Here is a 51526-nt window from a genome sequence, read left to right as displayed (position 1 = left end):
GTATCTGCATTGATAAACGAAAATGGTCAAACTTATGTTTTTCGTTGGGAACAAGAAGTCAATAAATTAACAAAAGTCGCAATCAAAATAGAAGATAACCAACTGGTTGACGGTTTGAGTGACGGTGATTGGGTTGTTGAAGCCGGTGTGTCTGAGCTGAGGGATGGACAAACGGCAGTACAGTGGATTAAAGAGCGGGGCCTGTAAATATGAAAAAGAAATATCTAACATTAGTATTATTATCGTGTATGAGTTTGATGGCCTGTACTGAAGAAGTTGAAATTAAGAATACAGCCACGAGAGCCGTTGTATACGAACTTCCTAAGCAAAATACTAGCGATGTACATGTATTTACTGGCATAGCAAAAGCACACGAATTGACTGAACTTTCTTTTCGAGTTGATGGGAAGATTTCCTCTATCAAGGTTATTAATGGTCAGCAGGTAAAAGCAGGTGAGCTTTTAGCTGTTCTTGATAAAACAGATTATGAAATCAGTGTTAATGATCGTCGGGCTAGGAATGCTAAATCATTAAAGCAATATCAGCGCGCTAAGACGATGTTAGATAAAAACATGATGTCTAAAGCTGAATATGACAAATTGAAAGCGGAATACCTAGTGGCTAATGCTGAGCTAAAAATGGCTGAGTTACATTTGAAATACACAGAATTACGGGCACCTTTCGATGGCGTTATTGGTGATGTGTACCTCGATGATTTTGAAAATATTTTAACGGGTACTTCAATCTTAAGTCTGCACAAACCAGATCACGTTGAGGTGGATGTGCAGGTACCGGATAGCATTGTTGCGTCCTCAAGTCGGGAGCAGGCTATGCAAGGTGAGCAAAAATTTAATGTGGTTTTCGAGGGTTACCCTGACACTGTATTTGAAGCCAAAGTGCTTGAATTAGGGATGAATAAAGATCCAATTAGTCAGAGTTATATTGCTACGTTGATTGTTAATGCCGATCCTGAACATATCGTGTTAGAAGGTATGCCGGCTAAGGTTTCTGTAGAACTCGCAGGGTTAAATCAACCGTATCAAAGTGAATACCTAGTCCCTTTGAATGCAATTCAAATGCAAGAGGGAAATATATTAGATAAACAAACGGCCAGTGTCTGGGTATATCAAGATGAGAGTCAAACTGTTTCACGACGAGAAGTTCTTTTGGGTAAGCCTGTCGATGGCATGATGAAAATAAAAGCCGGTCTGAATGACGGTGAAATGATTATTTCAGAGGGTGCCTCACGTTTAACTGAAGGCCAGAAAGTTGTAAGGGTGAATGGATAGATTATGAACATCGCAAGTTACTTTGTAAAAAATACCATTATCAGCTGGATGTTTACCTTAATATTGCTTGTTGGCGGTGTCATGTCTTTTCTTGGTCTGGGGCAACTTGAGGATCCGCCCTTTACAATTAAAGATGCTGTCGTGGTAACGCTCTATCCGGGAGCGACGGCAACAGAAGTTGAAGAAGAAGTGACTTACCCGATTGAAAAAGCAATCCAAGCGCTTCCTTATGTGGATGAAATAGTCTCCGTAAGTACATCGGGGATGTCTCAGATAACAGTCAGTATTAAAGATACTAACGGCCCAGAAGTATTACCCCAAATATGGGATGAGCTGAGACGGAAAGTGGGGGATATGGTCTACCAGCTCCCGCCGGGTGTTCAGACGCCTCTAGTAAATGATGATTTCGGTGATGTATACGGTGTCATGCTGATGGCAACGGGCGATGGTTATAGCTACCAAGAGCTTTTGGATTATGTTGACTATGTTAAACGTGAACTGGAATTGGTCCCTGGAGTGGGGAAAGTGACACTGGCTGGGCAGCAAGATGAGCAAGTCTTTATCGAAGTGTCATTGAATAAACTTGCCGCTTTCCAGCTCGATCCTTCATTGGTTACTAGCTTACTAGATTCACAAAACATGGTTGTGGATTCGGGTAATATCCGCATTGATAATGAAAACTTAAAAATGCGACCAACAGGGACTTTTGATTCTGTTGAAAAGTTGGGTGATCTGATTATTCCTGGAGCATCGAAGGATAAGCAAATTTTCTTGAAAGATGTGGCGACTATCCATCGTGGATATCAGGATATTCCTAACCATCTTGTTTCTTTCAATCAAAGCCAAGCAATAAACCTCGGCCTTGCCTTTGCGGATGGGGTAAATGTCGTTGAAGTCGGCAAAGCCGTGAATGCCAAACTTGCAGACATAGACTATGCTCGCCCTGCAGGTATGCATATGGAGGTTATGTATAACCAGCCTTTGGAAGTCGATAAGTCGGTTCAAGATTTTGTTATGAACCTTCTCGCTGCAGTCGTGATCGTTATTATTGTTCTGCTGATCTTCATGGGTGTGAAAAGTGGTGTGCTTATTGGATTAATCTTGTTTCTGACCTGTTTAGGAACGTTTATTTTGATGAAGCAGGCAGGGATAGAGTTACAGCGAATATCTTTAGGTGCACTTATTATTGCCTTGGGTATGCTGGTGGATAATGCAATTGTCGTTGTCGAAGGGATACTGATCGGCAGGCAGAAAGGGCAAACAACGTTGGAGTCGGCTAAAAACATTGTTGGCCAGACAATGTGGCCACTGTTAGGCGCAACCATTATTGCTGTAACGGCTTTTGCACCGATTGGTCTTTCACCGGACTCAACCGGTGAATATGCTGGTTCTCTTTTTTGGGTATTACTATTTTCGCTAATTCTTTCATGGGTAACAGCAATTACGTTGACGCCTTTCTTTGCTAAGTTATTTTTTGGTGATAAAGCCCATAAAAGTGGTGATGTTGAACAAGCAGATCCCTACAAGGGTGCATTCTTTAACGGCTATAAGGCTTTGCTTGATCTATGCATGCGTTTTCGATGGGCAGCGATATTGTGTGTGGTAATCGCTTTTGCTATTTCAATTGTTGGTTTTAGCTATGTGAAGCAGTCTTTTTTCCCGTCTTCTACGACACCGATATTTTTGGTCGATGTGTGGTTACCTGAGGGGACAGATATACGAGCGACGCAATCAACCATTGAAGATATGGAAGATATCGCAACAAAAATAGAAGATATTGAGTTTGTATCCTCTTCTGTTGGTAAGGGCTTTCAGCGATTCATGCTGACTTACGAACCTCAGAAAAGTTATGCGGCATATGCGCAATTAGCAATTCGGACCTCTGAGTTTAATACGCTTGAGCCTGTTATGAAAACCTACCGTCGCCAAATTGAGGCTGAGTTTCCACAGGCACAATTTAAGTTCAAAAGGTTAGAAAACGGGCCTTCAACCGATGCAAAAATCGAAGCAAGGATCCAAGGGGCAGATCCGGATAAATTACGTGAGATTGCTGTTGAGGTAATGTCCATCCTTAACAATACACCCGGAACTGTCAACGTCCGCCATGACTGGCGGGAAAGATCGAAGTTTATAGAGCCGCAATTTAACGAGTTACAGGCTCGTCGATTAGGTATAACCAAAACAGATGTTGAGAATACCTTGAACCAAGCTTTTGCAGGTTTGAAAGTGGGCTTATATCGTGAAGGAACACATTTATTACCAATTATCTCACGTCTTCCTGATGAAGAACGTGTTGATATTAATTCTCTCGATAGTTTAAGGATTTGGAGTCCTGCACTTGCTACGTACGTGCCATTGCAACAGGCTGTGAGTGGTTTTGAAGTGAAGTTTGAAGATCCTATCATTCAACGTCGAGATAGGAAGAGGACATTGACCGTGTTCGCCGATGCCGACTTTGAATACGATATCTTGCCATCTGAATTGTTTGAAAAGATCCGTCCTCAGGTAGAAGCGATAGAGCTACCACATGGCTATGAATTATCTTGGGGAGGTGAGCACGAGTCATCAACTGATGCAGGTAATGCTTTATTCGCATCACTACCAATGGGCTTTGCAGTGATGTTTTTAATTACCGTTATGTTATTTAACTCGATACGTAAGCCATTAGTCATTTGGTGCAGTGTGCCACTGGCAATGATCGGTATAACGCTGGGATTGCTAGTGATGGGGACGCCTTTTGGTTTTATGGCGCTTCTTGCGATGTTAAGCCTGTCTGGCATGTTGCTGAAAAATGGCATTGTTTTGTTAGATCAAATAAACATCGATATTGCAGAGGGCAAAGAGCCTTTCCAGGCTGTATTTGAGTCAACGGTGAGCCGTGTCCGCCCTGTGTGTATGGCTGCAATTACGACGATACTCGGTATGTTGCCTTTGGTAACCGATGCCTTCTTCGAGTCTATGGCAGCAGTTATCATGTTCGGCCTTGGTGTTGCTACCATTTTGACGCTGCTCATAGTGCCTGTGATTTATATTATCTTCTTTAGAATACCTTACCGCAGCTATAAAACATTTTAGAAGCTAATAAGGCTAGATCTCTTTTCGATTTAGCCTTATTACATCGTATCTATCTGAAATCACTGATAACCAATTCACTCCAAAAAGTGCTTATTGCCGAGTTCAACTGCACCAACTTCTGTGAGGTCAATGAAGAGCTTGCTACTTTGGCCTAACCCCATTTGATCGGTCATATCGTTGGGCACTTCTATCAATTCAGCAACAGAGCCATGCTTCATATCTTGAATATCTTCAACAATGTACTTTTGTTGGTAAACTTCACTCATACTAATGTCCTTTAGAAATGATTTAATATAAGTATAGATATTGTTTTTACTCGCTCTCTGTTTATATGAAAAATAGCCTATCCATCCGAACCTACACCAAGCGCTTTAACTCTCATGTTCATGCCGGCTACCATCAATTGGTACTGCCAATCCAAGGCAATATCCATATCGATATGAACGGCTTTGTCGGTAGGGTGACTGTAGGCGAGTGTGTCGTTATCCCTAAAAGCGTTTTACATGGCTTTAATGCCGATGAGGCAGCACGGTTTATCGTTGCGGATCTCGATCAGCTTCCATCACATTTGATCAGTGATAAGTTGGCTGTTTTTCAAGTTTCCCCGCCTTTACTTAGTTTCATTCACTTTGTGGATAAGCAGCTCTTATTTCAGGTGGATAGTGAGGTTGAAGCTTCTATGTTGACTACCTTTGCCTTGCTGCTTAAGCAGCAGGAGTTGGCTCAGGCGTTAGATCCCCGTATTCATGCTGTACAGGTAATGATCAACGAACAACTTGCCGATTCGTTGACGATCAACTCGCTGGCAGAGGTGTCTTTTCTAAGCCCCACCCAGTTCAAAAAGTTGTTTAAGGAAAATATTGGTATGAGTCCGCTTAAGTACATTACAGAAAAACGAATGGAGAAAGCCAAGGCCTTACTGACTCATACCGATCTGCCGGTCCATTTGATTGCCGAGCGGGTAGGCTATAGTGACTTATCGGCTTTTAGCCGTCGGTTTTCGACATACTTTGGTATATCACCAAGAGAGTTTGCCCGTTGTTAATATCGTCTGTTTAGGCAATTATTACGTCTTTTCAGCAAAAGCAAGCCGTGGCTAATGGCCTATGATGTCTGCCAGTTATCAGTTGAACTTGGCAGAATCTAGTATGTTGCACAACCGCGTTAACCCATACCATCTGGGCATAATATCCATATTGTTTGCTTCGACCCTTTGGGGGACAACAGGAACGGTAGCCAGTTTAGCTCCAGAGATTAGCTCATTGGCCATAGGGGCTTTTTCTATGGGGGGCGGTGGGTTGCTTCAAGCGTTTATTGCCCGAAAACATTTACGAAGTGGTTTCAGGCAGATCTCGCGGCATAAGGGAAAACTTGTCGTTAGCGCTATTGCTTTAGCGATCTATCCGTTAGTTTTTTACTCTTCGATGCGTTTTGCCGGTGTCGCCATTGGTACTGTTATATCAATCGCAACGGCACCATTCTTTACGGTAATGCTTGAGTGTCTATTTAGCAAAGAAAAGACAGTCAGCAAAAAATGGTTAACAAGCTTTCTAGTTGGGACTGCTGGCATCTTGCTGTTGGTCTTTTCGGAATCATCTAGCTCGTCACATTTTGACAGTAATTTGAGGCTCATTGGCATCATATTGGGCCTAGTGGCGGGCATGTCTTATGCCATTTACTCATGGGTAGCCAAAACCATGATTGATGAAGGCGTTCCGTCGCAAGCGGCTCTTGGTAGTATCTTTGGTATTGGCGCCTTAATGCTGCTTCCAACGCTTCTCATCACCGGAGATAATCTACTATCTTCAACAACCAATGTCATGGTCATTGGATACATGGCATTGATTCCTATGGGACTCGGATACATCGCTTATGGTTTTGGGCTAAGGTTCGTAACAGCTAGCAGCGCAACTTTAATGACGCTTTTTGAACCTGTAGTCGCGGCAGGCCTGGCAGTCCTGATTGTCGGTGAATCTATCCCAGTGCTAGGGTGGTGTGGGATTGGCTTGATTCTGATTTGTTTATTGATGCAGGCTAGGGGGTGATTGGCTGGGAGTCATTTGACAGCCACTGATTACTTTGAGTGTCTAACATGCTGGATAATGTACCCAGCATGCTTTCATTGAATCTATTGAATCTTGCTATGGTGTCACTTCATTAGATACGGGTTGGGCTGTTTCGGGTAAGAACTCTTGATAGATCTCCTCGACCGTTTTCCCTTTTGTTTCTGGTAAGTAACGGTAGCAAATGTAAGCCAGCATTAGGCTAAATATGCCATAGATGAAGAAGGGAAAGCTGCCATTGAAGTGTTCCTGTAACCATGGGCTATCGTTCATCATTGGGAAAGTCTGGGCGACAATGACATTGGTAAACCAGAATAACAAGGTTGATTTCGACACGATACGGTTACGGTGAGAGTTAGGGCAAATCTCTGCGGCTATCACCCAGGGAAGTGGACCACAAGTGGAGCCGAAGACAAACAGGTACGTCATGATGACGGCCAATAACCATATACCCGTATTACTGGTTAATACAGCCAATCCAACCAAAATAATCGTAGCAGCGACAATGAGTGATCCCCAGATCATCATAGGTCGGCGGCCTAATTTATCGGCATTCTTTGCCGCGACAATAGCCGCAGAGAAACAGACGACGCCAATTAACACATTTTGGAAGAAGACATCTCCCCAGAGTGTTGTACCGCCATCACCAGTGCCAATACTGTTGAGTAAAACCGTCGTGTAGTAGATGATAACATTGATACCTGTTGCTTGGCTTAAACACGCTACGGCAATGGCCATCCACAATACTTTTCCAAGCCCCGCTTCATATATGCCTTTCTTCGATGTTGTGGTTCGGCTGATGTCCACTTCTATCTCATTCAAGATGACGGGGGCCTTTTCATCGCCATTTGCTTTGGCAAGGATAGCTTTGGCTTCAGCACTACGTTTTTGCTGTACCAGCCAGCGCGGCGACTCAGGTAAAAAAAATGCGGCAATGGCTAATACTGCTGCAGGGATCAGTTCACCGAAGAACATCCACCGCCAAGCGGTTTCAACTAGCCAGTCCAAACCTCGACCAGAGACAATGACATAGTTAACGAAGTAGGTACAAAGGATTCCGAAGGTGATCATGACTTGGTTAAATGAACCATAGAACCCTCTTTTGTCACTAGGGGAAATCTCTGAGAGGTAAACCGGGACAATCATTGATGATAGTCCCATCCCGAAACCGCCGACGATTCGATAGATAACAAGTTCCGAAAAGGTATCAGGCATGGAGGAGCCAATGGCACTGACTGCAAACAAGATAGCACTCAAGTGAAGAACCTTTTTACGGCCATATTTTTCACTTAGCGATGAAGCGATGCCTGCACCTGCCATACAGCCAATTAAGGCAGAGCTAACTCCCCAACCGACCATAGCAGGGGATAAATCGAAGTAGGCTGAAAAGTATTGTACAGCCCCTGAAATGACGGCGATATCGTAACCAAATAAAAGCCCTCCGACAGAACAGATGAGAGCCACCAGAAATCCATATTGCGATGCACTGAGTTTTTCCATAACTAACGTCTCCAAATGACTGGTATGTCGAGATAAATTGTTATGGATTGAGGTGGCTTGTCGGTAGCCAAATATTTGCAGGAAATGCGCAAATATTAGCAGGTTTCAATTTATGAGAGCGAGTTGTCTAATCATTACTCAGCGTTGGCCTTCAATATCTCGTTGATGGAGGCTTGGACCTTAATATGTATTGCTAGCTCTTCATCGGAAAAGCCGTCCAAAATATTTTGAATAGCGCGATAGTTCTGGACATCAAACTCCCGATGGTAGTTGTATACAATTGTTCCTCGTTGGGTTAGCTCAAACAACTGGTTGAGATTGTTGTCTGGGTGAGGAACTTTAATCAGAAGCTGTTTTTTTATCAGTTTATTGATGGTTTGTGAAATCGCGCTTTTCGACTTTCCCATTAAATTAGCGAGTTCGGTATTGGTGATACTTGGGTTATCACCAATAGCCTCAAGGGTATGGCACTCAACCATGAAAAGAACATCTTCAGTACCGTACTGGCGAGGTTTGCTCTCATAACGATGTATATGGTTGGCACTATCAATCAACTGAGTCAGTAAATGCTGAAACAGTTGTTCTCGTTTACCCTGTGGAGTTTGTCTATTACTCATTGTTCAAAAGTACCTTACACAAAAAACACTCCTCACCAATGTCGTGGCTTGGATCAATAAGATCTATATTATGCCAATAAGGAATTATTTATAAATAATTCGATATTTTGTGGCTAATAGGGGTATGCTAACCTATCTGTTTAGGTGCTTAACAGTTTATAAGATTCGCATCTCAAATTCTATTGTCATACTGCCTACGGAAAACTTTCAATGAAAAATGTGGTTAAAAGTAACGATCATCAAGTAATAATCGACCATGTTGGTATCGTGAACAAGAGGCTATCAATCTCAACCGAAGTGTTTGAGGCTCTGGGCTTTAAATCAGGCAAGGCGTCGAAACTCGATGTTGGCTTGAATGAACTGAACATTTGCCCAACCAATATTCACTATATGTTTGATAACTCGTACATTGAGGTTATAGAAACAACGGGTAAAGACTACCTTTTAGATCTATTGAACTCAGATTGTGCGATGCACATGTCACTCTTGGTTTCAAAGGACATTGCCAAAACGCATGAAAAGTTTTTAGGAAATGGAGTTGAAGTCAGTACGCCAATCACAAACTCAAGTCGTCCAGCTGATCACGGAGAGCTTAAAGGCACAGCAAGGTTTCAGTGGTTCCGGTTTATGAAGCCAATACTCGACAACAATGGCATGGTCGCCGTAATGCAGCACCACACGCCTGAACTCATTTTTCAGGAAAAAAGATACCAGCATGGCAATGGGGTGTATGCGATGGAAGCTATCTACGCCGACATCTCTGTGGCTCAGGCAGAAGAGTTAACCATGTTAAGCCACTATATGGATGGTGAGTTCACAACAGCAAATAGCATTCAGTCACTGCGCGTTGTTGACTGTGAACAGGTAAACCATGCCTTAGACATACAGCTTGATAAAAAGCGCAGCCCTTACGTTGGAGCTGCTTTTCTAACACATGATTTAGCCTTAACTAGGACTTATATTGAAAAGTCAGGATACAGTTTTATTGAGACAGATGATGCTATCTTTGTCGACGCTAGCAAAGAGATGAACTTATTTTTTGAGTTCAAAACAGCTTAAGTCATATATAAGGGATTGCTATGCACTTAGGATTTAAAGAGCTAGTCACTATCGGGCTAGGCCTGATTATCGGTGGTGGGGTAATTACAGTCACGGGCTACGGCATTGGCTATACGGATACCGGGGTTTCACTCGCATACCTTGTAGCTGGTTTAGCATTTATGTTCTCGATGATACCAACACTCATAGTTGGTTTAACCATTCCTCGAACAAGCTTTTCATACACGGTGACCAAAGAATTAATGTCACCTTTCGTTGGAGGTATGTTCCTTTGGATATTCTTTATTGGCCGGATCATAATGGCATTTTTTGGTATTGCATTTGCCAGTTATGTCACCTCGATTTTTCCTAGCCTTAATGCGACATACGTTGCTGTGGCCGCAGTGACGCTCTTCTATGCAATTAATCTGTTTGGTGCTCGCTCAGCGACAAATATTCAGAAAGTGCTAAACATTGTATTGATCTTGGCTCTCGTCTCATTCTCTGTGCTTGGCACCATGAAACTCCAACCCGATGCATTGACCGCTGAACGCCTCTTTCCTAACGGAAGTGATGGATTTATTTCAGCCGTAACACTTTTGATGTTCTCTATGGGAGGTGGACTTGTTTTGCTAGAGTTTGGTGGGATGGTTAAAGAACCACAGAAGGTGTTGTTGAAAGCGATATTAACTGTCACCGCAATTGCTACCATACTCTTTGCGTTTATTGGCCTTGCGGGTTCAGGCGTGTTGCCATACGAAGAAGTTGCCAATAAGCCAATGACCTATGCCGCGAAAACCATTTTTGCAAACGAGGCTGGCGTACTGTTCTTTGTTTTTGCTGGTGCATTAATGGCACTAGCAACCACAATCAACTCATCATATATGTGGTATTGCAACACAATGATTAAAGGGTGCGAGGATGGTTGGTTCCCAACGTTCCTTGCTAAAAAGAATCGGTTCGACACCCCATATGTTTTGCTAACCATTTTTTGGCTTATTGGCATAGTACCTATCATTCTTGGTATGGATATTGGTGTATTGGTTCGAGTCGCAACAGGTCTGGCATTGCTGTTTTTTGCTATCCCTAATTTCGCCTTACTCGGGTTGCCAAATAAGTACCCAGAAGAGTGGCAGCAATCACGTTTCTACATCAAAAGTAAATTTGTATTGGTAACACTGACATTAGTTTGTAATGCAGTATTCATTGGATTGATCTTCAAAAGCTTCGCTAGCTTTAGCTCAACTATCCTAGCAATAATCGCAGCTTCTGTTTTGATTGGGGTAGTTTATGTATATTTTAAAAATAAACAGATGAAGTCGATCGCGCTAGAGCCTGCAACACAAAACTAAGATTAAATGCGTCACTAGAATATGTGCGTTTAAATTGCGTTAAATACTCATTAGAAACTGTCAACAGTGACCATCTAAGCTTGTTTCAGCCAGATTTGGCTGAAACAAGCTTGCCTTATGGAGAACTACATTCAAGCTAGTTACTCTGATTATTAGGCTTTCATTGCTCTTTAGAACCCACTCCTCCTAATACAGCCTCACCCTTTTACATTCGTAAACAATGTAAATTTCATGCCAATGAAAACGATTATCAATTATGTTGTGCAGCATAAGATAGTCACTATACGTTTAATTGACCATGCTATTGAAAAGTAAAGCAGTTCAACTTTGGGCCCGGCGCCTGCATATCTATGTGTCTATGGCGCTGCTGCTGGTTGTGTTGTTTTTTTCGGTAACAGGAATAACGCTCAATCGCCCTGAATTATTTGTAAAGAGTCAGCCGACAGTAGAGTCGTTGACCTTGGCACTGCCGAACTCTTTGATGAACAGTGGCAGTAGGGCTTTTGTTCCGGATGAGCAGGCTTTGCTTGAGTTCCTAGATACCAATGCTGCTATTTCAGGAACGCCTTCAGCGATGGAAGTCTTTACCGAGGTTGAAGATGGCGAATTGCTCGAGGGTGAGATCGCCCTCGATTACAAAGGCCCTGGCTACAACACAACAGTGTTTATTGATTTGCTCAATCAGCAAGCCGAAATCGAAAAAAACCATTACGGCATAGTCGCTGTATTGAATGACCTGCACAAAGGAAGAAACAGTGGTGAGGTCTGGAAGTGGTTTATTGATATTACCGCTTTGTTGATGGTCTTTTTTGTGCTTACCGGTGTATGCCTGCTGCTACCGAAAAAGAAAACATTGAACACTTCAATGAAATGGATGGCTCTTGGCTCGCTGACCACGTTATTTATTTTTATTTTCGCCGTGCCTTAACCGGCAATTTAACAAGGAACACCCATGAATGCTTTTGCTAAATCGCTAGCCAGTTTGACTTTGGCTTTCCCGATTGCATTTACGGCTATCGCCAAACCTATCCCTGAAACGGCAACAATGGAGGTGGAGTTTCAATTACCAAAGATTGATACCGCCATGTACGCCCGGCCATATGTTGCTGTTTGGATTGAAGACAGTAAGCGTAAACCAGTAAGAACAGTCCAGTTGTGGGTTGGTAAAGACGAATGGCTGAAAGATTTGCGCAGCTGGTGGCGTAAGGTTGGTCGTTATGATCGTGAGTTGGTTGATGCTGTTACATCGGCAACTCGGCCTGCCGGAGAATACCGTTTTGTTTGGGATGGATTAGATGATAACGGAAAACGAGTAGAGCAGGGTGAATATACCTTCTATGTCGAAGTCGTTCGTGAGCACGGTGGTCGTAATTATCTGCGAGAGAAAATGACACTGGCTGAAGCCGACTTTACCCAGCACCTCAAGCCGACTGAAGAAACTGGTGATATCCGCATTCAGTATTCAGTGAAATAAAAGATTCAATATAATTCGAGAATTATAAAATGATTAAACGTTCACAATTTAAGGCAGCGACGGTTGCTTGCGTCTTGCTTGCTGGAATGGCAGTCAGTGCGACTGCCAATGCCCACCCGCGTTGGATTCTACCATCCCATTTTACCGTTTCTAAAGAAGGCGGTGATTGGCTTACCTTTGACGTGACCGCGTCACATGGCACGTTTGTGTTCGACAAGCCAGCAGGCAGTGAAACAGGACAGATCGTCATGCCTGATGGTCGAATTCAATATCCGTCTTATGTCACTAAGGGGAAACGCCGCTCTATCTTTGATTTTTACTTCGAAGAAGAGGGCACCCACAAGGTCCGCGTCAATAATGTTCCTTCTTACTACACCCAGTACAAGGCTGGCCGTCGTGATACCGTGAAGTGGGTTAAGGCGCACAAAGCTGAACGCGATCAAGTGCTGCCAAAGAAGTCGCGCGATGTGGTCACTCAATTGAGCTATACACGTGCAGAAACATACGTCACAGTCGGAAAGCCATCAGAGAAAGCATTTGAGCTTGAAGGTAAATACCTTGAACTTGTCCCTCTTACCCATCCTGCCGACATCGTTGAAGGTGAGGAAGTCACCTTTCAGTTTTTCTTCAACGGCGAACCGCAGCAGGGCGTGACGGCGGAAATCACCCGAGAAGGGACACTTTACCGTAACCACCAAGAACAAATCGACGTGGTAAGTGATGAACAAGGGATGGTGAGTTTCGTACCTGAACATGCAGGCCGTTGGTTGCTAAAAGCAAACTACAAAGGCGAGCTTGAAAACAACGCCCTTGCCGATCGTGCCAGTGTCAATGTCCACCTGACGTTTGAGGCTGTACTGCAATAAAAATGGCTTTTGACCTGAACACACTTCAATGAAGCATTCCAAATGGCCTGTATTCCGTGGCGGGCCATTCTTTTCAAGATGAGATAGTAATGAATCAATTTACTAAAAACCTATTGGTAGGTTCGGTATTTGCGGCCGGCGTATTGAACGCAAGCAGTGTATATGCCCATTTTCCCCTGATGAGTTGCTGGCTGGAAGCAGAGAAGGTGGTTTGCCAAGCCGGATACAGTGATGGTAGTGAAGCTGTGGACTATGCGGTTGAGATGTTCGATTACGATGATAATTTAATAGCCCGCTCAATCACTGATAAACGCTCTATCGCTGAATTCGAAATGCCTGAAGACGATTTTTATTTGGTTTTCGACGCTGGACATGAAAGCCCTGTTGAAGTTGATGTTGTCGAGATTGAAGAGAAATGATCACTGAATCGGTAAAAGCAGATGATGGTGGTACGGAAGGTAAATGGGTCGCGCTGGCGATTGCCGTTATCCTGGTGGTAGCCTTTTTTACCTTGCCTTATCACCAAGCGGGGAAGGTGGTAGACAAGATTGAGAGTTATCAGGTTTCAATCAACGATATACCGTCTTCACAATTGGCCATGCTTGCGGAACTTCGTTTAGCACATGAAGAAATCCGCAATGTATTCCAGGATAACCTCGATGCTCTCGACATTACTCAGGCTTCCGAACATGACATGTCTAGTTCGCAGTGGCCTTTGGTCGATGAGCTTGAGTCTCTCTGGCTTCCCCCATTTATCAAGGATAAAAGCTGGCAGCACAAAGGGCGTCACCAGTGGGAAATGGTGGCAGATGGCGTTTACTTGGGTGTGCCGCAGGAGCTAGGCCCAAATCAAGAAAATACTGCCATTGTTCTAATCAGTACTGAGATTGAACCTATTATCTGGTTCAAATCACCGCCAGTTGACATTGCTTATGAAACACCTTCTTCGTTTACCTCTTCTACATTGGCTAAGCTTGGCTGGTCTCAAGTCTTTTTCCCAGACAGTAAACAACGTCACTCACACTAAATAGCAATCCACTGACTATTTGGAAAATAAATGAAAACTACACACCTAACCTTTAAAGGGCTTCTTTGCAGTGCAATGATGCTCGCGCTCTCAACACATGTTTATGCGGCTGAAAAGCTCAATATTGGTATCACGCTGCAACCTTACTATAGCTATGTCAAAGCTGTAGTTGGTGACAAAGCTAACATCGTTCCACTTGTCGATGCCGGTTTTAATCCTCACAACTACCAACCACAGCCTAATGATCTCCGTCGTTTGAAGAAGATTGACATAATCGTGGTCAATGGTATTGGCCATGACGATTTCGCTCTGAAGGTCATTGCCGCTGCAAACCGTGATGATTTGGTCGTTATCGAGGCGAACAAAGATGTTCCTCTGCTGCCAGCCATGGGTCAGTCAGTGGGAGAGGGGGCCGTTAACCCTCATACTTTCGTTGGGCTTTCTACCACTATCCAGAAGGTCTACACCATTGCCAATGAACTATCGAAATTAGATCCGGAGAATGCCCGTTTCTATCGCAGCAATGCCAGAAAGTACTCTCTTGCTTTCCGTAAGTTAAAACATGAGGCCATGGTCGAGCTTGGTGATCTGGACACCAGCGGTATGGTTGTTGCCACAACCCACAATGCCTATGGTTATTTGCTGCAGGAGTTCGGCGTAGATGTTGCAGCAGTCATCGAGCCTGCCCACGGTGTCGAGCCAAGTGCTAGCCAGCTGCAGGAGACTATTGCGAAGATCCGCCAATCAGGTATCGATGTGTTGTTTTATGAACTGAACATGCCTAACCGCTATGTCGACACCATTGAGGAAGCCACCGGTGTTCAGCTTTATCGTTTTTCACACATGACGCATGGTCCGTACGAAGCAGGCAAGGTCGAAAAGGAAATGAAAGAAAACCTCGACACCTTAATCGAAGCGATGCAGTTTGTCGCCAAAAGGAAGGTGAGTTAATGGCCGGCCCGAGTATTTCGCTGAAAAATGTCAACCTGCAGTATGGCGACAACCAAATTCTCCATGAAATCAATCATCAGTTTGAAGCCGGTCAGTGCCATGTTGTGATGGGCCCTAATGGTGGTGGCAAAACGTCTTTATTGCGTTCGATATTGGGGCTGACACCATTTACCGGCAATATTGATATTCACTGGTCAGGTCGCAAAGGGAAAGTCGGCTATGTTCCTCAAAAAGCCGTGTTCGAGTCGAGCTTACCGTTAACTGTGATGGACTTTATTTTACTTAACCAAAGTCGCACGCCGCTGTTTTGGTCTCGTTGGCGGAACCTATCCAAGCAGCGCAGTTTTGCCCTCGAACAGCTTGAGCGCGTCGGTATGGTCGAACGTGCCGAGCGCAGAATGGGGCAGTTGTCAGGCGGTGAGCAACAGCGTGTCCTGTTTGCGCAGGCCTTGCTGGATAACCCTGATCTACTGGTGTTGGACGAACCAACTACCGGCATGGATGAGCAGGGGGTTCGCTACCTTGAGTCCCTAATTATGGAACTTGTCACCGAAGGTAAAACCCTGCTGGCTGTACATCACGATGTCTCTGCGGTTAGACGCCTGCAGGCTAGGGTCCACGTGGTGAACCGCCAGCTTGTTGATAGCGGTTCTGTGCAGGAGGTTTTGACTCCTGAAAAAGTAGAAAGGCTTTTTAATCACTATTCCTGTTCGAATGTTGATGTGATAAAGAAACAAGGTAAAGCAGCATGATGGATTCAATACGCCAATTGGCACTTGCTGGGGTTGAAGCCGGATGGCTGAGCGAGAGCTTTTCGTATGCGTTTTTGGTCAATGCCGTTGTTGCAGCATTGCTAGTAGGCCCTTTGCTTGGTGGTTTAGGAACGTTAGTTATTGCCAAGCGTTTGGCATTCTTTTCAGAAGCTGTAGGCCATGCCGCCCTAACCGGAATTGCGCTGGGTGTGCTGTTGGGTGAACCGCCCGAGAACCCGATTATTGGATTGTTCTGCTTCTGCATGGTGTTTGCACTGATGCTTCATTTTGTCAGAAACCGTACGAATGTACCTTATGATACCTTGGTTGGCGTTTTTTTGGCCTTGGCGCTTGCGGTAGGTGCTGCAATGCTGATGTATGTCGCGCGGAAAATTAACATCCACATGCTTGAAAATGTATTGTTTGGTTCGATCTTAACGGTCACCGATCAAGATATTTTGATTCTGGCACTGAGTTGTTTGTTGATCATCTTAGTCCTCATTCCGACCTTCAACCGAATCCTACTTACTTGCATTAGCCCTGATATAGCAAGGGTGCGTGGTCATGCAACGCACTTTTATGATTACCTGTTTGTCATGATGATCACCTTGGTAACGATTGCGTCAGTGAAGATTATCGGTGCCGTACTTGTTGGCGCGCTATTGCTGATCCCAGGCGCGACTGCCCGCCTGATGACGAAGAACATGGGAGATTTTGTTCTGGTTTCAGCTTTACTGGCAACGGTGAGTTGTTTGGTTGGGACGATTTTGCCAATGGAATTAGAGGTGCCGGTTCCATCAGGCGCTGCGATTATTATTGTCTCGGCTTTCTTCTTCCTGGTAGCGACAAGCTATCGAATTGTACGTAAAAGCTAGTATAGATATGGAATTTGCAATGAATAAAAAGGCGATGAAAGCAATTCGTTTGCTTGGTGTTTGCTCTGTAATGTTCACGGCGACAATCGCGGAGGCAAAAGATATCCTGACCGCGACACCTGTGACATATATGGTTTCGTCCGAGTTGACCAAGGGAACGGGGTTATCCACTCAATATCTGCCGCCAAAGCGTTATGGAATGATGCGTTTGCCCAACTGGTTTACCAGTAAAGGGGCAGAAAGTACGGCTGAGTTAGCAACAGAGGCTACGGCTGTTGTGACTATTGGTGCAGTATGGCCTCAGGATCCTCTTTATGTGCATGCAAGGAGAGGTAACATCAGAATTGTTGAGATTGATGCTTCTCAATCCATTTCACCAAGGGCGCAGGGTGTCGCTGCCCTTCGGTTAGATAACGGTATGATATCGCCATTTACATGGCTAAACCCTTCCAACCTGACTCGTATGGCGGCGATTGTCAGCCAGGACTTGCAGCAGCTATGGCCTGAGCATGCCACCAAGATTGCCGAGAATCAGCAGCAATTAATGGTTAACATCCGTGCATTGACCAATAGGCAACAGGCCAGCTTGTTTGAAGCCGAAGTAGATTCTGTAATTCTGATGTCACAAGAGTTAGAAGATTTTGCTTCAGGAAACCAACTTTTTATAGTTGGGCGTTATACCAAGGCTGAGTTAGACTGGAGTCAGCAAGACAAACAAGATTTGATCGCGACATTGCAAACTGAACCCAACGTTTGGATTTTAACGACTCGGAAATTGAGTAAATCCTTGCTCGAACAATTACCCAATCCTAACAGGGTGATGATCATCGACCCTATCGACAGGTGGGGGAGCAAAGGTATAGATTCATCCGACCCATTATCTCGGTGGGAAATAAAAATATAACGATATTAACGGCCCAAAATTTTTGTTTTGGGCCTACTTAAATAGCCAATAGCCAATAGCCAATAGCCATTCATCTAATTCGTCGGTAAAGGAATAGTCCTCATTAATCTGTCTATCCCGCGATTGGCAGTAAAAAACAATTCTAATTCAACCATGATGCCGGGGTTAGCTTTATACTGAAACTCATGCTGGAAATCGAGTTCAGGGGTAACCGTCATATATAACCAATTGCTATACAGACGATGGGTCCAAGCAACTTCTAACCACGAATTTGTTATGGAGTAATTAGGTGTTGAGTCCGCACTGATACCAATTGAATACCTCAACAAATTATCACTGTTAATCCTATCGAAAATCTCTGCTTGCTGGACGAATTCCCAGTTGTCATCATCATCTAAATATTGAGCGCTTGAGCCCAGCTTTAAAATGGTTGTTGGATCTTCAGGTAATGAAAAATAGAAGTCTAGTTCGGTCAGCGCACCTGGACCTCTGGATTCGAAATAAAATATTTCCTGTTTGATACGGCTAGTCCAAGTATGGCTGAGCTTATCGACACGCCTTAAATCGGCACGTGCAAATGGGTCGAGAGGAAGCTTAATTTTTAAACCTAGGTCAAGGTTAGTTTTCCATTTACCCAATTGTTGCCCCTGCAGGCGAAACCCACCTAAAGCGCCAGATAGACCGTCATCTGAACGGTTACTGATACCACGCTGCTTATCTTCTAGTCGGTCAAAGTCTGAGGGGTCTGTATCGAGAATAATCTTCCAGTTTTTCTCTGTATGGGGAAGATCTATCTTGAGCTTTACACTGGCGTCAGGGTCAAAATACTCCCTGTGGGTATAACGGCCTTTGAGTTTGATTTTAAGGTAGCTGTTATTGAGCATTGGCAGTTCATCATCGTCTTTTGAGATAAAGTGATCGATGGATGAGCTGTAGTCGTGCACTGAGTCAGAGATAAAATCCTGCGTGTCGTCGACCCAATCCACAAAGGTTTCTTCGTCATTAAGGTCAGAATGTATTCTGTCGTAATGAATATCGTAGGCCTCTTCTTTTACTTCACCGGCAAAGAGATAACACGGGGTGAGTAAAATGGCGCAAGAGATAGCCATAAAGGATAGGGGCTTGCGCATGTAATCAAAGAGATTTGAATACTGCCACATCCCATTTCTCCCATAACTACATGATGAATATGAACTTATTTATATAGCTAAGTATAGACTGCGGAGTAATTGATTACAGACTATGAGTGTTGATTTATTAAAATGAGATCTAATTCTAAAAAATAAAAACAAAATAACCTGTAGGTTATATATGTAGGCTGTTCGATTGAGCTGAAATTTATATAAAACATAAGTTTAGTATAGAGAATATTTTGTTACACATGATTTTCCTATTAATGAATAAATTAAACATCTTCAGCTACACTTTAGGTGTCTAGATTGATTAACACCTCTGGCTAATAATTTGGAGAAGCTGATGGATAGTGTCGATGTTGAAGGGATCAAAAGGGATGTGTCACATAAAGTTGTTGATATCTTTGAATCATTTGAGGAGGACAATAACCGCTTACCCACAATGGAAGAGTTCAGGCAGCTATTTAACAATGAAGCAGATCAGTACATTGGCCCTAGTGAAACGTTGAGGGTTAAGCCTGGCAGCGTGTTGCATGACAAGTTACAGGAGCGGGAGCAAAAGCTCTGGCGAGCGGTTAACGAACTCGAAGCAGAACAACGATTTCTTCGCTCTGAAACTTATTAGCAAAGTGAGTTGGCTCTAAAGGGTAGGAATGTTGCTTATGGTGAGTTAGTGGTAATTATCTTTTCACGGGTAGTTACCACTTTTTTTCTTTATTACTGCAGCTTTTTCGCTCGTAAAGCCTGTGAGACATTTGAGCGAGGGCTAATGTTCAGTGCATCGCTAATCATCCAGCCCGCTTGTGCTATTTTTTCTAGTTCTAAGCCAGTTTCAATTCCGAGTTGCTGGCAAAGATAGACAACATCCTCTGTTGCAACATTACCACTAGCGCCTAGTGCGTAAGGACATCCTCCCAAGCCTGCAACGCTGGCATCGACAGTGCTAATTCCCATCGACAGGGCTTGATAGATATTAGGCAGGGCTTGGCCCCAAGTATTATGAAAGTGAACCGCTATTCGGTTGTTGGGGATATGGTTCTGAATTGTCTCTATAAGCTTGGCTACTTTTAGGGGGGTGCCTGTGCCGATAGTATCGCCCAATGACACTTCATAGCAGCCCATATCAATAAGTGTCCTCGCGACCTCCAAAACCTGAGTTGTATCGGTTGGACCATCATAAGGACAATCTATAACGCAGGATAAGTAGCCTCTCACGGGTATATTATGGAGTTGCGCTAAAGCCATAACGGGTTCAAAACGTTTGAGGCTTTCTGTGATTGAACAATTGATGTTGTGCTGGCTAAATCCTTCTGATGCTGAACCAAAAATGGCAACTTCATCGGCCTGAGCACTCAGGGCCATTTCGAATCCTTGAATATTGGGGGTGAGTGCCGAGTAGGTAATATTATCTTGCCGTGCTATGGCTCGCATGACATTCAGAGAATCTGCCATTTGCGGTACTCGCTTGGCTGAGACAAACGAACCCGCTTCTATGTGTTTAAGCCCTGACAGGGAAAGTAAGTTGATGAAGTCCACTTTGGTCTGTGTCGGTAAGGAGGACTCGTTTTGCAGACCATCACGAGCACCCACTTCAAAGAGAGTAACTCTATCTGGAAAGTCGCTTGAACAATCGGGCCGTCTAATCATGAGGGGGTATCCAGTTAGGCTTACGCTTTTGCAAAAAAGCCGATAATCCTTCTTGCCCTTCAGGCGAGACTCTCAGTTCAGCAATAATCTTAGAAGTCTGTTGTCTCAGAGATTCATCCAAGAAAGTAGATTCACAAAGGTGACAAAGCGCCTTAGCTTCCCTGACGGCGTTGGGACTATTTCGAGAAATTTGTTTGAGGAGTGCCTCTAGGCATGGGTTTAATGCCTGAGGTGTCAAAACGAGTTTATGGACAATATTTAGCTCTTTTGCTTGATAAGCACTAATGAGCTCTGCCGTTAGCATGTAACGTCTTGCATGCCGCTGGCCCATTGCACGACACACATAAGGACCAATTGTCGCGGGTACTAAGCCAAGTTTTACTTCACTAAGACAAAACGTTGTCTCTTTGCTGGCAATAGCGATATCACAACAACATATCAATCCAAGAGCGCCGCCAAACGCAGCTCCCTGTACTAAGGCAATGGTGGGTATGGGTAATGTATCTAATTGGTGTAATAGCTCGGCAAGGTTTTCTGCATCTTTGATGTTTTCTTCCATGCTGAATTCGGCAAGAGACTGCATCCAGTTGAGATCAGCTCCTGCACTAAAGTGTGTCCCGTTGGCTCGTAAGACAAGTGCTCTGGCATCTTTGTCTTGTTTTAACTGGTTGAGAAGCGTTAACAAATGCTCAATGATATGGCTGTCGAAGGCATTTTTCTTTTCAGGCCGATTTAAGGTAATAGTCGCGATACCGTTTTCATCAATATGAAACAGTAAATCTTGCTGTTGGGTGGTGGGACTAGTGCTTGAGCTATTACTGATAATTTGATTCATAAACTTGCCTCGCACTTCATTTATAGCCCTACATTCTGAAGATACCAAAAGTACTTTCACCTATCGGTGCTCTTTGGCTTGCATGCAATGCCATACCGACAACATGACGTGTGTCTCTCGGGTCAATAATGCCATCATCCCAAAGTCTGGCACTGGCATAATAGGGAGAGCCTTGCTGTTCATAGAGATCGCGAATAGGCTGCTTGAATGCTTCCTCTTCTTTGCGAGTCCAATGCTCACCTTGTCGTTGTTTGTTATCCCGGTTAACTTGCGCTAATACGCCTGCCGCTTGTTCTCCGCCCATTACCGATATTCGCGCATTTGGCCACATCCACATCATAGTCGGGCTATACGCCCGGCCGCACATGCCATAGTTGCCCGCACCATAAGAACCACCAATAATGACGGTGAATTTAGGGACATCAGCACATGCAACCGCCATAACCATCTTGGCACCGTGCTTGGCTATTCCTTCGGACTCACATTTCTTGCCCACCATAAATCCGGTGATGTTTTGCAAAAATAACAGTGGGACCTTTCGCTTGCAGCATAACCCGATGAAATGCGCCCCTTTCTGGGCGGACTCTGAGAACAGGATACCGTTATTGGCTACGATCCCGACTTTCTGACCGTAGATGCTGGCAAACCCACAGACCAAAGTTGTTCCATACAGGGCCTTGAATTCATCGAAAGCTGAGTCATCGACAACTCGGGCGATAACCTCTCTGATGTTAAATGGCGTGCGTAAATCAGTGCCGACGATCCCGAACATTTCGTCTGCGGGATAACGGGGAGCGGGTGCCGTCTGATCTAATACAGAAAATGATGAAAGGGCACAGCTTTCAATGGCTTGTCTTGCCAGTTCTAGTGCATGTTGTTCATCATTGGCAAAGTAATCGGCAACACCTGATGTCTTGCAGTGTACATAAGCCCCACCGAGCTCCTCGGCGGTAACGACTTCTCCCGTGGCCGCTTTGACCAGTGGTGGGCCGGCAAGGAAAATAGTGCCTTGTTCTTTGATGATGATAGAGACATCGGCCATTGCAGGGACATAAGCCCCGCCTGCAGTACAGGAGCCCATCACTACCGCTATTTGTGGAATGCCTTTCGCGGACATTCTGGCTTGGTTATAGAAGATACGACCAAAATGGTCACGGTCGGGGAAGACATCGGCTTGGTGGGGAAGGTTAGCCCCGCCAGAGTCGACAAGGTAGATGCAAGGTAGGTGGCAGCGTTCGGCTATCTCTTGGGCTCGGAGGTGTTTCTTTACTGTCAGTGGGTAGTAAGTTCCTCCTTTTACCGAAGGATCATTGGCGACCACCATGCATTCAATACCTTCAATGCGTCCGATGCCAGCGACAACGCCCGCACAGGGAATAGGTTCAGAATAGACATCCCATGCTGCAAATTGACCGACTTCCAGAAACTCACTGTTGGCATCCAGCAGTGATTTAATCCGAGACCTTACGGGCTGTTTGCCTTTTTCTTGTTGTTTTTTATGTGCGTTGGCACCCCCGCCAAGTTTTATGGCTTCAATGTTTGTCTGCAGTTTATCGACAACTTCGGCCATGTTTTTGTAGTTGTTAGCGAAAAAAGTATCGTCTCGATTGACTGTCGACTTAATTATTGCCATTTCCTTTCCTTATTTGGATTCCTCAAAAAGCTCACGTCCAATCAGCATTCTGCGTATCTCTGATGTACCGGCCCCGATTTCGTAGAGCTTGGCATCACGCAGCAGGCGGCCTGCTGGAAACTCATTGATGTAGCCGTTTCCGCCGAGTAATTGAATAGTGTCTAACGCAAGTTGGGTGGCCAATTCAGCCGCATACAAAATGACACCGGCAGCATCTTTGCGGGTCGCTTCACCGCGATCACAAGCTTTAGCAACGGTATAGACATAGGCGCGAGCAGCATTGGTGCGGGTATACATGTCTGCGACTTTGGCTTGGACTAACTGGAACTCACCGATCGAACGGCCAAATTGCTTTCTGTCGTGTACATAAGGCAGAACAAGGTCCATACAGGCTCGCATAATTCCAAGCGGACCGGCAGCGAGCACGACTCGCTCGTAATCCAACCCACTCATTAGGACTTGCACACCTTTGTTGATTTCGCCGAGTAAGTTTGCTTCCGGGACAATGCAGTCATTGAAAACTAACTCACAGGTGTTGGAGCCCCGCATACCGAGTTTGTCGAGCTTTTGGGCATGGCTGAATCCTGGGAGTTGTTTCTCTATGATAAAGGCCGAAATACCGTGTGAACCTTTATCAGGTTCGGTTTTGGCATAGACAACAACCGTATCGGCATCGGGACCATTGGTGATCCACATTTTGCTACCGTTAAGAACGAAATGACCATCTTTGTACTCAGCCCGAAGCTGCATACTCACCACATCCGAGCCTGCATTAGGTTCGCTCATTGCAAGCGCGCCGATATGCTCACCACTGATTAGTTTTGGCAGGTACTTGTTTTTTTGCTCGCCGGTACCATGACGGAATATCTGGTTGACGCAAAGATTGGAGTGGGCGCCATAGCTAAGCCCGACAGAAGCTGAGGCGCGGCTGATTTCTTCCATCGCAATAACATGGGCAAGGTAACCCATATCAGCGCCACCATATTCCTCACTCACGGTAACACCCAGCAAACCCATTTCACCCATTAACGGCCAGAGGTGATTGGGAAACTGATTGTCTTTATCTATATCCGTGGCAAGAGGGAGAATAGCGTGTTCTGCAAAGCCATTAACTTGCTCACGGAGCATGTCAATGGTCTCACCTAGGCCATAATTTAAAGGGGTGAAGCTATCTTTCATAAGCGCTCCAGTTATTGAGTCTTGGCTCGTATTACTTGCCTGTGGATTGGGACTTTAATGCTTGGTGGCATCTGTCTTTGGCAATTTGCAATTCGGTCATCACGACATTGATATCTTCGAGTTGTCGTTGGAGGGCAGCTTGTTTGGTATCAATGATAATAAGCATTTTGTTGAGCTGTGATGAGCTTTGATTGGTATCGTATAAATCAAACAGCTCCCTTATTTCTGCTAAGGAAAACCCCAATCTTTTGCCGCGCAAAATGAGCTTGAGCCGTATTTTGTCTCGGCGTTGGTAAACCCGTGTACTGCCTTGTCGTTGGGGTTGAAGTAATCCCACATCTTCATAGAAACGGATGCTTCTGGTGGTGATGTCAAATTCTCTGGCTAACTCGCTTATTTTGAACGTTTCCACCTTGCTTTGCCCCCAATGTTAGGTAATGGCTTCACAGCTGCAATGTGTATTAGATTTGTTTCTTAACGTTTACGTAAATGTTAGTGCTATGCTTACGTAAACGTCAAGAAATCGCCTGCAGAGATAAAGCACACCAAGAGGGCTTTGTTATGAGTAAGGAAGTGTGGGTCATCGCCGCAAACCGTACACCGATTGGTAGTTTTCAAGGAGAGCTATCGTCACTAAGTGCTTCCGAGCTGGGTAGTGTCGCCATTAAAGGCGCATTACAGCATTCCGGTCTTTCGGCAGAAATGATTGATGAAGTATTAATGGGTCATGTGTTGCTCGCCGGTTGTGGTCAGGCACCAGCAAGACAAGCAGCGATAAAAGCGGGTATCCCCGAAAATATCGGCTGTACCACCATCAACAAGGTGTGTGGCTCTGGAATGAAAAGCGTGATGTTGGCCCATGATGCAATTTTGGTTGGGACCAATCAAACCGTTGTAGCGGGTGGTATGGAGAGTATGAGCAATGCCCCATACCTACAAAGCAAAATCCGCTCAGGTTTGCGTTTGGGCCACAGTACCTTGCACGATCATATGTTCCTCGATGGTTTGCAAGATGCCTATGAAGGGGATTTGATGGGGGTCTACGCCCAGAAAATTGCCGATGAGCGTCATTACACCCGCCAGAGTATGGACAAATGGGCGGTTAAATCTGTTGAGAGAGCTTTGATTGCCCAAGAGCAAGGATGGTTTGAAAGTGAAATCATCCCTGTAAAGGTAGAGAACCCGAGGGGGGATGTCGTTGTTAGCCGTGACGAACATCCGAACGAAATTAACCTGACCAAGCTACCAGTATTACGCCCAGCCTTTGCTGAAGGAGGGACTGTCACTGCGGGAAACTCCAGCTCTATTTCCGATGGTGCTGCCGCACTTATCCTGATGGATGGCGACCTTGCAAGGCAACAAGGGCATAAGCCTTTAGCTGTCATTACGGCCCATGCCAGCCATGCCCGTACGCCATCTGAATTTACAATCGCACCTGTGTACGCCATCCGCCAGTTACTGGATAAATTAACATGGTCGCCAGATCAAGTTGATAGCTGGGAATTAAATGAAGCCTTTGCGGTTGTGACTCAAATCGCCACCAAAGAATTAGGCATTGACCCCGAGCGTGTCAACCCTGATGGCGGAGCATGTGCATTAGGGCATCCTATTGGTGCGAGCGGGGCAAGAATTATCGTTACTTTAATCCACCGTTTGAACCGCTTGCACAAGAGTATTGGGCGACCGGTACGAGGGATTGCTTCGTGCTGTATTGGTGGCGGAGAGGCGACGGCTATTGCGATTGAGGTTGGTAATACTCAATAAGTGAGGAGCAGATATGAGCGATGCAAATCTAATTTCTCCTGTTCCGCTGTATATCAACGGAGAATTCATCAATTCGTCTTCCAGCCTATGGATAGAGGTGACGGATCCTGCGACAAATGACGTGATCGCCAATGTCCCGTGTTCTACTGAGCCTGAACTAGAGTCAGCGATTGCTAGTGCAGGTGAAACCTTCGAACAATGGAAAGAAGTGCCGGTTCCTGAACGTGCCCGATTAATGTTGTCATATCAACAGCTATTGAAAGACCACCATGATGAGTTAGCGAGGCTTCTTTCTAGCGAAACCGGTAAAAATTTTGCTGATGCCAAGGGGGATGTCTGGCGAGGCATTGAGGTGGTTGAACAAGCAGCCAATATTGCCAGTTTGATGATGGGAGAAACGGTTGAAAATGTGGCTAGTGATATAGACAGCTATTCACTGATTCAACCTCTTGGGGTGTGCTGCGGCATAACCCCGTTTAATTTTCCTGCCATGATCCCGCTATGGATGTTTCCAATGGCGATTGCGGCGGGTAACACCTTTGTTCTAAAACCCTCCGAGCAAGTCCCATTAACAGCAATAAGACTCGCAGAATTGTTTGAGCAAGCAGGCGCGCCTAAAGGGGTACTGCAAATTGTTCATGGCAGCAAAGAGCAAGTGGATTATCTGCTGGCACATCCAGATATTCGCACTATTTCGTTTGTTGGCTCGGTGCCTGTGGCAAAGCATATCTATCAAACTGGGACGCATCATCTCAAACGGGTTCAAGCTTTTGCTGGCGCGAAAAACCATATGGTGGTCATGCCGGATGCCAATATGGAACAGGTCGTTAACCATCTCGTTGGTTCTTCGGTGGGGGCTGCAGGACAGCGCTGTATGGCAATATCTGTCGCTGTGCTGGTGGGCAATGCCATTGATGTTATCCCAGATCTTAAAGCAGCGATGCGAAAAGTGAAGCCCGGCCCATCCAATGACAATCAGGCAGCGTATGGTCCGTTGATCAGCCCAGCGGCTAAAAAGCGCGTGATCAATCTTATTGAGCAAGGCAAGCAGCAAGGTGCCACCTGTGAAGTTGATGGTTCTCACTGTCAGGTTGAAGGATACCCAGACGGTAACTGGTTAGGGCCAACCTTGTTTAGTGGTGTGTCGACAGAGATGGCGATTTATCAGCAGGAGATTTTCGGGCCTGTTCTGGTTTGCATTTCAGTGGCAACCCTTGATGAGGCCATTAACCTGATTAACAACAACCCCTATGGTAACGGCACCTCTATATTTACAGCCTGTGGAGCGGCAGCGAGGAAATTCCAACATCGTATCCAAGTGGGTCAAGTCGGAATCAACGTGCCTATTCCTGTACCACTTCCTTTCTTTTCATTTACAGGATGGCGAGGCAGTTTTTATGGTGATTTGCACGCTTACGGCAAACAAGCAGTAAGGTTTTATACCGAAACAAAAACAGTCACAGCCCGATGGTTTGATGAAGATATTCCGGACGGGCCAAATATGACCATACACCTTCGCTAAGCCTTTAATAAGGAGCTGATATGGATTTCTCTTTGACAGAAGACCAACGCGCCTTTGCTGATGCTGCGAGCCAGTTTTCGCAAGATAAATTAGCCCCAAATGCAGCCTTGTGGGATGAAAAGCAAATTTTCCCTAAAGACATTCTGAAAGAAGCTGGAGAAATGGGTTTTTTAAGCCTGTACGTTCCAGAAGAACATGGTGGATTAGGGCTTCCACGGCTGGATGCGTCCATCATTTTTGAGCAATTGGCGATGGGGTGCACATCAACCACAGCCTACATGACTATCCACAATATGGTGTCATGGATGATAGCCAGTTTTGCTACGGACGACGTCAAGCAAGAGTATTGCCCACAATTGGTTACAGGTGAAAGTCTTGGTTCATACTGCTTAACGGAAGCCAATGCAGGATCGGATGCGGCTTCGTTGACAACGACAGCAACCAAGCAAGGTGGAGAGTATGTGCTCAAAGGATCGAAGGCATTTATCTCCGGCGCAGGTGATACCGATGTACTGGTTGTAATGGCAAGGACTGATACTAACCAAAAGGGCGCATCAGGTGTTTCTGCGTTTGTTGTTCCTGCGGATGCTAAAGGGATCAGTTTTGGGCGTAAGGAGCCCAAGATGGGTTGGAATAGCCAACCGACCAGGGCCGTAACATTTGACGGTGTTCGAATTCCCGCTAGCCATTTACTTGGTAATGAAGGGGATGGCTTTAAGTTTGCGATGAAAGGGTTGGATGGCGGCCGGATCAATATTGCGACGTCTTCAATAGGCACTGCCCAGCAGGCGTTAGATCAAGCCATCCAGTATGTTGGAGAACGAAAACAGTTTGGCCAAAAACTGGGTGATTTTCAGTCCGTACAGTTCAAGTTGGCAGATATGGCAACCGAGTTAGTAGCAGCCAGGCAATTGGTTCGATATGCCGCTTATCAGTTAGATCAAAAAGCGCCAGAGGCTACAGCGTACTGTGCAATGGCCAAGCGGTTTGCAACAGACATTGGTTTTAAAATCTGTGACCAAGCTTTGCAGCTATATGGTGGTTATGGCTACATTAAGGAATATCCGCTAGAGCGCTACTTCCGTGATGTTAGGGTCCATCAAATCCTTGAAGGGACTAATGAAATAATGCGGCTTATCATTGCCCGTCGGGTACTCAGCGAAGGCTGTCGACTTCTTTAACTGCTTAACAAGAGGGTATACCTCATGTCAGATAATGTTAACTCAGGTAATGCAATAGACGTTGAAATACGTGGACACACCGCTGTGCTAACCATGAATAACCCGCCTGCTAATACCTGGACTAAAGAGAGTCTCAATCTTCTCAGGGATACCGTGCTTAAACTCAATGACGACAAGGCAGTATATGCATTGGTAATTACCGGGCAAGGAGAGAAGTTTTTTTCGGCAGGCGCGGATTTAAACTTATTTGCTGATGGCGATAAAGCGGTTGCCCTCGGGATGGCGCAAGCTTTCGGAGAGGCTTTTGAGACCCTTAGCCAATTTCGTGGGGTATCTATTGCCGCCATTAATGGTTACGCCATGGGAGGTGGCTTAGAAGTCGCTTTGGCTTGTGATATCCGTATCGCCGAGGCGCATGCCAGTTTGGCATTACCCGAGGCAAAGGTAGGCTTGCTTCCGTGTGCGGGAGGGACACAAAACCTAGCGTGGTTGGTTGGGGAAGGCTGGGCAAAACGGATCATTCTTTGCGGTGAGCGAGTGACAGCGTCACAGGCTGTAGAGATTGGACTTGTTGAACAAGTTGTTGCATCGGGTCAGGCGCTGGACTGTGCGATACAAATGGCAAGTGATGCAGCAAACCAATCTCCATCGTCAGTTGCTGCATGCAAAGCGCTAATTCAAAACTGCCGTCATTCACCTTTGACACATGGCTTAGTGAAAGAGCGTGAGCTGTTTATGAAGTTGTTTGACACTGAAGATCAAACTGAAGGGGTGCAAGCCTTTTTACAGAAGCGAAAGCCTGAGTGGAAGAACCGTTAACGATATGCGGCTTGAATAATGTAAGGGGAATAAGATGTCAGGTACGGTGAATATCAGCGAACTTGATTGCGGGAGTGGGCTCAAGTTTGGTGTCGCTGAATTAGATAATCCAGCGTCGTTAAATGCACTGAGTTATGACATGTTGGTCGTGCTTAATGAAGCCCTGCGGCATTGGCAGGATGACCATAATATTGTCGGTGTCGTTATCCATGGTGCGGGAGAGAAAGCCTTTTGTGCTGGTGGTGATGTCAGGGCAATGTACCATGTTATGCATGAAGCGAAGTCTTCAGATCACCCAGACAGTAAATTCCATGCTATCGGCTATTTGACCGATTACTTCACCGTCGAATATCAAACGGATTATCTCATTCATACATACAGTAAGCCGGTGATTGTGTGGGGGCAGGGCATCGTGATGGGGGGCGGCATCGGATTATATATCGGTGCTAGCCATAGGATTACTACTCCGGCGACAAAACTGGCTATGCCAGAAATAAGTATTGGTTTATACCCTGATGTTGGTGGCACTTGGTTTCTCAACCATTTGCCACAAGGTGTTGGGTTATTTCTGGGGTTAACCGGAGCAACGGTCAATGCCACTGATGCGCTTGCTTTATCCTTGGCTGAGCATGTATTACTGCCTGAGCAGAAAGCAGCATTTTTCGAAAGCCTGCAAAAAATGAACTGGGATGATGTGGAGCCCCATCAAGGTGTTACGCAATTGCTTGAACAGTTCGGTAAGGAGGCGATGTATACGCATCCGAATAATGAACTGATACCGTTTTTACCCGCAATACAAGCTGCTTGTCAGTACGGCTCTTTGCCGGAGATCTATAACCAAATTCAAGCCATGGCTGAACCTGTTGATGAAAAAGACGGTAAGTGGCTGAGAAAGGCAAAACAGACATTAAATGAAGGTAGTCCCATAACAGCCCACATCTGCTATCGCCAGCTTACCCAATTTCACTATGAATCGTTAGCCGATTGTTTCAGGCTCGAACTGACGTTATCCGTTCGCTGTGGAGAGCTAGGGGAATTCTATGAGGGCGTTAAATCACGGCTTATTGAGAAGACGAACCAACCCAATTGGTTATTCCCTGATATAGACAGCGTTGACCCCACTGTGATTGATACGCTTTTCACCCCACTATGGGCGGATAATGAACACCCGCTATATCGTCTGGGGCTTGCTGATTCACTTGAAGGAGCATAATGATGAATATTGCTTTTATTGGCCTTGGCAATATGGGCCACCCAATGGTGCTAAATTTGCTCAAGGCCGGTTGTCAGATATCAGTGTTCGATATCAATACCGCAGCGGCTGAATCATTGAGATCAGAAGGGGCGGCAGTTGCCAATTCTATGGAAGAGTGTGTCAAAGGGGCAGATACGGTGATGACTATGCTGCCTGCCGGTGAGCATGTCAGAGCAGTTTACCTCGGTGATCATGACGGTGGAATAGGCTTACTTCGAATGGTTGATGAGGGTACCTTTCTGATAGATTCATCAACTATCGATCCCGCATCAGCCCGGCTAGTGGCTCAAGAAGCCCATACAAAAGGGTTCGAGTTTGTTGATGCACCTGTCTCTGGCGGTGTGGCTGGCGCTCAAGCAGGTACACTGACCTTTATCGTTGGTGGTACTGAAGATGGCTTTAAGCAGGCTCAAGCAGTACTGCAATATGTCGGTAAGAATATTTTCCATGCCGGTAAGGCGGGTGATGGCCAAATGGCAAAGATCTGTAACAACTTGATGTTAGGGATCTTGATGTCTGGTACTTGCGAAGCATTGAGCTTAGGTATGGATAATGGGTTAGATCCCAAGGTGTTATCTGAAATAATGCTGCAAAGCTCTGGACGTAACTGGGCCCTTGAGCTTTATAACCCATGCCCGGGTATCATGGAAAAAGCCCCTGCGTCTAATCAGTATCAGCCAGGCTTTATGGCTAAATTAATGCTTAAAGATTTAGGTTTGGGCTTGGAAGCCGCTACCAGCAGTCAATCACCCATCCCGATGGGGACGTTAGCCCGTAATCTATATGCATTCCATAACGCGGAAGGCAATGAATTAAAAGACTTCTCTAGTTTATTTGAGTTTTATCGCAAGCAATCGAAATAATAATGGCTCTGCAGCGATAAGAAATATTGTTGGGGGATAATATGGATTTGAAGAACAGTGTAATTGCTATTACAGGTGCCGGTCAGGGCCTTGGGCAAATGATGGCGATTAGCCTAGCTCAGGCCGGTGCTGAACTTGCTTTGATTGATATGAATGAGGAAGGGCTTCATGATACTAAACAGCAGTGCCAGATGCTCAGTGCCAAGACGTTAACTTACCTAGCCGATGTCACCCATGAACAGCAGGTCGTCGCGGTATTTGAAAACATCATGGAAGACTTCGGCCAGCTTAATGGTCTAGTTAACAATGCAGGTGTGCTTAGGGATGGCTTACTGGTCAAAGCCAAGGATGACATCATCGAAAAAATGTCTTTAGAGCAGTTTTCGACTGTTATGGATGTGAATGTTACTGGGACATTTTTGTGTGCTAGGGAGGCCGTCGCCAATATGCTCAAAGCGGGTAACTCTGGTGCAATCGTTAATATTTCCAGTGTTGCAAGGGCTGGGAACATAGGGCAAACCAATTATGCAGCTTCCAAAGCGGCGGTCGCTACCATGGCGGTCTGCTGGGCGAAAGAGCTCGCGCGGTATGGGATTAGAGCTGCAGCTATCGCGCCTGGGGTCGTAGAAACAGCAATGGCTACGCAGTTAAAACCTGAAGCCATAGAAAGGCTCAAGTCTATGATACCGGTTGGTCGAATGGGGGAAGCGAGTGAGATAGCCCACGCCGTAAAATACATCTTTGAAAACGATTATTTCACCGGGCGTGTTCTAGAAATTGATGGTGGAATGCGGATGTAGTGGCCTTACCTAGCTGCTTGTTGCTTGTTGCTTGTTGCTTGGTGTTTAAGGGCCATAAAAGAACACGAACAGAGCCATGCCGCCGCCAAGAACGAACATAAGCATTGCAACAATTGAAGCGAACTTATTGAGTAGTGAAAAGAGTTTATCCATGGCTGAAATCATCATAAAAGTGTCGTTGGCAGCAAGATGCCACAGCTAGCAGTAAATTGCGATAGCGTACTCTAATTAGTAATGTTTAATTACAATTCACTAAGCTGTGGCAACAGGCTTTAGAGTACTAACTTAATCGGAAGTTGGCAAAAGACCCATGGCTTGAAGCTTGAGGAAAGCTGCTAGTGTTTTGGCATCTTTTATCTCGTTTTCTGCGACTTTGCTGAGAAATTCAGTAGGTGTCATTTTGACCACTTCAATAACTTCATCTTCATCGCATTGCGCTTGGCAAGGTTTGAGCAGTGAAGCTAAGAATAAATACTGTACTTCGTCACAGAAACCGGGAACAGGGAAAAGCTCGCCAAGGTTATGCCAGTGGCGGGCACTCAGTTGAGTTTCTTCAGCCAGTTCACGTTGAGCACAGCCCAAAATATCTTCATTACTCTCCAATGTGCCGGCAGGAAACTCCAGTATCCAATCCTTGATAGCGGGACGATACTGCTTCAGCATGATTAAGTTACCAGATTCATCAATAGGGACAATAATCACCGCTCCGGGGTGCTTAACAGTGGTAAATTCAATTTCCCGTCCATCAGGTAAAGTGTGCTGAGACTGTTCAACAGAGAAACATTTCCATTGGCAAAGGGTTTGTGTTGTCATCATTTACTACCCGTTTTGTATGTGTTTCTAGCGTAAGGGCTTTATCAGCTGATCGCAATTTGATCTTTGCCCCAGTTTTTTGCTCTCAATAGGGCACTGTCAGCTTTTATGTAGTCGAGGCTGAAATTTTGGTACTCAACTAACGTTAGGCCAATGCTGACAGTCACTGATATTTGCTTTCCATTTTCCAATTCTAGCTGCCATTGTTTAATCTCTTGTATGAGTTTCAAGGCAATGGTTTCAGCTTCTGCCTGTGAGGTATCAGGCAAGAGCAGGCAAAATTCACCATTACCCATACGTGCCAAACTATCCGCAGGCCTCAATTGCTGTTTTAAAAATTGAGATACCATGATCAAGATTTGATCGCCGGTATCTAATCCAAACCTATCATTAATGTCTTTGAGTTCATCAATATCAACAAGGACCAACGAAAGATCCTTTAGGTACCGGTTGCAACGATATGCTTGGAAAAGATATTGCTCCTCAAGGCCTTTACGATTCAACAAGCCCGTTAGAAAATCTTTCTTCGCCGTCACTTTCACCTTATTGATCGCTTCGTTGCGGTGTTGGGCCAGTAAGTAAGCCATAACCAGTACCATGGCGTATGCACTGATATTTTGTAGTGCTTCATTAATTTGTAGGTGCTTTTGAATGTACTCATCGGCGCTCATTACAACGTAGTACATGCCAAAAAGTAAGCTATACCAACAAGCATACTGGTGCCTTAGGGTAAAGAAGCACAATAATGGGATGGTGAGCGCAATGGTATTGTTTAGAAGGTTAGGGCCATCAGTATAAAAACCATAGATGCAATTTGTGGTGGTATAGATGATAAACACCCAAATCAATAAACGTGGGCTTTCAATGCGTTTGTTGAGTGTGGCAAGGAAATGACACAGTAAGGCCCCTAACAGGGCTTGGCTTGTAAGCCATAGGGAGTTTGTCGCAACGAAATAAGAAAAGGCAATGATTAGAAAATGATACCGGCGACGGGAAAGAGGATAGACAACTGCCTTTTTAGCGTTTCCTTGCTAAGTTCGATATAGGCGTGATTATCAGATTGTAATTGGTGGCTCTTGAAAACCATAGTCATGGCAAAGGTCATTCCTTGGTAAAGCGAAAATCCAGTCAATACGCAACCATGCGCAAAGACTGGATTAGCTTAATGGAAGGTGAGAACCTTGTCTAATTTTCTTGCGTAAAAAATGTAATTAATTGATCTGTGATAAACATAGCTTTTGTTATTTAACTAATGAATACTTTCAATAGCTTACTGACGGTGTCTGGTTGTTCGTTAGTGACGCCATGAGCCGTTTCAGGTAGCACAACAATGGCAGAGTTTAGATGTTTACTTAAAGCGATGCCGTTTTTCAGCGGGAATATTTTATCGCTGTCTCCCCAAATTAGCATTGTTGGTGGGAACTCATTGGTATTCGCACCTGAAATACGTGCTCTGTCGTCAACAAGAGATTGTATTAATAGCTCTTTTTCATTTTTGTAAGGAGAAAAATAACTGCTGTATATTTGATTGGCAACGAAATCAGGCATGTTTTTGGGTTCATAGAAAACATTATCAAATAGCCGTCTAACTTCATCGCTATTGGTTGGCACGAATAGCTGTTCTGGTTTCTCTACACCTGCCCTCAGGCAGAGTGCTTCGAGATCCTCGTCGCTAAATAATGGACCTGGACTGGCAATGATCACCCCTTTTTTTACACGGTCGGGTTGCATCATCATGTTGTAGGTAATGAAGCCACCATAGGAAATACCTGCCACATTCACTTCTTCTATATTGAGTGCATCAAGCAGTTGCCACATGGTGTCAGTTTGCGTTGTGAGATTGGGGGTGCCCATGCTGTAAGACTCACCAAACCACGCAAGGTCAGGGGCAATAACTTGATAGTGCTTGCTGAGCTCTAGCATTTCCTCTTTCCACGTCGCGACAGCGGTCCCGCCAAAGCCATGAATTAACAGTAAAGGCTCGCCTGTGCCACCAATCCAGTACTTTAGTTGGCCGCCCTCTTTTAGGTTAAGGATATGCTCCTGGTAACCCTGGGCATAAAGTTGGTCGTGGTCATGTTTTTCTTTCCATTGTACCAATTCACAGCCGTTGAGCATGACTGCAGTGAGGAATAGGGCAATAAACTTAACAAGTTGGCGGTTTAATTGAGCATACACGAGAACTTCTCCATTCCCAGAAATTAGAACGACATTATTATACGCTGTTTTATTTTCGTTAACACTGAACAGATTATTGCTCGCAAATTATGCATGTAATGTGATCGTTGCTTTATTTCCCATATGGTTATGATACTTTATGCTCAGTTTAACTAAGATTGTTTGAGTAAATCCTCACTCAAAGGGAGAAAAGCATGCGAGTTCTCGTCACCGGTGGTATGGGTTACATTGGCAGCCACACTTGTGTTCAGATGATTGAAGCAGGTATGACACCAATTATTGTCGATAACCTATATAACAGTAAGCAATCAGTACTGGCTCGAATTGAAAAGCTAACGGGTGTTACCCCAGCATTTTATCAAGGCGATATTCGTGATCGTGCTTTCCTAGACAAAGTGCTAGCAGAGTGTGAAGTAGAATCGGTTATTCACTTCGCTGGCCTTAAAGCGGTGGGTGAGTCGGTAGAAAAACCACTGGAATACTATGACAACAATGTTCACGGAACATTGGTACTCGTTGAAGCAATGCGTGCCGCTGGCGTGAACAGCTTGATCTTCAGCTCATCAGCAACGGTTTATGGTGATCCGGCAACTGTACCAATTACAGAAGACTTCCCGACAAGTGCGACCAACCCTTATGGTCGTAGTAAGTTGATGGTCGAAGAGTGTTTGACTGACATTCAAAAAGCTCACCCTGAAATGAGTATCACATTATTGCGTTACTTCAACCCGGTTGGCTCACACCAAAGTGGTGAAATGGGTGAAGACCCGCAAGGTATTCCGAACAACCTGATGCCATTTATCTCGCAGGTTGCTGTTGGTCGCCGTGATTTCCTTTCTGTCTTTGGTGACGATTACCCGACTGTTGATGGCACAGGTGTCCGTGATTACATCCACGTACTTGATTTGGCTGATGGTCATCTGGCAGCTTTGAACCACAAAGGTAAAGAAGCAGGCCTGCATATCTACAACCTAGGCACAGGTAATGGCTTCAGCGTATTGCAGATGGTTAAGGCATTCTCTACTGCTGCGGGTGTTGACGTTGCATACAAAATTGCACCACGTCGCCCAGGTGATATTGCAGAGTGTTGGGCTGACCCTGCTAAAGCGAAAGCTGAATTACACTGGGAAGCGACACGTACTATTGAAGATATGACGGTAGATACTTGGCGTTGGCAGTCAGCTAACCCAACAGGTTATCCTGACTTATAAAAGCTAATCATATTGTATAACTTCTAAACTGCCATCGCTATGATGGCAGTTTTTTTATGTGACTAGCAAATGAGGATGGCATCCATCTTATACGATTCATCATATGAATGAACTCATCATATTCTCACTGCAAGACAAAACACTTGCAATATAATGAGGATGAAGATGAAGGAAATTATTTTTGGTGTAATGGGCAATATGGGGCCTGAAGCGGATGCACTATTTCAGGATATTGTAGCAAAAGAAGAGATTAGCCAAGGAGCGTTGAAAGATCAGGATCATATGGGCATGTTAGTCATAAAAAACCCCGATATTCCAGATCGTTCCGAAGCCATAAATGAAGGCGGAAAGGATCCTGTTCCTGAAATGGTCAAGTCAGCAAAGATCTTAGAAAAGAATAATGTTAATTATGCCGTCATGACGTGTAATACCGCGCATTATTTCCGCGAAGCTGTCCAGAAACAAACCAGTGTTTACTTGGTTGATATGCTAAAAGCAACGACAGAGGCAATAAAGGAGAAAAACCCTAATGCTGTCGTTGGGGTCCTTTGTACTACGGGCACCTATAATTCTGGTATTTATGATAGGTATTTGGACCTTGATAGTATCCACTTTTTTAAACTTGAACCTGAAGAGCAAGAGAACTACGTTCACAGTGCCATTTACGGGAAAAAAACTGGCGAAATAACGGATTGCGGTCAAGAAATAAGAGAAAAAGCGGGTATTAAATCAGGTGTTTTTGACAGTAATGCAGAATTGTTAAGCCACGCTATCCGTTCTTTACAACTTAAAGGGGTTGATACCATTATTCTTGGTTGTACTGAGCTACCTTTAGTGAGGAGCCAATTGCAGGATAATTTCCCTACCGTGTATTTTATTGATCCTATGGAAGTTGTGGCGACAAGCGTTGTTGACGCCTACAAAGAGGCTGAAAGCTTGATAGAGAATGGGTTAGCTTCTGATACACAGATTAGAAATGTAAAAGATATTAAGAGTAGGGCAGATATTGCAGCATATATCGCATATAAGGCTCGTGTGAATATTGAGTAGACTCATGCGCTAGTTGTTTGGTTAACCCCCGGCTTGATGCAGGGGGGTAAATCGTCCTTAATTCTGGTAGGGCTTAATTATCCAAAATAATACCAAACTGGTGATTGCACCAAGGGTATCCATAAGCATGTCTTTTTGTGCATCCCAGACATCACCTTGGCTGCCAAGGAATTCTATACCAGCATCTCCGCCAGCAATTGCCGCATACCACCATTCAATAATTTCGTAGCCAGCGGCAATGGCCATGATTGTAGCAAGGGCAAAAATAGTCGCCACAAGTGGCTTGCAATGACCTTTGCGGACCATGAATTCAGCAATTGGAAATGCGTAAAGCCCTATGGAGAAGTGCGCAACGCGGTCAAAATTATTACGCTGGGAACCAATCAGTTCGTTAAACCAATCAAAAGGGACATTGGCAAAGGTGTAATGGGCGCCGATGGTGTGCAGTGACATCCAAATTGCAATCAGGATATAAGCCGTATTCGAAAATTGGAAAAAGCGGTAGGTGATCAGCAATGGGGCTAGGATCAGGACGACAGGAATGATTTCGGCCAGCCAGACATCCGGGAAAACAGGATCCAAGCCAGACCAAATGATGATCAGGGTGACAATCACGAAAGTGGTGACAGGTATGGCATGGCTTCGAATTTGTGTCATTAATTCAATATCCTACATGTATGTTTCTTTCCTGAAGGTTAGCACAATAAAGATGCGGAAAACTGAATCGATGACTAGTTTGTATAGCTAGAATTCGAAGACGTAGTTTCTTTAGACCGCTGCAGGGCTGCAATCGCGGTTTCGAGTCTTGCTACGCAATCTTCATAATATAAAGTAATTTCAGCAATCCCTCGGTTTTTCGGTGGTGATTTGAGTTCAATATCTGGCTTCCCAGTTTCAATGATTAAAAATCGGTGTTTATGCGCCAATTCTCCAAATCTAGACTTGGCAGCCATTAGGCGACGTTGAGTAAACGACTGTTGTTTTCTGCCAGGGCTTCGTTTCTTTTTTTCGGCAGGTTCAAGCACTTTTTCCAAACGGAATTTTTTCCAAGGTGTTTCAGTCTTCATAGGTTTCATATTGGGAGGGGATACCAGTTTGGCTTGGTGTATATGGCTGTTCAAACTAAATGAAAAGTCAGTTCGAGTGCAGGTCATTTTGCGACAAGTCATACCGATTGTGAAAAAGCCCCATGCAAGAAGCAGGAATCTCGCATGGGGGTAACCAGTTTTAGGCCAATACCCATAGAAGAGTTCTTGGTTAGACAATATGGGTAAACAATAAGGCGCAATTAACTCCATGACTGCGCTCCTGTACTTTTTACCTGTGCTGGTCCTAGAGTGACAGGTCATTTTGCGACAAGTTCGGGTATTAAGCAGCTTATGGCAGGAAATAAGGCTGTCGTTCTTGGTTATCTTTATGAAATGGCGATAAATCTCTATCATTTTGGTGCTAGCAATTTGAAATGTGGTACAATGCCCAGCTAACCAAATTTAGAGCTGTGTGATGACTGTCACACAGGCTTGAACTGTATTATTCTTGCTCATAGTTGGGCAATTACCGGAGCATCACTTTGCAATTTAACGATCTTGGATTAGACCAGCGCCTGATTAAAAAACTTCATCATTTGGCGTTCGATAAACCAACTGAAATTCAAAAAGCAGCAATACCTGTCGGTATCTTGGGCAAAGACATCTTAGCCTCGTCAAAGACAGGTTCTGGTAAGACACTGGCATTCTTGTTGCCAGCTATGCAGCGTATGTATCGTAGCAAACCATTTACTCGTCGCGATCCTCGTGTTCTGGTTTTGACTCCAACCCGAGAACTTGCCAAGCAGGTATTTGCCCAGCTACGTACTCTTAATGCCGGTACACCATACGATGGTGCACTTATCGTTGGCGGTGAGAACTTTAACGATCAGGTGAAAGCGCTTCGCAAAGACCCAATGTTTGTTATTGCAACACCAGGTCGATTGGCTGATCACCTTGAGCACCGCAGTACGTATCTAGATGGCCTAGAAATGCTTATCCTTGATGAAGCAGACCGTATGCTTGATCTTGGTTTTGAAGCCCAGCTACGTCGTATTCACGAAGCAGCGAATCACCGTCGCCGTCAGACTATGATGTTCTCAGCAACGTTGGATCACACTGACGTTGTGAGTATTGCGAGCGATATGCTGAATGCACCAAAGCGTATTTCTATCGGCCACTCGGCAGAAGAACATACCGATATCACCCAGCGCTTCTTCCTTTGTGATCACCTAGATCACAAACAAGCTTTGCTGGACAAGGTGTTAGAAACCGAAAACTACAACCAGGTGATTATCTTTACGGCGACCCGTGCAGATACTGATCGTCTAACCAATGAGTTGAATGAGCGTAAGCTAAAGGCGGTCGCGTTGAGTGGTGATATGAACCAGACCCAGCGTAATGCCATCATGAGCCAGTTCGAACGTGATTGTCATAAGATCTTGGTGACAACCGATGTAGCCTCTCGTGGTCTGGATATCGAAAAAGTATCACACGTGATCAACTTCGATATGCCTAAGCATGCTGAAGAGTATGTTCACCGTATCGGTCGTACAGGCCGTGCAGGTAACAAAGGTGATGCGATTTCTCTTGTTGGTCCTAAAGACTGGAAGAGCTTTAAGAACGTTGAAGCTTTCTTGCAGCAGTCCATTAGCTTCTCGACTATCGAAGGTCTAGAAGGTAAGTTCAAAGGATTGAAGCCTGCGCCGAAGAAGAAATTTACTAAGAAGAAACCGACATCAGCGAAACCGGTGGCTAAGAAGACTCAAGCGAAGCCACAGGCTAAGAAGAAAATGGACAAACGCTTCTACGACAACATGGCAGTGGGTGATAACGTCTTTATCCCTAAAAAGAAAAAGCCTGCCAGTCCATCGGCTGAAGATTAATTCGAGATCAACATTCTCGAACGATAAAAAATGCCAGTCTTTAACTGGCATTTTTTTACCTATAGAAAATTAAACGGGGTTAAACAGAGGGTTGTTGAAGGTGGTTTACCAACGCTTTGACAAACCTCGCTGCTTCACCCCCCGTACATGCTCGGTGGTCAAAGGTCATAGAAAGGGGGAGGACTTTGACGGCTTTAACATTGCCGTTGTCGAGAACTAACTTTTCAATAATTCTACCTGCCCCGATAATGGCCACTTGAGGTGGAGTAACGACAGGCGTGGCATATATGCCTGCAATCGCACCGAAATTAGAAAGAGTTATAGTGGCGTGTTGAAGTTGCTCTCGGCCAATTTTCCGCTCGCGAATACCTGCAACAGTTTTATCCACCCATTGCCTTATCCCCTTGCTGCTAAATTCATCAGCATGACGCAGAACCGGGACATAGAGGCCATGTTTGCTATCGACTGCGATACCGATATTGACAGTGTGATGTAAACAACGGGTCATTGTCTCTGCATCAAACCATGCATTAAGTGCTGGCTCTTTTTGGCAAGCATCAACAATTGCCTGGACTAACCGACAGGTAATATCTTGCTCTGGTAGCCACTGCGCAAGGCTCGCTTCTTCTGTAATGGTGACGGCGGCTATATTGTGGTGAGACTCCGCCATTGCACCGACCATAGTACGGCGAGCCCCTTTCAGAACTTCCGTACCGGGTAGCTGCTTGTCACAGGCATTATAAACATCGCTATCAAGGATGACGCCATCAGGACCGCTACCTTTGATAGCATTGAGGTCAACGCCAAGCTTTTGGGCAAGTAGCCTTGCAGAGGGCATAGCGCTGAGTGGGTGTTCTGTACTCTCTTGATGGGTATTACCCACCCAAAACTCATCAACGTTGATATCGTGACTTTCTTGTGCCACGGTACCCACGACGGTGGCAGCATCGGATTTTTGCTGTTGTGCTTCTTTTGTCTGTGATTCTGCCTTGGTAGCTACATTTGTCTTTGCAACAGGGGCGGTGGATTCTTCAATCTCCAAAAGCAAGCTGCCAATGCCGATGACATCGCCGGCTTCCCCATAGCGATTAACAATGGTACCGCTGTATGGAGCAGGGACCTCAACCGTCGCTTTGGCTGTTTCGACTGTTAGCACGACCTGATCTACTTCGACATAATCCCCGATATTGATATGCCATTGCACAATTTCGGATTCAGCTAACCCTTCGCCTAAGTCGGGTAAGTTAAATGATTTCATTTCCACCCCTCCACCAGCGATTTCGCTGCATCAACAATGTCATCTTCCTGAATCATAAAATAATCTTCGTTACGGTAATAAGGCATGATGGTATCGGTACCGGTAACGCGCTTAGGTGGTGCTTTTAATAAGCACATGGCCTGTTCAGATACTCTTGTAATGATCTCTGCACCCACACCGCAAGTCTTGCAAGCTTCATGAACCACCAGAAGCCGTCCTGTTTTTTCTAGAGATTTAATAATTGTTGCCATATCAATTGGCTTGATAGTAGCCAAATCAATCACTTCAGCTTCGATACCCATATCAGACAGTGTTTGAGCGGCTTCTAGTGACTCAACGACACTCGCGCCCCAAGTGACCAAGGTAAGATCTCGGCCTTTTCTTAAGGTGAAGCAAGTATTGAGCGGCAGGGCCTCGCCATTATCAACAACGTTTGATTTCACCGTACGATAAATTCGCTTGGGCTCAAAAAACATGATGGGGTCATTGCTTCTTATCGCAGCCAATAACAAACCGTAAGCACGTTGCGGCGAAGAAGGGATAACCACAGTAAGGCCTGGTACATGGGCAAAAAGTGCTTCAACACTTTCTGAGTGGTGTTCTGGCGCGTGGATACCACCGCCAAATGGTGCGCGGAAAACGGCAGGGCAGGTCAAGCGACCCCGGGTACGGTTTCTGATCCTTGCAGCATGGCATACAAGGTGCTCCATCGCCGGGAAAACAAAGCCTTGGAATTGAAACTCAGCAACTGGGCGCAACCCCTGAGTTGCCATACCCACGGTGACACCGCCAATCAGGGCTTCAGCCAGTGGTGAGTCAATCACACGCTTACAGCCATATTTTTCCTTCAAACCAACAGTTGCCCTAAATACACCGCCGTTGTCGCCAACATCTTCACCTAGGACAACAACACGATCGTCGTGAGCCATTTCATAATGCAACGCCATATTTACGGCATCGAGGAGGGTGACTTCAGCCATGGTTACCCCCTTGCATGCGCATTGCCTTGTTGATGATGGCATCGCGTTGGCTCAGTAAATCTTCACTGAGTTCTTCATATAAGAAATCAAAAGCAGACTCAGGGGCCTGCGATGTCATGTCGAGGTACTTCTCAACAACTTTTTCTATAACATCTTTGCAATGGGCCAACCAGTTGAGATCATCTTGTTCAGACCAAGCCCCCTGTTCGATAAGGAATGTTTTCAAACGTATTATGGGTTCGTATTCCCATGCTTGTTTGAGTTCATCTTCACTGCGGTAACGCGTAGCATCGTCTGCCGTTGTATGATCGCTAAGGCGATAGCTAACGGCTTCTATCAAGGTTGCGCCTTTGCCTTTTCTGGCGTGATCCAATGATTTAGCCACGATATCGAACATGGCGACGATATCGTTGCCATCGACCGTAATTCCCTCGATACCGGCACCTTTAGCTTTGTCGGAAAGGAACTCTGCGCCGCATTGGATTGAGCGGGGGACAGAGATTGCCCATTGGTTGTTATTAATGACGAAAACCAATGGAATGTTCCATGCCCCGGCACAGTTCAGTGACTCGAGGAAGTCCCCCTTGGATGTCGCACCATCACCACATGTAACCAGAGCGACTTGATGGTTACCTTGAATTTTTAAGGCAGCAGCCACACCTACAGCATGAGTACATTGTGTTGCAATAGGAACGCAGAATGGCAGATCTTGACAGTGGGCATCGTCAGGAGAAAAATCACTACCGCGTTCATCACCGCCCCAGTATTGGAGGTTTTTTTCCATTCCAATACCGCGTGCCCACAAGGCCGGTAGATCTCGGTAGTAAGGGATAAAGACATCAGATTTTTTTAGCGCACGTCCTACCGCAATGCCAATTGCTTCGGACCCGAGGTGAGAAGGGTATGTCCCCAGTTTGCCCGTACGTTGTAGGGCGACAGCTTTATTATCATAAGTGCGGGTTAATACCATGTCACAATAGAAGCCTTTCAGGGTTGTAAGATCAGCCCATTCAGGGAGCGGATTAACCAACTTACCGCGATGATCGATGAAACGATGCATCGGCATAGCCAGAACATTCATCGTTAGCTCCTTCTGGTGCTGCCTCAAATGAGGCGGACAGCAAATATATAAGAACGTGCCTTTTGAACAGTGGATAATTTCATTAGTGTGGTGGGCGACGTTCAATAGTACTAAGTGTAATCAAATTGTTAACATTCGCTGAGGGTCGTTTTTGTTGGGGGAGTAAACTTATCGGTACACTTGATTGATTTGTCAGTAAGGAAATTTCGAGACTGGTGTTTTAGTGTTAAGACCTTGATCAGTTAACCGCGCAAGACTTGGGCCATCGCACATACTTAAGACTGTTATAAAGAGTACATCTCAAAACACAGTCTTGTGATGTATTGAATTGTTGAGCTGTTTCTTGCGGGGATTACAGTATGAAATGGTATAGCAGTTTGGCTGCGGTGATAGTGATGTCTGCATGTTCATCACAGGCAAATGTGAGTGAAATAGCTCAGCAGAAAACTCAGTACATTCAAGATGAGTGCTATGAGAACGAAGAAAGTGCACTCAATGACGCATTCAAAACCTTCATGACTGATAGGCAAGAAGAATTAGGTGGCTTGCGTGCAACATTGAGTGATGAAAACTACGAGCAGCTTGATTTTGCCTTAAAGCATTTTGTGACGTATTGGGACCAACTCCAAACTGAGCGCAATCTTGCCTGTGAGCAGCATGCTACTTGTGAATTTATCCAAATCAAGACGCCATCATTGCAGACAAATAGCGAATTCTGTGATGGAACCGGCTTTGAATATAGTGTGAGCAGGGCAAAGATAATCAACTTTTTCAGTGATATAGAGCGGTTGGAACTCCAGCAAAACCCTTGAGTTTCATTAGTGGTCGCTGCCACTGCGTCTGCATTGAAGCGCCCAATGATAGTGTCACAGCTCACACTTTGATTTTGAGTGCCACCGCAAAAAATCTCTGCTAATATCCGCCATTTCTACCCTAGAGCAAAATGAAATGGCTTCCTTTTCTATCCAGTGCCCCCACTGTAAAAAATCCACATCGATGGTTACTCAATCGCTATCCAATACCGTCAAATGTGAGCACTGTACTAAGCCTGTTTTAGACGGGCAACCGGTAGAGGCGGACGCTAAGTCTTTGGACAAAATCATTATTTCGCCTGTACCCGTCATTGCGGTGTTTTGGGGAGATAACTGTACGCCATGTAAAGCGTTCAAGCCTATCGTGGCAAAAATAGCGAAAGAGAAGCAAGGTAAGCTTCGGGTCGTTTTTGTAAATATAAATAAAAACAAAGCGCTATCTACAAAATATCGATTGCGTGGTGTCCCTACGACTATCTCATTTAAAAAGGGGCGCCAGCAGGCGGTCCTTAACACGGCTATACGTAAAAACGAGCTTATGAAGTGGTTAACAGATTCACTATCAATTTGATCACAAAAGCGTAACTGTGCTAAAGGTATAGTGTAGACAGCGGTTAATCGGCTATCTATGCAAATAAAACAAGTGGTTTCTCATCTGAATGCCGCTTTAATAATTCAACTTATCAGGTAAATGAAAAGGAGGAAATTATGGCTACTAGCCGTAAAATTAGTAAGGAGCGTTTAGCGCTGAAATTATCCCTAGCAGGCACTGTTGTTCTGTCCTCGCTAGGTATTGGCTATGGGTTATATGTCGGATCCAACGCCATTTTGCTAGACGGCATGTTCTCCTTACTCAGTATGGGAATGACAGGGTTAAGTTTGTACACAGCTTACCTTGTATCCAAACCAGACGATCAATACTTCCAGTTCGGATATGCGCACATTGAACCGTTAATCAACGTCGTCAATGGCTTGCTCATCTTACTCACATGTGTGTTTGCCTTTTTTAGTGGTGTGCAAACCATTGTCAACGGCGGCCATGAGGTTGTGCTGGAGCATGCAATTTTATATGCAGTGCTCTCGACAATCTGTTGTTTCTCTATCTATTTCACTGAAACTTATATTGCCAAAGCAGAGCAATCTGAGTTGGTAAAGGTAGATTCGCAAGAGTGGCTTATCGATGGCATTTTAAGTGCGTCAATTCTTGTCGGTTTCATTGCGGTGATGATCTTGGATCATTACGGGTATTCCCAGTGGAACCGTTATGTCGACCCAATATTGGTCTCTGCTTTATCCCTCGCAGCGATTATTCTACCTATCAAGGTGTTACGACGTAACCTCAGAGAGGTATTGCTGGTGGCGCCTCAGGATGATGTGCAGGAGAATGTTGATCGTGTCATTGCCAAACTGTCCAAACAATATCACTTTGACGACTATACCCATCATTTTGCCAAGACGGGGCGGCAGTACGATCTTGAAGTCAATATCCTCGTAAAGGACGACACTTACTGGACGACGAAACGTCAGGATCAGATCCGGCTTATTCTTTGGGAGGCTTTGTCCGATGAGCTAGGGGATACTTGGTTATCCGTCAGCTTTACTGGGCAGGCGAGGTGGCTCTAATAGCCAGATTCAGAATATCTATCTAGAAAAGGGCATTAATTGCCCTTTTTTTACTCCATAAATTAATATTTCCAATTATCCTCATACTTATAACTATATCTAATCTGAAGGTAGAAAATTTATAGCCAAAAATACTCTGGTTATTTGGGCCTTTTCAACGCAAAATATTCATTAATTAATCAATAAAGCGAAGCCTGGCAAGCGTAGTGTACATTGATTGAATAAATTACCTGCTTAAGTTGCTGTTATTAAAGAATTAGTCTGGCTGGTATTGTGAAGTTATTTCTTGGTTTACATGCAACTAGCACGAATAATATGCAAACTTTTTAGTGCATTTTTTGCTCTGTTGGGGTATCTTGTCCCCAGTCTAAAAATTGCTTCTAGATTTAGTGGTAATCTTTAGACTTACAGGCCGCATTTAGATGCTAAACGTATTCACACATTTTGATAAATCATAGGTTTATGTGATTATGGAAACATTACTGGTTATTGCTTTCATCATTGGTGGTTTCTACATTATTTGCAGAGAAAAGAAGAAATGTACCAAGGAAGTTGATTACTCTCGAGACTCTTTGTAATTCCTATTTTTTATAGAGTAATCTGCTGGTTTTCAGATGTTACCAGTATGGCTCGCTATTTTTTGAAATAGCGTAGAAATACAAAATCGCCCATATAATATTCTGCACCTTAGAGAGGTTTGAATATATAGGGCGATTTTTGTATCTAATAAACAAGCGGTTAAGCTTGCTTATCTAACCATTCATTACGCAAGCGAGTGATACGCTTCTCTGTTTCTTGCCATTTTGATGTCTTAATCAAGTCCCGGTACTCACCTGTTGGTTTTTTACAGAGTGATTCAAGTAAAGGAACTTGTGTTTGAGGTAAGCCATCCAACGCTTCAACGGCACCTTCACGGTTGTTACAGAGCATGACCATATCGCACCCAGCCTGCTGGGCTGCTAGAGCCCTTTCGCTATAGCTGCCGAGGACATCTGCACCTTTCATATTCAAGTCATCGGAAAAGACGACGCCTTTGAATCCCATATCTTCACGAAGCACTTGTTTAAGCCAGTAATTCGAACCACTTGCCGGGGAACCATCATAATGATCAAAAATAACATGCGCTGGCATCATGGCATCAAGAAGTTTAGCGTCGATCAGTGACTGGAATACCGTCATATCATGTTGTTTGATGTTATCGCGTGAATCGACAGGCGTTTCATGATGGGAGTCTGCGATAACACCGCCATGGCCAGGGAAGTGTTTACCCGTAGCAGCCATACCGGCTAGTTTCATGCCTTTGATAAACTCAGAAGCGTATTGGATAACCTGCTGAGGATCATCTGAAAATGCTCTATCTCTAATCGCTTTGCAGTCAAAGCCAAGGTCTAACACTGGAGCTAGGCTGAGATCGATATCCATAGCTAATAGTTCCGCCGCCATTAGCCAGCCACCATCATAAGCTAAAGATTTACCTTCATTACTTTGGGCAAAGGCTTTAGCTGGTGGAAGTAATGTAAACTCTTCACGGAAGCGTTGAACACGGCCACCTTCTTGATCGACAGCAATAAGGAGAGGGCGCTTTGCTGTATTACGGATATCTTTTGTCAATGCGCGAAGTTGTTCACGATCATGATAGTTACGAGCGAAAAAAATAATACCACCGACGGTAGGGTGTTGGATGATCTCGCGATCTTCTGCATCTAGCTCATAGCCAGCTACATCAAGCATCAGAGGGCCCATGAATTCTCCTTACGGAATTTATCTAATAATTACAACCAGATAATTATGCCCTATATTCAGGGATTACCATACTAAACACGCTTAATTATAGAGAGATTTAACTCACTATTAGCAAAGCTGGCTCTATTAGCTGAAATCAAATCATCTTTTTCCCACAATAAGTGTGACCTGAAGGGTTTATTTTGTTTCCCATGAGAAACATTAAGTTTTGTAATGGATTTCATTAGAAGCTGAGGTTTTATCGTAATTTAATTAAGTTGTTGAATTTTGGTTGAAATTAGTAGTGGAGAGTATTTGCTTCGAATGTAACTTGTTTTTGTTGCATTAAAAATGTGATCGGTGCCACTTTAATGCTTTCATTTGTTCCTTAAACTGTTTCCTTAACAGTCCAATTAAGGAAATGAATGATGTCTACCTTGGTCGCTATTGCTATTACAACTGGAATTCTCTCAGGGATATGGGGATGGGTTGCAGTATCACTTGGTTTGCTTAGTTGGGCAGGTTTTCTAGGCTGTACGGCATATTTTGCATCTCCAAAAGATGGGCCTAAGGGACTGTTGCTGAGTCTAGCGACCACTATGAGTGGTGTGTTTTGGGCTATGGTCATTATCCATCTCTCAACCTCCGTTGGGATTGAGATCATCGGCTATGTCATTACTGCTGTTGTCGCTTTCTTTATGTGTGTTCAGGCAAAACAAGCTTGGCTGAGCTTTATCCCTGGCACCTTTATCGGTTCTTGTGCAACATTTGCGGCTGCCGGAGATTGGCAGTTGGTCGTGCCTTCGCTAGTACTGGGTATTGTCTTTGGTTATACAATGAAAGCATCAGGTTTGTGGTTGCAGCAGAAGTTGGCTAAACCAGAGGGAAGCCTTGCGACAGCAGAATAAACGTTAGATTATTTGTGAAAAAGCCGCATCAGCGGCTTTTTTCGCATGTGAGTGTCGCAAGATTACAAGCTAGGGATGTAAAGACCGTTGAACGCTTTGATAAGTGGTTGCAATGAGTTTGCGGCCTCTGGCTTGGGAGCGAGAACACACACCCTCAGTCCTTCATCAAGTAATTGTTGTACTTGGGCCTTTAATGACTCTTCACTATACGGTTCTCGATCGGCATCTCGTCGGCACAAATCAACAAAAGCATCATCAGCACCTTTCAACGTACCCACTTTACCGGGGTAGAGAACAAACTCGGCTTGCTGCATTAAGCGTAATGCTTTCAATGTCAGCATTTCAGTGTCTGTGCCTGTTTCTATCAAATACAAAGCTGCCTGAGGGGCATGTTTGGACTGAAGTAGTTCTACAAAGACACACTCAAGCTCTTCCTTTGTTTTGGCCTGTTCTACTGCAGGGTGACGGAAAAACAGTTCCCAGAACTTACGTCGCTCGTTAACGGTCGAATAGGTCTCTTTAATACGCTCTCTTTGCTCGCCAGCATAACCTGCAAGAAGTGAAAGGTTGTGCGGCAGTTGTGTTTCTAGTTTTTCTCGAAGGTAACGAACAAGAACGGGAGAGGCGCCTCCACTCGATACCGCAACTTGAATTGGGCTTCTATCGATCATGGAAGGGGTAATGAAGTCACAATACTCTTTATCATCGACTACATTTATCCAGATGCCTAGATCTGTTGCATCCTTATGGACTTGATGATTCAGAGAAGGAATATCTGTTGTAGCCCAAACTTGATATGCACCTTCTAGATCACTTTTTTCGTAGGACTTATTTTTCCAATCAATATGACCATTGTTTACTAATGCGGCTAGATGGTTGTGAAGCTTGGGTGAAACAACAGTAATGGATGCGTCAGCTTTACGAAGTAAGTCTACTTTTCGGCAAGCAACTTCGCCTCCGCCTATAACTGTTACTTTTCTCTGTTTAACAGAGAGGAAAATCGGGAAATAGTCCATATTAGATATTCTTTCTAGGTATATATGCTATCTCTAAGTCACTGACTTGTAGTGATATCTTTTTCTAGCTACTATGAAAACACAAAATTATAAGGTTTGAAATAATTTGAAACACTTGCTTGGTGGAAATGTTTCAATACACATAACTGTTCAGCTTGGATTAAAGGCATAATGCTAGTTTATGCGAACTATAATGTTAGTTTTTTTTGAAACCTTAAATAATCTCAACTTACTCTGATTTCACTAGAATGATTAGCCATTTAGCGATAGCCTGAGTAACTGAATATAACAAATTTTAAGCGTAGTTTTTACATAAATTTAAGATGGTCGGCAATATGAATAAAAAACTTATGTTAGCGACACTGATAAGCGCTAGTCTGCTTGTTGGTTGTGGCGATAAGTCGTCTGGTCCAGCAGGAGGAATGGTTCCGCTAGTTGCTGTTCAGCCTGTTACTGTGATCGATTACCAACAGGGCAAGCAATTTGTTGGTAGGACTGAAGCTTTAGAAGATGTGGCCATCACAGCTCAAGTTTCAGGCTACCTTAAATCACGTTCGTTCAATGAGGGTGAAACGGTTGAAAAAGGGCAAGTTCTATTTGAAATTGAACCTGCCGCTTATGAAGCTCGTGTAGCAAGTGCTGTGGCTGCTATTGCCCAAGCTGAAGCAACATTGGAGCGCGCTAATCTAGACTGGAAACGTGGTCAGAACCTTTTGCCTCGGGGCAGTATTAGCCAATCTGAATTTGACCGCCTAACCGCAGAAAAGCTAAGTGCTGAAGCGCAGGTTAAATCAGCCAATGCGCAGTTGAAGTCTGCAGAAGTTGATTTGTCATTTACTAAGATCACCGCTCCATTTACTGGCCGTATCAGTGATAGCAAGGCCAGTATTGGTGATCTTGTTTCGCCAAGCTCAGGTGTATTGACCACTTTGGTTAGCCTTGATCCAATGCAAGCCTCTTTTAACGTGAGTGAACGTGAACGTCTGAATCTTGGTATCGATAACTTAGACGGTGCAGGCGAAGGGCAGGGCGATGTTGAAGTTGTATTGACGCTAACTAATGGCAAAGAATATAGCGAATTGGGTAAGGTTGACTTTATTGGTAACCGTATCGATCTGCAGACCGGTACTATTGCAATGCGTGCAAGCTTTGCAAACCCAGAGCAGTCTCTGCTTCCTGGTCAGCATGTTCAAGTATTCCTACGTGAGAAAGAGCCTGTCAAACGTATCGTGATCCCACGTCGTGCGGTACAGAGTGATTTGGAAGGTGACTTCGTCATGGTGCTTGCCGAGGAAAATGTTGCTGAGCGCCGTAATGTCGTTCTTGGCCCTCAGACCGAACACGGTATCATCATCGCGGAAGGTATCAACGATGATGACGTTGTAATGACTAAAGGTCTTCAGCGTGTCCGTAACGGTGTGACAGTACGAGTTGAAGAAACAGGGGCGCAAGAGTAATCATGCTGAGTCGCTTTTTTATCCAGCGCCCCAAGTTCGCGCTGGTCATTTCGATTATTCTGACACTGGCGGGTGCGATAGCCGTACTTAAC

Annotated in this window: 51 protein-coding genes and 1 pseudogene; 32 read left to right on the top strand and 20 right to left on the bottom strand. The window is 44.8% G+C overall.

Annotated features, from left to right (window positions below; all coding sequences use genetic code 11):
- From BIZ37_RS08950 to BIZ37_RS08940, 3 genes and pseudogenes are all read left to right on the top strand, one after another.
- Positions 1-207 (top strand): annotated as a pseudogene (locus tag BIZ37_RS08950) (efflux transporter periplasmic adaptor subunit); the annotation flags it as partial.
- Between the two features lie 2 nt (positions 208-209).
- The gene (locus BIZ37_RS08945; protein ID WP_187461196.1) at positions 210-1289 is read left to right on the top strand and encodes an efflux RND transporter periplasmic adaptor subunit; all 1080 of its coding nucleotides are present in this window, start codon (positions 210-212) and stop codon (positions 1287-1289) included.
- 3 nt (positions 1290-1292) lie between these two features.
- Positions 1293-4364: an efflux RND transporter permease subunit gene (locus tag BIZ37_RS08940; RefSeq protein ID WP_187461195.1), complete on the top strand. Its 3072-nt coding sequence runs from the start codon at positions 1293-1295 to the stop codon at positions 4362-4364.
- Between the two features lie 74 nt (positions 4365-4438).
- Here the strand turns inward: BIZ37_RS08940 and BIZ37_RS08935 are convergent, their stop codons facing one another.
- On the bottom strand, positions 4439-4630 hold the full coding sequence (locus BIZ37_RS08935) for a hypothetical protein (protein ID WP_187461194.1): 192 nt from the start codon (positions 4628-4630) through the stop codon (positions 4439-4441).
- A gap of 65 nt (positions 4631-4695) precedes the next feature.
- Between BIZ37_RS08935 and BIZ37_RS08930 the strand changes: the two genes are divergently transcribed.
- A complete protein-coding gene (locus BIZ37_RS08930) occupies positions 4696-5409 on the top strand; it encodes an AraC family transcriptional regulator (protein ID WP_187461193.1) in 714 nt (237 codons plus the stop codon).
- A gap of 103 nt (positions 5410-5512) precedes the next feature.
- A complete protein-coding gene (locus tag BIZ37_RS08925) occupies positions 5513-6409 on the top strand; it encodes a DMT family transporter (protein WP_187461202.1) in 897 nt (298 codons plus the stop codon).
- Positions 6410-6505: 96 nt separating this feature from the next.
- Here the strand turns inward: BIZ37_RS08925 and BIZ37_RS08920 are convergent, their stop codons facing one another.
- The gene (locus tag BIZ37_RS08920) at positions 6506-7942 is read right to left on the bottom strand and encodes a sugar porter family MFS transporter (RefSeq protein ID WP_255526711.1); all 1437 of its coding nucleotides are present in this window, start codon (positions 7940-7942) and stop codon (positions 6506-6508) included.
- Between the two features lie 119 nt (positions 7943-8061).
- Entirely contained in the window at positions 8062-8544 is a 483-nt protein-coding gene (locus BIZ37_RS08915) for a MarR family winged helix-turn-helix transcriptional regulator (RefSeq protein ID WP_187461191.1), read from the bottom strand.
- A 210-nt stretch (positions 8545-8754) separates the two neighbouring features.
- Here BIZ37_RS08915 and BIZ37_RS08910 point away from each other — a divergent pair, with 210 nt between their 5' ends.
- From BIZ37_RS08910 to BIZ37_RS08860, 11 genes are all read left to right on the top strand, one after another.
- A complete protein-coding gene (locus BIZ37_RS08910; RefSeq protein WP_187461190.1) occupies positions 8755-9603 on the top strand; it encodes a VOC family protein in 849 nt (282 codons plus the stop codon).
- Positions 9604-9623: 20 nt separating this feature from the next.
- Positions 9624-10934: an APC family permease gene (locus BIZ37_RS08905; RefSeq protein WP_187461189.1), complete on the top strand. Its 1311-nt coding sequence runs from the start codon at positions 9624-9626 to the stop codon at positions 10932-10934.
- 298 nt (positions 10935-11232) lie between these two features.
- Positions 11233-11862 (top strand): PepSY-associated TM helix domain-containing protein, encoded by a 630-nt coding sequence (locus tag BIZ37_RS08900; RefSeq protein WP_187461188.1) that lies wholly within the window; start codon positions 11233-11235, stop codon positions 11860-11862.
- Between the two features lie 24 nt (positions 11863-11886).
- A complete protein-coding gene (locus BIZ37_RS08895; RefSeq protein WP_187461187.1) occupies positions 11887-12408 on the top strand; it encodes a DUF2271 domain-containing protein in 522 nt (173 codons plus the stop codon).
- Positions 12409-12437: 29 nt separating this feature from the next.
- The gene (locus BIZ37_RS08890) at positions 12438-13274 is read left to right on the top strand and encodes a DUF4198 domain-containing protein (protein ID WP_187461186.1); all 837 of its coding nucleotides are present in this window, start codon (positions 12438-12440) and stop codon (positions 13272-13274) included.
- Positions 13275-13363: 89 nt separating this feature from the next.
- Positions 13364-13693 carry a hypothetical protein gene (locus BIZ37_RS08885; protein ID WP_187461185.1) on the top strand — a complete coding sequence of 110 codons (330 nt, stop codon included), beginning with the start codon at positions 13364-13366 and terminating at the stop codon, positions 13691-13693.
- Complete coding sequence (locus BIZ37_RS08880; protein ID WP_187461184.1) at positions 13690-14301, top strand: hypothetical protein; 612 nt, start codon at positions 13690-13692, stop codon at positions 14299-14301. The genes BIZ37_RS08885 and BIZ37_RS08880 overlap by 4 nt, the downstream gene beginning before the upstream one ends.
- A gap of 75 nt (positions 14302-14376) precedes the next feature.
- On the top strand, positions 14377-15252 hold the full coding sequence (locus BIZ37_RS08875; protein ID WP_255526712.1) for a metal ABC transporter solute-binding protein, Zn/Mn family: 876 nt from the start codon (positions 14377-14379) through the stop codon (positions 15250-15252).
- A complete protein-coding gene (locus BIZ37_RS08870; RefSeq protein ID WP_187461182.1) occupies positions 15252-16004 on the top strand; it encodes a metal ABC transporter ATP-binding protein in 753 nt (250 codons plus the stop codon). Before BIZ37_RS08875 ends, BIZ37_RS08870 begins: the two co-directional genes overlap by 1 nt.
- Positions 16004-16879 carry a metal ABC transporter permease gene (locus BIZ37_RS08865; protein WP_187461201.1) on the top strand — a complete coding sequence of 292 codons (876 nt, stop codon included), beginning with the start codon at positions 16004-16006 and terminating at the stop codon, positions 16877-16879. Before BIZ37_RS08870 ends, BIZ37_RS08865 begins: the two co-directional genes overlap by 1 nt.
- A gap of 19 nt (positions 16880-16898) precedes the next feature.
- Positions 16899-17783 carry a metal ABC transporter solute-binding protein, Zn/Mn family gene (locus BIZ37_RS08860; RefSeq protein ID WP_255526710.1) on the top strand — a complete coding sequence of 295 codons (885 nt, stop codon included), beginning with the start codon at positions 16899-16901 and terminating at the stop codon, positions 17781-17783.
- Positions 17784-17857: 74 nt separating this feature from the next.
- Here BIZ37_RS08860 and BIZ37_RS08855 read toward each other — a convergent pair whose 3' ends face one another.
- Positions 17858-18943 carry a hypothetical protein gene (locus tag BIZ37_RS08855; RefSeq protein ID WP_187461181.1) on the bottom strand — a complete coding sequence of 362 codons (1086 nt, stop codon included), beginning with the start codon at positions 18941-18943 and terminating at the stop codon, positions 17858-17860.
- Between the two features lie 316 nt (positions 18944-19259).
- On the opposite strand from BIZ37_RS08855, the gene BIZ37_RS08850 reads away from it, so the two are divergent.
- Positions 19260-19541, top strand: coding sequence for a hypothetical protein (locus BIZ37_RS08850; RefSeq protein ID WP_107296531.1), 282 nt, complete (start codon positions 19260-19262; stop codon positions 19539-19541).
- Between the two features lie 92 nt (positions 19542-19633).
- Here BIZ37_RS08850 and BIZ37_RS08845 read toward each other — a convergent pair whose 3' ends face one another.
- The 5 genes from BIZ37_RS08845 to BIZ37_RS08825 are packed head-to-tail and all read right to left on the bottom strand — an operon-like array spanning position 19634 to position 24622.
- Positions 19634-20563 carry a hydroxymethylglutaryl-CoA lyase gene (locus BIZ37_RS08845; RefSeq protein ID WP_187461180.1) on the bottom strand — a complete coding sequence of 310 codons (930 nt, stop codon included), beginning with the start codon at positions 20561-20563 and terminating at the stop codon, positions 19634-19636.
- The gene (locus BIZ37_RS08840; protein ID WP_370577322.1) at positions 20556-21389 is read right to left on the bottom strand and encodes an enoyl-CoA hydratase-related protein; all 834 of its coding nucleotides are present in this window, start codon (positions 21387-21389) and stop codon (positions 20556-20558) included. The genes BIZ37_RS08845 and BIZ37_RS08840 overlap by 8 nt, the downstream gene beginning before the upstream one ends.
- Positions 21390-21426: 37 nt before the next feature.
- Complete coding sequence (locus BIZ37_RS08835; protein ID WP_187461178.1) at positions 21427-23031, bottom strand: carboxyl transferase domain-containing protein; 1605 nt, start codon at positions 23029-23031, stop codon at positions 21427-21429.
- 9 nt (positions 23032-23040) lie between these two features.
- On the bottom strand, positions 23041-24210 hold the full coding sequence (locus tag BIZ37_RS08830) for an isovaleryl-CoA dehydrogenase (RefSeq protein ID WP_187461177.1): 1170 nt from the start codon (positions 24208-24210) through the stop codon (positions 23041-23043).
- A gap of 31 nt (positions 24211-24241) precedes the next feature.
- Positions 24242-24622 carry a MerR family DNA-binding transcriptional regulator gene (locus BIZ37_RS08825; RefSeq protein ID WP_107296536.1) on the bottom strand — a complete coding sequence of 127 codons (381 nt, stop codon included), beginning with the start codon at positions 24620-24622 and terminating at the stop codon, positions 24242-24244.
- Between the two features lie 149 nt (positions 24623-24771).
- Between BIZ37_RS08825 and BIZ37_RS08820 the strand changes: the two genes are divergently transcribed.
- From BIZ37_RS08820 to BIZ37_RS08790, 7 genes are read left to right on the top strand one after another with little or no spacing between them, the layout of a single operon-like run.
- Positions 24772-25974, top strand: coding sequence for a thiolase family protein (locus BIZ37_RS08820; protein ID WP_187461176.1), 1203 nt, complete (start codon positions 24772-24774; stop codon positions 25972-25974).
- A 13-nt stretch (positions 25975-25987) separates the two neighbouring features.
- On the top strand, positions 25988-27496 hold the full coding sequence (locus BIZ37_RS08815) for a CoA-acylating methylmalonate-semialdehyde dehydrogenase (RefSeq protein ID WP_187461175.1): 1509 nt from the start codon (positions 25988-25990) through the stop codon (positions 27494-27496).
- Positions 27497-27516: 20 nt separating this feature from the next.
- Positions 27517-28677, top strand: a complete 1161-nt coding sequence (locus BIZ37_RS08810; protein ID WP_187461174.1) for an acyl-CoA dehydrogenase family protein — start codon at positions 27517-27519, stop codon at positions 28675-28677.
- Positions 28678-28701: 24 nt separating this feature from the next.
- A complete protein-coding gene (locus tag BIZ37_RS08805; RefSeq protein ID WP_187461173.1) occupies positions 28702-29496 on the top strand; it encodes an enoyl-CoA hydratase in 795 nt (264 codons plus the stop codon).
- 34 nt (positions 29497-29530) lie between these two features.
- Positions 29531-30709: an enoyl-CoA hydratase/isomerase family protein gene (locus tag BIZ37_RS08800; protein ID WP_187461172.1), complete on the top strand. Its 1179-nt coding sequence runs from the start codon at positions 29531-29533 to the stop codon at positions 30707-30709.
- Positions 30709-31614: a 3-hydroxyisobutyrate dehydrogenase gene (gene mmsB, locus BIZ37_RS08795; protein ID WP_187461171.1), complete on the top strand. Its 906-nt coding sequence runs from the start codon at positions 30709-30711 to the stop codon at positions 31612-31614. Before BIZ37_RS08800 ends, mmsB begins: the two co-directional genes overlap by 1 nt.
- A gap of 41 nt (positions 31615-31655) precedes the next feature.
- Positions 31656-32414, top strand: a complete 759-nt coding sequence (locus tag BIZ37_RS08790) for an SDR family oxidoreductase (RefSeq protein WP_187461170.1) — start codon at positions 31656-31658, stop codon at positions 32412-32414.
- A gap of 45 nt (positions 32415-32459) precedes the next feature.
- Here the strand turns inward: BIZ37_RS08790 and BIZ37_RS08785 are convergent, their stop codons facing one another.
- From BIZ37_RS08785 to BIZ37_RS08770, 4 genes are all read right to left on the bottom strand, one after another.
- Positions 32460-32582: a 3-ketoacyl-ACP reductase gene (locus BIZ37_RS08785; protein ID WP_255526709.1), complete on the bottom strand. Its 123-nt coding sequence runs from the start codon at positions 32580-32582 to the stop codon at positions 32460-32462.
- Between the two features lie 117 nt (positions 32583-32699).
- A complete protein-coding gene (locus BIZ37_RS08780) occupies positions 32700-33227 on the bottom strand; it encodes an NUDIX hydrolase (protein WP_187461198.1) in 528 nt (175 codons plus the stop codon).
- A gap of 44 nt (positions 33228-33271) precedes the next feature.
- Complete coding sequence (locus BIZ37_RS30430; RefSeq protein ID WP_255526708.1) at positions 33272-33913, bottom strand: GGDEF domain-containing protein; 642 nt, start codon at positions 33911-33913, stop codon at positions 33272-33274.
- Between the two features lie 559 nt (positions 33914-34472).
- Entirely contained in the window at positions 34473-35405 is a 933-nt protein-coding gene (locus BIZ37_RS08770) for an alpha/beta fold hydrolase (RefSeq protein ID WP_370577321.1), read from the bottom strand.
- Positions 35406-35599: 194 nt separating this feature from the next.
- On the opposite strand from BIZ37_RS08770, the gene galE reads away from it, so the two are divergent.
- Together galE and BIZ37_RS08760 are read left to right on the top strand one after the other, a co-directional pair.
- Complete coding sequence (gene galE, locus BIZ37_RS08765; RefSeq protein ID WP_187461169.1) at positions 35600-36616, top strand: UDP-glucose 4-epimerase GalE; 1017 nt, start codon at positions 35600-35602, stop codon at positions 36614-36616.
- A 165-nt stretch (positions 36617-36781) separates the two neighbouring features.
- Entirely contained in the window at positions 36782-37666 is an 885-nt protein-coding gene (locus tag BIZ37_RS08760; protein WP_187461168.1) for an aspartate/glutamate racemase family protein, read from the top strand.
- A gap of 57 nt (positions 37667-37723) precedes the next feature.
- On the opposite strand, the gene BIZ37_RS08755 is transcribed toward BIZ37_RS08760, so the two are convergent.
- A complete protein-coding gene (locus tag BIZ37_RS08755; RefSeq protein WP_187461167.1) occupies positions 37724-38323 on the bottom strand; it encodes a DUF2238 domain-containing protein in 600 nt (199 codons plus the stop codon).
- 74 nt (positions 38324-38397) lie between these two features.
- The gene (locus BIZ37_RS08750; protein WP_187461166.1) at positions 38398-38964 is read right to left on the bottom strand and encodes a hypothetical protein; all 567 of its coding nucleotides are present in this window, start codon (positions 38962-38964) and stop codon (positions 38398-38400) included.
- A 272-nt stretch (positions 38965-39236) separates the two neighbouring features.
- Here BIZ37_RS08750 and BIZ37_RS08745 point away from each other — a divergent pair, with 272 nt between their 5' ends.
- Entirely contained in the window at positions 39237-40577 is a 1341-nt protein-coding gene (locus tag BIZ37_RS08745; RefSeq protein ID WP_107296550.1) for a DEAD/DEAH box helicase, read from the top strand.
- Between the two features lie 79 nt (positions 40578-40656).
- Here BIZ37_RS08745 and BIZ37_RS08740 read toward each other — a convergent pair whose 3' ends face one another.
- The 3 genes from BIZ37_RS08740 to pdhA are packed head-to-tail and all read right to left on the bottom strand — an operon-like array spanning position 40657 to position 43896.
- Entirely contained in the window at positions 40657-41835 is a 1179-nt protein-coding gene (locus BIZ37_RS08740; RefSeq protein ID WP_187461165.1) for a dihydrolipoamide acetyltransferase family protein, read from the bottom strand.
- On the bottom strand, positions 41832-42815 hold the full coding sequence (locus BIZ37_RS08735) for an alpha-ketoacid dehydrogenase subunit beta (protein ID WP_187461164.1): 984 nt from the start codon (positions 42813-42815) through the stop codon (positions 41832-41834). The genes BIZ37_RS08740 and BIZ37_RS08735 overlap by 4 nt, the downstream gene beginning before the upstream one ends.
- A complete protein-coding gene (gene pdhA / locus BIZ37_RS08730; protein ID WP_187461163.1) occupies positions 42808-43896 on the bottom strand; it encodes a pyruvate dehydrogenase (acetyl-transferring) E1 component subunit alpha in 1089 nt (362 codons plus the stop codon). The genes BIZ37_RS08735 and pdhA overlap by 8 nt, the downstream gene beginning before the upstream one ends.
- Before the next feature lie 359 nt (positions 43897-44255).
- Between pdhA and BIZ37_RS08725 the strand changes: the two genes are divergently transcribed.
- The 3 genes from BIZ37_RS08725 (at position 44256) to BIZ37_RS08715 (ending at position 46331) form a co-directional block, all read left to right on the top strand.
- A complete protein-coding gene (locus BIZ37_RS08725; protein ID WP_222939625.1) occupies positions 44256-44708 on the top strand; it encodes a hypothetical protein in 453 nt (150 codons plus the stop codon).
- Positions 44709-44844: 136 nt separating this feature from the next.
- Positions 44845-45279: a thioredoxin domain-containing protein gene (locus BIZ37_RS08720; RefSeq protein ID WP_187461162.1), complete on the top strand. Its 435-nt coding sequence runs from the start codon at positions 44845-44847 to the stop codon at positions 45277-45279.
- Positions 45280-45416: 137 nt separating this feature from the next.
- Positions 45417-46331, top strand: coding sequence for a cation diffusion facilitator family transporter (locus BIZ37_RS08715; RefSeq protein WP_187461161.1), 915 nt, complete (start codon positions 45417-45419; stop codon positions 46329-46331).
- A 738-nt stretch (positions 46332-47069) separates the two neighbouring features.
- Here the strand turns inward: BIZ37_RS08715 and nagZ are convergent.
- A complete protein-coding gene (nagZ, locus tag BIZ37_RS08710) occupies positions 47070-48074 on the bottom strand; it encodes a beta-N-acetylhexosaminidase (RefSeq protein WP_187461160.1) in 1005 nt (334 codons plus the stop codon).
- 407 nt (positions 48075-48481) lie between these two features.
- Between nagZ and BIZ37_RS08705 the strand changes: the two genes are divergently transcribed.
- Positions 48482-48961: a DUF1097 domain-containing protein gene (locus BIZ37_RS08705; RefSeq protein WP_107296557.1), complete on the top strand. Its 480-nt coding sequence runs from the start codon at positions 48482-48484 to the stop codon at positions 48959-48961.
- Positions 48962-49023: 62 nt separating this feature from the next.
- On the opposite strand, the gene BIZ37_RS08700 is transcribed toward BIZ37_RS08705, so the two are convergent.
- Positions 49024-49977, bottom strand: coding sequence for a bifunctional precorrin-2 dehydrogenase/sirohydrochlorin ferrochelatase (locus tag BIZ37_RS08700; RefSeq protein WP_187461159.1), 954 nt, complete (start codon positions 49975-49977; stop codon positions 49024-49026).
- Between the two features lie 335 nt (positions 49978-50312).
- On the opposite strand from BIZ37_RS08700, the gene BIZ37_RS08695 reads away from it, so the two are divergent.
- Positions 50313-51434: an efflux RND transporter periplasmic adaptor subunit gene (locus tag BIZ37_RS08695; RefSeq protein ID WP_187461158.1), complete on the top strand. Its 1122-nt coding sequence runs from the start codon at positions 50313-50315 to the stop codon at positions 51432-51434.
- Positions 51435-51526 lie beyond the last annotated feature (92 nt).

It is taken from the genome of Photobacterium sp. BZF1 (assembly GCF_014349205.1).
GTDB lineage: Bacteria > Pseudomonadota > Gammaproteobacteria > Enterobacterales > Vibrionaceae > Photobacterium.
The sequence above is the reverse complement of the archived record's forward strand: the minus strand, read 5'-3'. Positions and strand labels throughout refer to the sequence as shown.

Bases quoted from the DNA above. Each gene is read 5' to 3' on its own strand.
- BIZ37_RS08845 (WP_187461180.1), bottom strand. From the start codon at position 20,563: ATGATTAGACGGCCCGATTGTTCAAGCGACTTTCCAGATAGAGTTACT.
- BIZ37_RS08755 (WP_187461167.1), bottom strand. From the start codon at position 38,323: ATGACACAAATTCGAAGCCATGCCATACCTGTCACCACTTTCGTGATT.
- BIZ37_RS08885 (WP_187461185.1), top strand. From the start codon at position 13,364: ATGAATCAATTTACTAAAAACCTATTGGTAGGTTCGGTATTTGCGGCC.
- BIZ37_RS08855 (WP_187461181.1), bottom strand. From the start codon at position 18,943: ATGTGGCAGTATTCAAATCTCTTTGATTACATGCGCAAGCCCCTATCC.
- BIZ37_RS08905 (WP_187461189.1), top strand. From the start codon at position 9,624: ATGCACTTAGGATTTAAAGAGCTAGTCACTATCGGGCTAGGCCTGATT.
- BIZ37_RS08725 (WP_222939625.1), top strand. From the start codon at position 44,256: ATGAAATGGTATAGCAGTTTGGCTGCGGTGATAGTGATGTCTGCATGT.
- BIZ37_RS08695 (WP_187461158.1), top strand. From the start codon at position 50,313: ATGAATAAAAAACTTATGTTAGCGACACTGATAAGCGCTAGTCTGCTT.
- BIZ37_RS08945 (WP_187461196.1), top strand. From the start codon at position 210: ATGAAAAAGAAATATCTAACATTAGTATTATTATCGTGTATGAGTTTG.
- BIZ37_RS08780 (WP_187461198.1), bottom strand. From the start codon at position 33,227: ATGACAACACAAACCCTTTGCCAATGGAAATGTTTCTCTGTTGAACAG.
- BIZ37_RS08900 (WP_187461188.1), top strand. From the start codon at position 11,233: ATGCTATTGAAAAGTAAAGCAGTTCAACTTTGGGCCCGGCGCCTGCAT.
- BIZ37_RS08860 (WP_255526710.1), top strand. From the start codon at position 16,899: ATGAATAAAAAGGCGATGAAAGCAATTCGTTTGCTTGGTGTTTGCTCT.
- BIZ37_RS08720 (WP_187461162.1), top strand. From the start codon at position 44,845: ATGGCTTCCTTTTCTATCCAGTGCCCCCACTGTAAAAAATCCACATCG.
- BIZ37_RS08830 (WP_187461177.1), bottom strand. From the start codon at position 24,210: ATGAAAGATAGCTTCACCCCTTTAAATTATGGCCTAGGTGAGACCATT.
- BIZ37_RS08800 (WP_187461172.1), top strand. From the start codon at position 29,531: ATGTCAGGTACGGTGAATATCAGCGAACTTGATTGCGGGAGTGGGCTC.
- BIZ37_RS30430 (WP_255526708.1), bottom strand. From the start codon at position 33,913: ATGTACTACGTTGTAATGAGCGCCGATGAGTACATTCAAAAGCACCTA.
- BIZ37_RS08810 (WP_187461174.1), top strand. From the start codon at position 27,517: ATGGATTTCTCTTTGACAGAAGACCAACGCGCCTTTGCTGATGCTGCG.
- mmsB (WP_187461171.1), top strand. From the start codon at position 30,709: ATGATGAATATTGCTTTTATTGGCCTTGGCAATATGGGCCACCCAATG.
- BIZ37_RS08750 (WP_187461166.1), bottom strand. From the start codon at position 38,964: ATGGAGTTAATTGCGCCTTATTGTTTACCCATATTGTCTAACCAAGAA.
- BIZ37_RS08735 (WP_187461164.1), bottom strand. From the start codon at position 42,815: ATGGCTGAAGTCACCCTCCTCGATGCCGTAAATATGGCGTTGCATTAT.
- BIZ37_RS08835 (WP_187461178.1), bottom strand. From the start codon at position 23,031: ATGGCAATAATTAAGTCGACAGTCAATCGAGACGATACTTTTTTCGCT.
- BIZ37_RS08820 (WP_187461176.1), top strand. From the start codon at position 24,772: ATGAGTAAGGAAGTGTGGGTCATCGCCGCAAACCGTACACCGATTGGT.
- BIZ37_RS08785 (WP_255526709.1), bottom strand. From the start codon at position 32,582: ATGATGATTTCAGCCATGGATAAACTCTTTTCACTACTCAATAAGTTC.
- BIZ37_RS08740 (WP_187461165.1), bottom strand. From the start codon at position 41,835: ATGAAATCATTTAACTTACCCGACTTAGGCGAAGGGTTAGCTGAATCC.
- BIZ37_RS08910 (WP_187461190.1), top strand. From the start codon at position 8,755: ATGAAAAATGTGGTTAAAAGTAACGATCATCAAGTAATAATCGACCAT.
- BIZ37_RS08890 (WP_187461186.1), top strand. From the start codon at position 12,438: ATGATTAAACGTTCACAATTTAAGGCAGCGACGGTTGCTTGCGTCTTG.
- BIZ37_RS08850 (WP_107296531.1), top strand. From the start codon at position 19,260: ATGGATAGTGTCGATGTTGAAGGGATCAAAAGGGATGTGTCACATAAA.
- BIZ37_RS08705 (WP_107296557.1), top strand. From the start codon at position 48,482: ATGTCTACCTTGGTCGCTATTGCTATTACAACTGGAATTCTCTCAGGG.
- BIZ37_RS08895 (WP_187461187.1), top strand. From the start codon at position 11,887: ATGAATGCTTTTGCTAAATCGCTAGCCAGTTTGACTTTGGCTTTCCCG.
- BIZ37_RS08700 (WP_187461159.1), bottom strand. From the start codon at position 49,977: ATGGACTATTTCCCGATTTTCCTCTCTGTTAAACAGAGAAAAGTAACA.
- galE (WP_187461169.1), top strand. From the start codon at position 35,600: ATGCGAGTTCTCGTCACCGGTGGTATGGGTTACATTGGCAGCCACACT.
- BIZ37_RS08805 (WP_187461173.1), top strand. From the start codon at position 28,702: ATGTCAGATAATGTTAACTCAGGTAATGCAATAGACGTTGAAATACGT.
- BIZ37_RS08875 (WP_255526712.1), top strand. From the start codon at position 14,377: ATGATGCTCGCGCTCTCAACACATGTTTATGCGGCTGAAAAGCTCAAT.
- nagZ (WP_187461160.1), bottom strand. From the start codon at position 48,074: ATGGGCCCTCTGATGCTTGATGTAGCTGGCTATGAGCTAGATGCAGAA.
- BIZ37_RS08815 (WP_187461175.1), top strand. From the start codon at position 25,988: ATGAGCGATGCAAATCTAATTTCTCCTGTTCCGCTGTATATCAACGGA.
- BIZ37_RS08760 (WP_187461168.1), top strand. From the start codon at position 36,782: ATGAAGGAAATTATTTTTGGTGTAATGGGCAATATGGGGCCTGAAGCG.
- BIZ37_RS08915 (WP_187461191.1), bottom strand. From the start codon at position 8,544: ATGAGTAATAGACAAACTCCACAGGGTAAACGAGAACAACTGTTTCAG.
- BIZ37_RS08790 (WP_187461170.1), top strand. From the start codon at position 31,656: ATGGATTTGAAGAACAGTGTAATTGCTATTACAGGTGCCGGTCAGGGC.
- BIZ37_RS08930 (WP_187461193.1), top strand. From the start codon at position 4,696: ATGAAAAATAGCCTATCCATCCGAACCTACACCAAGCGCTTTAACTCT.
- BIZ37_RS08935 (WP_187461194.1), bottom strand. From the start codon at position 4,630: ATGAGTGAAGTTTACCAACAAAAGTACATTGTTGAAGATATTCAAGAT.
- pdhA (WP_187461163.1), bottom strand. From the start codon at position 43,896: ATGAATGTTCTGGCTATGCCGATGCATCGTTTCATCGATCATCGCGGT.
- BIZ37_RS08870 (WP_187461182.1), top strand. From the start codon at position 15,252: ATGGCCGGCCCGAGTATTTCGCTGAAAAATGTCAACCTGCAGTATGGC.
- BIZ37_RS08925 (WP_187461202.1), top strand. From the start codon at position 5,513: ATGTTGCACAACCGCGTTAACCCATACCATCTGGGCATAATATCCATA.
- BIZ37_RS08865 (WP_187461201.1), top strand. From the start codon at position 16,004: ATGGATTCAATACGCCAATTGGCACTTGCTGGGGTTGAAGCCGGATGG.
- BIZ37_RS08940 (WP_187461195.1), top strand. From the start codon at position 1,293: ATGAACATCGCAAGTTACTTTGTAAAAAATACCATTATCAGCTGGATG.
- BIZ37_RS08715 (WP_187461161.1), top strand. From the start codon at position 45,417: ATGGCTACTAGCCGTAAAATTAGTAAGGAGCGTTTAGCGCTGAAATTA.
- BIZ37_RS08880 (WP_187461184.1), top strand. From the start codon at position 13,690: ATGATCACTGAATCGGTAAAAGCAGATGATGGTGGTACGGAAGGTAAA.